The sequence below is a fragment of the Achromobacter sp. 1011791174 genome (assembly GCF_059760925.1).
The window spans coordinates 1-56,389 of record NZ_JCBANH010000038.1; the positions used below are offsets into that span (position 1 = coordinate 1).

Consider the following 56,389-nt stretch of genomic DNA (forward strand, 5'->3'; position numbering starts at 1 on the left):
GGGGCGCCCCGGCCCGCCGTCCTGGCCGCCTCGCTATTGCTGCTGGCGGCGCTGTTCAAGCTCGCGCAGGCATTGCGCCACGCCGGTCTGCATCTGCGCGTTGGACACTGCGGCGCGGTCCGAGACCCGGCGGCAGCGTTCGTACTCGGACCTGCTGGCCGGGGTATCGCTGATCGCCGCCGGCGCCTGCGCCCCGGCCTCGCCCGTGACGGTGATGCGCAGCGTCGAGGGCGGCGAGAGGCTGCCGTCCTTGGAGCGGACGCTGGGGTATTGGAATTCCTGGCTGGCGGGCGCGGCGGTCTGCGCCTGCGCCAGACCCGCCGTGCAGGCGACGGCGAACAGGAAAGCGGAAACGATGGTTTTCTTCATGGCGACCTCTCGGGAAATAAGGCGCAGGCCGCGCCCGACCATGCGTCCGGCGGGCTTGCGCGCCGGCCTATGGTAGTCCGCCTGCGCGCGCCAAGACGCAACACAATGCCGTGCAGATGTTTCCCGCCGTTTCTTCGTGGTTTCTTCGTGGCTTCTTCATGGGCTCTTCCCGCGCTCTTCCTGGACTCTTCGTTGCCGCTTGATCGCGTCGTTCCCGACGCGTCGCCGCCGCTTTGCCGCCGCGCCAGCCCGGCCCGCTGCACGCCCCCGAAGGCTAGATCAGGTTCCGCGTGCCCGCGATGGCCGCCAGCGCATGCGTCACGCCGTCATGCCAGTGCGGCGCGCGCACCCCGAAGGCCCGGGCCAGCCGGCCGCAGTCCAGCGTGGCATTGGCCGGACGCTGCGCGGCGTTCGGATACTCGCTGGCCGGCACGGCGTGGATGTCGGCCGGCGTCAGCGTCAGGGCCAGGCCGGCGCGGCGGGCCTGGCGCGCGATGAAGCAGGCGTACTCATGCCAGCTGGCATCGCCCGAGGCGCTCAGGTGGTACAGGCCGAACGGATAGTCGCCTTGGCCATGCAGATAGCGCGCCACGGCCAGCGCGGTGACGTCGGCGATATAGGCCGCGTCGGTCGGCGCGCCGCGCTGGTCGCCGACCACGCGCAAGGCCTCGGGCTGGCGCAAGGCCATCAGCATGGATTTGAGGAAGCTGTGGCCGAACACGCCATAGACCCAGGACGCCCGGAAGATCAGGTGCGCCGGATTGGCCGCCTGCACGGCGCGTTCGCCGGCCAGCTTGCTGCGTCCGTACATGTTCAGGGGCGCGGCCTCGTCATCCTCGACATAGGGCGCGGACTTGGCGCCGTCGAACACGTGATCGGACGAGTAGTGCACCATCAGCGCGCCGCGCGCGGCGGCCAGCGCCGCCAGTTCGCCAACCGCCTCGGCGTTGATCCGCATGGCGCGCACCGGGTCTTCCTCGGCGCGCTCCACGGCGGTCCAGGCCGCGGCATTGACGATCACGTCGGGCTTTTCCCGACGCACGAGCCGGGCTATCTGCAAAGGATAGGTCAGGTCGCAATCATTCCTGCCCGCCGCCGACACCACGCCCAACGGCGCCAGGCTGCGACGCAGCTCGAAACCCAATTGCCCATCCCGGCCCAGCAGCAGAATCTTCTTGGTCATGCTCTCGCTCTGCGGCGCCCGCCGCGTCTCTCCACAGGCCCGCTCCGCTCCGCGCGGATCGCCTGCTTATCGCGCAAATACCGGCCGATGCGCCCGCCTTCATGCCCTTGTGTCCGTCACGCCGCGAATCTGACGGTGCAATGGTCCGATTTTGGCCTGAGTCGCATCCGGATAGCCATACTAAAACGTAATCTGACTTCGCAAATTTAAGACTATTGAGGATGCGAACCATGGCCGCCCTCGATGGCCCCGCGCCATCCCAGTCTTGTCCACCTGCCAGCGGAGCATCGATGAAACCGGTCAATACGACATCATTCTCGGCGTCTGACGCTTCGGGTCCCGAACGCCCGGGTCCCGGCGCCGCCCGCTCGGGCGGCCGCCGACACCTGCTGCTGTCGCGCCCGCCCGCCCCCATCCGGGTCGCCATCCTGGACGACCATCCCGTCGTGGCGCTGGGAGTGGGAGCTTACCTGGAAATGCGCCAGGGCTTCCGGGTCGTGCACCAGGAAACGTCGGCGCGGGGCCTGCTGGAAAAGCTGGCCGCCTCGCCCTGCGACGTGGCGCTGATCGATTTCTACCTGCCCCAGGAACCCTGGGACGGCGTGAACTACCTGCGGCGGCTCAAGCGCTATCACCCGACGATGGCGCTCATCACCTTTTCCGCGGGCAACCGGCACGAAACGCAATACGCAGCCTTCCGTGGTGGCGCCAGCGGCTATCTCGCCAAGCAATGGGGCATGGTGTTGCTGCCGGACATGATCCGTGGCGTGCTCAGTGGCAAGGACGCATTCCTGTCGGTGCAGGACGGCAAGATACGCGCCATCCGGCCGACGCCGCCGCACGCGCAGCTGACGACCTCCGAGGTCGAGATCCTGCGCCATATCAGCCAGGGCCTGTCGGTGACGCAGATCGCGGCCCGCCTGATGCGCAGCAAGAAGACCATCAGCACGCACAAGCGCCGCGCGATGCGCAAGCTCGAGCTCTCGGACGATCTATCCCTGGCCCTGTACCTGCGCGAGAAGTTCGCCGGATGAGGCAGGCGCGGGGCGCGCCCGCGCCTCAGATGATGCGCGAGTAGCTGGCGCCGCTGCTGGCGGCGCGCAGATAGCCGTCGAAGGTCATGGCCACGGCGCGCACGAAGTACCAGCCCAGGCCCGTCACCTGCACGCCGCCGGCGCGCAGGTTGACCAGGCCCAGTTCGGCCAGGTTCGCCAGCTGGGACAGTTCGCGGCCGAAGTAGTCGCCGAAGCGCAGGCCGTGTCGGGCCTCGACCTGGGCGAAGTCCACGTCGCCCTGGCACATGATGTCCATGATGATCTCGCGCCGCACCAGATCGTCGGGGCTCAGCTCCAGGCCCCGCTCGGTCGCGAAGCGCCCGGATTCGATGGCCTCGTAGTACGCGTCCAGCGTCTTGACGTTCTGGCTGTAGGTATTGCCGATGCGGCCGATGGCCGACACGCCCAGCGCCACCAGGTCGCGGTCCGGCTGCGTGCTGTAGCCCTGGAAATTGCGGTGCAGCTCGCCGCGCTGCTTGGCCTGCGCCAGCGAATCGGAATGCAGCGCGAAATGGTCCATGCCGATGTAGGCATAGCCATGCTTGAGGAACCCCTCGATGGCCGCGCTCAGCAGGCCCACGCGGGTGGCGCGGTCGGGCAGGTCCGCCTCGTTGATGCGGCGCTGCGGCTTGAACCGCTCCGGCAGGTGCGCATAGGCGTACAGCGCGATGCGGTCGGGTCGCAGCGCGATCACCTGCGAAATCGTACAGGCGAACGATTCCGTGGTCTGCAGCGGCAGGCCATAGATCAGGTCCACGTTGACCGAGGCGTAGCCCAACGCCCGCGCGCTCTGCACCAGCGCCCGCACCTCCTCGAACGATTGCACCCGGTGCACCGCGACCTGCACGCGCGGGTCGAAATCCTGCACGCCGAAGCTCAGCCGGTTGAAACCCAGCGTGCGCAGCAGCCCCAGGCGTTCGGGCGTGGCCGTGCGCGGATCCACCTCGATGGATATCTCGGCATCGGGCTCGAAACGGAAGGCGCGCCGCAGGTCGCCCATCAGCCCGGTCAGTTCCTCATCCGACAGGAAGGTCGGCGTGCCGCCGCCGAAATGCAGCTGCGACACGGGCACGCCCGCTCCCAGTTCCTCCACGTGCAGCGCGATTTCCCGCGCCAGGGCGTCCAGATAGCGGGCGGCGCGGTCATGATGCCGGGTCACGACCTTATTGCAGGCGCAGTAGTAGCAAACCGAATCGCAGAACGGAATGTGCACATACAGCGACAGCGGCTCGGACGGGCTGCTCGCGCGCCGCTGCCGCAGCGCCTGGCGGTACGCCGGCTCGCCAAATCCGCCGTGATAACGGTCGGCGGTCGGGTACGAGGTATAGCGGGGACCATTCTTGTCCAGCCGCGCCAGGAGCTGGGGAGGAAAAAAGGGCTCGGCGGCGGACGACGCCGGGGCTTGCGAGAATTGAGGGCGTAGGGCGGCTTGCATACCTTGGATTATTCGCTCGCGGCGCGCGCGCCGCCTTGATCTCGCGCAAACGGGGCGCGCCCCGACGCCCTGGCGGCTGCTCCGCCGGCGCGTCCCTTAAAATCCGCCCTCGCCCCCGAACCGGCAAGACTAGGAGTCCCGCATGGACACAGACATGGGTACAGAACTGGATGGCCGCCTGCTGGCCATGAGACAGGCGCTGGCCATCGCCATCGCGCTGTCGACCCGCAGCAATCCCCAGGCCACCGACATGGCGCTGGAACTGCTGGGCGACCTGAAGGCGCACATGCACGAAGCGCCGTCCGACAGCCCCTTCGAGGTGCCGGCCTGGGTGGCCGGCGCCCAGGACGAACTGGACGGCATCGCCCGGCTGGTGCGCGCCTTCACGCAGACGCCCGAGCCCGGCGCGGCCGACGCCTAGGCCCGTTCGCGCCGGCTCCGGGCGCCGCGCGGCGCGGCCCGGGAGCGGCCCCGGAGGGCGGCCGCTACGAAGCATGAGGGTCCGAGGCGCCGCAGCCATTGCCGTCCGGGCGCCTGACGCGCCAGTACAGGTTGCGGAACTCGGCCGCCACCGGCTCGAAACCCTCGGGCCGGGCCGGCGCCCGTTTCAGCTCCAGCGCGCCGCAACGGCTGGCCAGGTCGGCCGGCACCCAGGGGCTGAAACGCGGCTCGCCCTTGATCAGCACCAGGGGCCGCTCCGGCAGGCGCAGGGCCAGCGCGCCGGCCTCGGCGGGCGGCCCGGACACGAGCCTGACGGGTCCGCCCAAGGCGCGCATGGCCGGCGCATGCAGGGCCTCGGCCAGCGCCCGCGAATCGAAATAGCGCCAATCGTCCGGCTTGCGCGCGATCGCGCCGCCGGTCGGCGCCACCAGCGCCATGCGCAGCATCAGGGCGGCCTGGACCACGAGGAAGGCGACCAGCGCGGCGCGCGGGGGCACCCGCCGAGTCCAGGCGCCGCCGCCCGCCAGCTCCAACGCCGCGGGCACCACGAACAGCAGATAAGGCGTGCCCCAATGCAGCTGCACGTGGGCGCCGGAGACCAGGGCCATCATGCTGACGAACAGCAGCGGCACCAGCCCGAACGCGAGCAGCAGGGCGCACGCCGCATCGGGCGCGACATCGGCCGCCACCTGGGGAGCCGCCGGACGCAACCGGCGCGTGACCAGCCACAGGGCGGCCAGCAAGGCCCAGGCCGGCAATGCGCGGTTCAGGATCTGGTCGCCCCACCAGCGCCCCACTTCGCGCGAACGCGCGCCCCAGGACAGGTCCGCGCCCAGCGAGGACGACATCGCATAGCCCAGCGGTTCGAAGTTGTGCTCGATGAGCCAGTACAGGTGCGGGAAGAAGACCGCCAGCGCGGTGAGCGCCGCCACCTGCAGGCCGAACACCTGCATCGGATCGCGCCAGCCGCGCTGGCTGAGCCAGAACACGAACACGCACAGCGCGGCCACGGCCGCCTGGTACTTGGACAGCGCGCCCAGGCCCAGGCACAGGCCCAGCGCCACCCACCAGACGATCTTGCGCGTCTGCCAGGCGCGCCAGCAGGCGGCCGCCGCGCCGGCCACGAAGGTGATCAGCGGGATCTCGTGGTTGTAGAAATGCAGCCGGCCGTTGTAGAACGTGACGCACAGCCCGGCCAGCAGCGCGACCAACGCATACGCGCCGCCGCGCATGCCGCGCAGCATGCGCCAATAGATGAAGAACCCGCCCAGCGTGCAGAGCGCGCCCAGCACATAGGTGGTCCACGCGGACCAGCCCAGCGCCTGCACGAAGGGCCACAACAGCCAGGTCGGCAGCGGCGGATGCTTGTAGTAGCCCCACTCCAGGCTGCGCACCCAGGTCAGTTGCTCGATATTGTCCGTCGGCGGCGCCAGCGTCGAGCGCTCCAGCAGCCACAGCCAGGGCGCGGCGAACGCGATCATGCCCAGAACGACCTGCCAGGCTCGCGGCCGGATGGCGTGCAGCGTGTCCTTCAACCCTCTTGCTCCCATTTCCCGCGCATCGCGGCCGCCGGTCCCGCCGATCGCCCGGCATCGGGCGGCACGGCATTATCAGACGCATCCCCGGGGCCTGGGACGGGCTTTTGTTTAGCATTTGTTCAGAATCTGTAAAGCATTCTGCGGAGCGGCGTCAGGGGCCGAATTTCAGGCAAATTGGCCTGACCACCAGATAGTTCTCAGTACATACCCTGAGATCGTTTTCCCTTTAAATTCAATATATTTTTCTTTTATCTGGATTTTCAGGTCTATATTTACTGGCCTGACCACTTGACCAAGATTCGCGGCATTCTTCTTCCGCCATGACCACCTTCCAAGCCGTTGCCGTCACCCGCCTGTACCGCATGATCGCCGACCAAATCGCCGGCCGGATCCGCGCGGGCGATTTCCCGCGCGGCAGTCGCCTGCCGTCGGAACGCGAACTGGCGGAACAGCTGCAGGTCAGCCGCGCCTCGATCCGCGAGGCGCTGATCGCGCTCGAAATCGAAGGCTACGTGGAAGTGCGCGTCGGCTCGGGCGTGTTCGTGACCGCCCGCGAAGGCGCGGCCCCGCGCCCGCCGCCGGCGCCGAGGACATCGGCCCCTTCGACCTGCTGGAAGCGCGCATGCTGATCGAGCCCGAATGCGCCGCGCTGGCCGCGCAACAGGCCACGCCCGCGCAGCTGGCCGCCATCCGCGCCGCGCACGAGGGCATGTCGCTGACCGACATGCCCGGCCAGCACGACCGCGCCTTTCACAGCGCCATCGCCGCCGCCTGCGGCAACGCCGCCCTGGCCGCCAGCGTGGCGCACCTGTGGAACCTGAGCCAGAGCAGCCCCGTGTTCAGCCGGATGCAGGACTACTTCGTCAACACCAAGGTGTGGGAAGTCGCCCACGCCGAGCACCAACGCATCCTCACCGCCATCCTCGCCCGCGACCCGATCCGCGCGCGCCATGCCATGCATGTGCACCTGATCGGCATCCTGGCGCGCCTGCGGGAGGACTTCGGCGACGACGACGGGAGCATCCGCCCCGATCTCTGACCCTTGCGCGCGACCGCCGACGGCCTGACGCCGCGACGGTCGCTCCGAAACCCATCGGCGCCCCCGGCGCCCACTCCAGGGAGTGCCTGCATGACGGTAGTACCTCCTGTCCCGCGCAATGGCGGCCAGATACTGATGCAGCAGCTGCGCATCCACGGCGCGCGGCGCGTGTTCCTGGTCCCGGGCGAAAGCTATCTGCCCTGCATCGACGCGCTGCACGAACACGCGGGCGCCATCGAACCCGTCGTATGCCGCCAGGAAAGCGGCGCCGCCTACATGGCCGAGGCCTACGGCAAGCTCACCGGCGAGCCGGGCATCTGCTTCGTCACGCGCGGTCCGGGCGCCACCAACGCCAGCATCGGCGTGCACACGGCCTTCCAGGATTCCACGCCCATGATCCTGTTCGTGGGCCAGGTCGGCAACGACTTCATGGAGCGCGAGGCCTTCCAGGAAATCGACTACCGCCGCATGTTCGGCCCCATGGCCAAGTGGGTCGCCCAGATCGACCGCTGCGACCGCATCCCCGAGTTCATCGCCCGCGCCTACGCCACCGCCACCAGCGGCCGGCCCGGCCCGGTGGTGCTGGCGCTGCCCGAAGACACGCTGTGGGGCACGGCCGCCGTCCCGGACATGCCGCGCTACCAGCGCGTGCCGAACCATCCCGGCGCGCCGGACCTCGAACGCCTGCGCGCCGCGCTGGACGCCGCGCGCCATCCCTTCCTGCTGCTGGGCGGCAGCGGCTGGACCGCCAGGGCGGTCGAGCGCATCGCCGCCTTCGCCCAGGCCTTCGAGCTGCCGGTCGGCACGGCCTGGCGGCGGCTGGAATGCTTCGACCAGCGCCATCCCAACGCCGCCGGCCAGGTCGGCTGGGGCATGACGGACGCGCTGCGCGCGCGCCTCGCGGCCGCCGACCTGATCCTGGCCGTGGGCACGCGGCTGGGCGAGGCCACCACCGAAGGCTATCTGCTGCCGGCCTGCCCGCTGCCGGCGCAGCGGCTGATCCACGTGCATCCCGACCCGGAAGAACTGGGCCGCGTCTACCAGCCCTGGCAGGCCGTCGTGGCCGGCCCGGCCGAATTCGCCGAGGCCGCCGCGACGCTGATCCCCGGCCATGCCGCGTCCCGCGCGCAGGCCGTGCGCCAGGCCCACCAGGAATACCTGGACAGCCTGGAGCCGCTGCCCGCGCCCGGCCCGCTGAGCCTGGACGCGCTGGCCGCCGGCGTCAATCAACGCCTGCCGGCCGACGCCTGCGTCACCGTGGGCGCGGGCAACTATGCGCTCTATCCGCACCGCTACCGCCAGTTCGCCGGCCCCGGCACCAGTCTGGCGCCGACGCTGGGCGCGATGGGCTACGGCCTGCCGGCGGCCCTGTCCGCCAAGCTCGAACATCCGCAGCGCACGGTGGTCTGCTACGCCGGCGACGGCTGCTTCCAGATGAACATGCAGGAACTCGGCGTCGCCCAGCAGTACCGCCTGGGCGTCGTGGTGCTGGTGTTCAACAACGGCATGTGGGGCACCATCCGCGCGCACCAGGAACGCGAGTTTCCCGGCCGTCCGATCGCGCTGGGCTTCGAGAATCCCGATTTCGCGCAGATCGCGCGCGGCTACCGTGGCTACGGCGAAATCGTGACGCGCACCGAGGACTTCGCCGCGGCCTTCGAGCGCGCGCTGGCCTATGCCGAGCGCGAACGCCTGCCCGCGCTGCTGGACATCCGCTACGACGCCGACGGCATCGCGCCCGGCCAGACCCTGTCGGCCATCCGCGACGCCGCCCTGGCGCGCCAGGCCGCTCCCCTCCACTCCTGAACCCTAGAGGCCGACCATGAGCAATTCCCCTCTGTCCGTCAACGGCAACCGGCTGTGGCAGTCCCTGATGGACCTGGCCCGGATCGGCGCCACCGCCAAGGGCGGCAACTGCCGCCTGGCCCTGACCGCGCTGGACGGCCAGGGCCGCGACCTGGTCACGGGCTGGATGCGCGACGCCGGCATGCGCGTGCGCGTGGACCAGCTGGGCAACATCTTCGCGCGCCGCGCCGGCCGCGATGACACGCTGCCCCCCGTCATGACGGGCAGCCACATCGACACCCAGCCCACTGGCGGCAAGTTCGACGGCTGCTACGGCGTGCTGGCGGGCCTGGAAGTGATCCGTACGCTCAACGACGCCGGCGTACAGACCGAAGCGCCGCTGGAAGTCGCCATCTGGACCAACGAGGAAGGCTCGCGCTTCGTGCCGGTGATGATGGGCTCGGGCGTGTTCGCCGGCAAATTCACGCTGGAAACCGCGCTGTCCGCCCGCGACGCCCAGGGCCTGTCGGTGCGCGACGAATTGCAGGCCATCGGCTACGCCGGCGCGGACCCGGTGGGCGGCCGTCCGGTGGACGCCTATTTCGAGGCGCACATCGAGCAGGGCCCGATCCTGGAGCACGAGGAAAAGGTCGTGGGCGTGGTCACCGGATCGCTGGGCCTGCGCTGGTACGACATCATCGTGACCGGCATGGAAATGCACGCCGGCCCCACGCCCATGCCGATCCGTCGCGACGCGCTGCTGGCGGCCAGCCACCTGGTGCAGGCGGTGATCGGCATCGCCAACGCCAACCAGCCGCATGGCCGAGGCACGGTGGGCGAGCTGCACGCCCATCCCGGCTCGCGCAACGTCATCCCCGGACAGGTGCGCATGACGGCCGACCTGCGCCACGAGGACGAAGCCACGCTCACCCGCATGGACCAGGCGCTGCGCCAGGCCTGCAAGGACGTGGCGGCGGCCCACCATGTCGAGGTGGAACTGAAGGACGTGCAGTATTTCCGGCCCACGCCCTTCGATCCCGACCTGGTCGGCAAGGTGCGCCAGGGCGCCGCCAGCCGTGGCCTGCCGGCCATGGACATCGTCACCGGCGCCGGACACGACGCGGTGTACATGGCCTCGGTCGCGCCCACCGCCATGATCTTCGTGCCCTGCAAGGACGGCGTCAGCCACAACGAAATCGAGGACGCGCAACCGCAGCACCTGGAAGCCGGCTGCAACGTGCTGCTGGACGCCATGGTGGCGCGCGCCGGCCGCAGCGGGAGCTGAACGACATGACACTGCACACGCTGGATTACTGGCAATCGCAAGCCGCCGCGCTGCGCCCGGAAGGCCGCGCCTACATCGACGGCGCCTACGCCGATGCCGCCGACGGCGCGACATTCGAGGCCCGCAGCCCGATCGACGGCCGCAAGCTGGCCGACGTGGCCGCCTGCGGCCAGGCCGATGTCGACCGCGCCGTGGCCGCCGCCCGCCGCGCCTTCGAGGCCGGTGCCTGGTCGGCGCTGGCGCCGCGCGAGCGCAAGGCCGCGCTGCTGCGCCTGGCCGCGCTGATCGAGGCCCACAAGGAGGAACTGGCGCTGCTGGAAACGCTGGACATGGGCAAGCCCATCCGCGACGCGCTGCAGTTCGACCTGCCGGAAACCATCCAGACCTACGCCTGGTACGGCGAGGCGGTCGACAAGCGCTACGACGAGATCGCCCCGACCGGCGCCAATGCGCTGGCCACCATCACCCGCGAACCCGTGGGCGTGGTGGCGGCCGTGGTGCCCTGGAACTACCCCTTGCTGATGGCGGCCTGGAAGGTCGCGCCGGCGCTGGCGGCCGGCAACAGCGTCATCCTCAAGCCCGCCGAGCAATCGTCCCTGAGCGCGATCCGGCTGGCCGCGCTGGTCGAGCAGGCCGGCATCCCGGCCGGCGCGTTCCAGGTGCTGCCCGGCGCCGGCCCGGTGGCCGGGCGCGCGCTGGGCCTGCACCCGGACGTGGACTGCGTGGCCTTCACCGGCTCCACCGCCACCGGCAAGCGCTTCATGACGTATTCCGGCGAATCGAACCTCAAGCGCGTCTGGCTGGAATGCGGCGGCAAGTCGCCCCACATCGTGTTCGAGGACTGCCCCGACCTGGACCGCGCCGCCCTGATCGCCGCGCTGGCGATCTTCTCGAACCAGGGCGAGGTCTGCATCGCCGGCTCGCGCCTGTACGTGCAGGACGGCATCTACGACGCCTTCATGGACAAGGTCGCGCGCCACGCGGCCGCCATGGCGCCGGGCAATCCGCTGGACCCGGCCACCGCGCTGGGCGCGATGGTGGACGAACGGCAGACGCGCTCGGTCATGGCGCGCATCGCCGCCGGCCAGGCCGAGGGCGCGCGGCTGCGCGTCGGCGGCCGCCAGGTGCGCGCGGACAGCGGCGGCTGGTACATCGAGCCCACTATCTTCGACTGCGCCGGCCCCCAGGGCGCGCTGATGCGCGAGGAGATCTTCGGCCCGGTGCTGGCCGCCCAGCGCTTCGGCACCGAGGACGAGGCCATCGCGCTGGCCAATGATTCCTCCTACGGCCTGGGCGCGGGCCTGTGGACCGCCAACCTGGGACGCGCCCACCGCCTGTCGCGCCGCCTGCGCGCCGGGCTGGTATGGGTCAACTGCTATGCCGACGGCGACGTCACCGTGCCGTTCGGCGGCGTCAAGCAATCGGGCTTCGGCCGCGACAAGTCCCTGCACGCGCTGGACAAGTACAGCGACCTGAAGACCACCTGGATCGATCTCACCGTGTAGCCGCCCATCGCTCACGCGCGCACCGTCCCAGAACATGCAAAGGGGAAAAATCTTGCAGCCGGACACGCAACGCATCGCCGCCGCCATCGACGCCCTGGAACCCTATATGGTCCGGACGCTGTCGGAATTCGTCGCGGCCCAAAGCCCATCGGGCGCGGAACAACCCGCCGCCCGCTACATCGAGCAGGCCTGGCGCGAACTCGGGCTGGCGCCCGAACGCATCCTGCTGGACGACGCCGCGCTCAAGGCGCTGCCGCTCTACGCCTGCCCCTGCGGCCCCGACGACGGCCGCTACAACCTGCTGGCGCGCCACGTCCCGGCCGCGCCGGGCGGCCGCTCGGTGCTGTTCAACGGCCATATCGACGTGGTGCCCACCGGCCCCGCCGCCATGTGGTCGCGCCCGCCCTACGAGCCGGCGGTGGTGGACGGCTGGCTGTACGGCCGTGGCAGCGGCGACATGAAGGCCGGCATCGTCTGCGCCATGGCCGCCTACAAGGCGCTGCTCGACATGGGCCTGAGGCCGGCCGGCACGGTCGGCTTCAACGCGGTGCTGAACGAGGAAGACACCGGCGCCGGCACGCTGGCCACGCTCAACGCCCTGAGCCGGGCCACGGCGCGCGCCCGGCTGGAGGATTTCGACGCGGTGATCATCCCCGAGCCCTTCGGCGAGGCCATGCTGCGCGCGCAGGTGGGCGTGTGCTGGATGTTCGTCGACCTGACCGGCAAGCCCGCGCACGTGGCCTACATGGGCTCGGGCGTGAATCCGATCGAGGCCGGCATCGCCGTCATGGCGGACCTGAAGGAACTGGAGGCGCAGTGGAACGCGCCCGAGCACCGCCACCCCGCCTTCGCCGACCAGCCGCATCCGATCAATTTCAACCTGGGCCGCATCGAAGGCGGCGAATGGAATTCGTCGGTGCCCTGCACCTGCACGCTGGGCATACGCTTCAGCTTCTATCCGGACATGACGCCGGAGGCCGCGCGCGACATCGTGGCCGCGCGCGTGCGCGCCACGGTGGCGCGGCTGAATCCGGCGCTGACCGTGCAGCTGCGCTGGCAGGGCCAGTTCGCGCCGGGCTGCGAGTTCGACCTGGACGCGCCCGCCATGCGGGCGCTGGCCGCCGCGCATGAAAAGGCCACCGGCCAGGCGCCGGCGAAGCTGGCCTGCACCGCCACCACCGACGCGCGCCACTTCCGCCTGATGACAGACCTGCCCGTGACCTGCTACGGCCCCGAGGCGCGCAGCATCCATGGCATCGACGAATCCGTGTCGATCGCCAGCATGAAGCGCGTGGCGACGGCGATGGCGCAGTTCATCGTGGACTGGTGCGGCGTGGCGCCAGCGCTGCGCTGAATTCCATACCCAGAAAACGCCGCGATGGTGCGCGGCGCCCGACATGCACCGGGTCCCGCACCAGAACGCGGCGCCGGCACGCAGCACCGTTGTAGCGAACAGACCCGCAGTACCCCGAGAACCCAGGTGGCATGAGGCTTGCTTGCAATACACCGCGACCGCCGCAAGGGCGTGCGCTCCTCATCCCCCCTTTTTCCAGCCCGGAGGCTCGCAGTGAACACGAACAAACGGAATCGCCCGATGCATCGCCCGACGTTCCGCCTGACATCCCGCAAGGTCCTGGGCGCGCTGGCCCTGGCGGCCCTGCTGCCGGCCGCGTCCGTCCTGGCCCAGACCAAGGGCGGCACGCTGAACATGATCGTCCAGCCCGAACCGCCGGTCATCGTCACCGCCATCAACCAGCAGGGACCGACGCAGTTCGTGGCCGGCAAGATCTATGAAAGCCTGCTGACCTACACCACCGACCTGAAGCCGCAGCCCGGCCTGGCCAAGTCCTGGGAAGCCGCGCCCGACGGGCTGAGCTACACCTTCCACCTGCAGGACAACGTCAAGTGGCATGACGGCAAGCCCTTCAGCGCCGACGACGTGGTGTTCTCGCTGTCCGACATGCTGCCCAAGACGCATGCGCGGGCGCGCGTGATCCTGAACAAATTCGTCGAGTCGGTGCAGGCCCCGGACCCGAAGACCGTGGTCGTCAAGCTGAAGTCGCCCTTCCCCGCCTTCATGCTGATGTTCGAGCCGGGCTTCGCGCCCATCATGCCCAAGCACATCTACGCCGGCACCGACTACATGACCAACCCGGCCAACCAGAAGCCGGTCGGCACCGGCCCGTTCATGTTCAAGGAATGGAAGCGCGGCGAGTACATCAAGCTGGCGCGCAACCCCGACTACTGGAAACCCGGCAAGCCCTACCTGGACGAGCTGGTCTTCAACGTGATCCCGGACGCGGCCTCGCGCGCCGTGGCCTTCGAGCGCGGCAGCGTGGACGTGCTGCGCGGCGGCGACGTGGACAACGTCGACATCAAGCGCCTGCGCGCCCTGCCCAAGGTGGAATACACCACCGCCGGCTGGGAGATGTTCTCGCCCCAGGCCTACCTGATCTTCAACATGCGCAAGCCGCCGTTCGACAACCTCAAGGTGCGCCAGGCGGTGATGGCGGCCATCAACCGCAACATGGTGGTCAACAACATCTTCTTCGGCCTGGGCAAGGTCGCCACCAGCCCCTTCGTCACCACCGAGATGTTCTACGACAAGAACATGCCGGCCATGCCCTTCGACATGAAGCAGGCGCGCGCGCTGATCAAGGAATCCGGCATCAAGCCGGGCGACTACACCATCCGCCAGCTGAGCTTCCCCTACGGCTCCACCTGGGACCGCCTGGCCGAATACACCAAGCAGGCGCTGGAGCAGCTGGGCTTCAAGGTCAACCTGGAGTCCACCGACGCCGGCGGCTGGGCCAGCCGCACCGGCAACTGGGACTTCGATCTGACCACCAACTTCACCTACCAGTACGGCGATCCGGCGCTGGGCGTGCAGCGGCTGTACATCTCGTCGAACATCGTCAAGGGCTCGCCCTTCGCCAACGTGCAGGGCTACAGCAACCCCGAGACCGACAAGCAGTGGGAAGCCGCCGCCTCGGAGATCGATCCGGCCAAGCGCCAGGCGCTGTACAGCCAGCTGCAGACCACGCTGGTCAAGGAAGTGGCCAACGGTTTCCTGGTGGACATGGAGTTCCCCACGCTGTACCGCGCCAACGTGAAGAACCTGGTCAGGACGGCCATCGGCCTGAACGAGTCGTTCGACGACGTCTACATCGAGAAGTAAGTCCAGAAGCAAGCGTCTTGGGCGCCGCCGCGCGGGGCGGCGGCGCCGGGACCGCGCGGCGGCCAGTCCGCCCACGGAGGACCCGAGCATGAAATTCCTGTCTTTCCTCGTCTCGCGCATCGGCAAGGCCCTGGTGGTCGTGCTGGGCGTGGTCATCATCAATTTCTTCCTGATCCGGCTCGCGCCCGGCGATCCGGCCGCGGTGCTGGCCGGCCAGGCCGGCGCGGGCGACGCCGCCTACGTCGAGCAGCTGCGCGCGGCCTTTGGCCTGGACCAGCCGCTGCTGACGCAGCTGATGCTCTACCTGAAGGGCGTGGCGCAGCTGGACCTGGGCTTTTCCTACCGCAACCACGTGCCGGTGCTGGACCTGATCGTCGAGCGGCTGCCCGCCACCTTCCTGCTGATGTCCTGCGCCTTCGTGTTCTCGATCGTGTTGGGCGTGCTGCTGGGCGTGGTCGCCGCCAAGGCGCGCTACCGCAACAAGCGACGTTGGATCGACAGCAGCGTCATGACGGGCGCGCTGCTGCTGTACGCCACGCCGCTGTTCTGGCTGTCGCTGATGGGCATCCTGCTGTTCTCGGTGGTGCTGGGCTGGCTGCCGGCCTTCGGCATGGAAACCGTGGGCGCGGGCCTGACGGGCTGGGCGCGCGCCGGCGACATCGCGCAGCACCTGGTGCTGCCCACCGTGACGCTGGGCTGCTTCTTCATGGCCGTGTACGTGCGCCTGACGCGCGCCTCGATGCTGGAGGTGATCGGCATGGACTTCGTCAAGACCGCGCGCGCCAAGGGCGTCGGCCCGGGGCGCGTGATCCGCGCCCACGTGCTGCGCAACGCGCTGCTGCCGGTCATCACCTTCGCGGGCATCCAGCTGGGCCAGATGGCCGGCGGCGCGGTGCTGACCGAGACCGTGTTCGCCTGGCCCGGCATCGGCCGGCTGATGTTCGACGCCCTGTTGCAGCGCGACTATCAGCTGCTGCTGGGCATTTTCCTGGTCACTTCCATCATGGTGGTGGTCTTCAACCTGCTCACCGACGTGCTGTACCGGCTCATCGATCCGCGCATCGGCGCGGGAGCGCAACAGGGAGCCGCCGCATGAAATCCTTCGCGCGCCGCTATATGCGCAATCATGGCGCGGTGGCCGGCCTGGTCATCGTGCTGCTGGTGGTGGCCGTGGCCCTGGCCGCGCCGCTGTTGTATGAAGAATCGCCGTGGATGATGGTGGCCGATCCGCTGATCCCGCCCTTCACCAACGCCGACTATCCCTTCGGCACCGACATGCTGGGGCGCGACATCACCGCCGGCCTGGTCTGGGGCGCGCGCGTGTCGCTGTTGGTGGGGCTGCTGTCCACCGCCGTGGCGCTGGGCTTCGGCATCGTGGTCGGCGCCATCGCCGGCTACTGTGGCGGCCGCATCGACGACGCGCTGATGCGCTTCACCGAGTTCTTCCAGACCATCCCGCAGCTGGCGATGGCGGTGGTGCTGGTGGCCATCATCGGGCCCTCGGTGTATTCCATCATGGGCGCCATCGCGCTGGTGTCGTGGCCGCCGGCCGCGCGGCTGGTGCGTTCTGAGTTCATGACGCTCAAGCAGCGCGAGTTCGTGCAGGCGGCCATCGTGATCGGCCAGGCGCCGGCCCGCATCGTCGGCACCCAGATCCTGCCCAACGCCATGTCGCCCATCATCGTGTCGGCCTCGTTCATGGTGGCAACCGCCATTCTCACGGAGTCCTCGCTGTCCTTCCTGGGGCTGGGCGACCGCAACGAGATGAGCTGGGGCTTCATGATCGGCGCGGCCCGCACCATGATCCGCGAAGCCTGGTGGATGAGCGTGTGGCCGGGCGTGGCCATCCTTCTGACCGTGCTGGCCATCAACCTGATCGGCGAAGGCCTGAACGATGCCCTCAACCCGCAGCTGCGCAAGCGCGGCGAATAGGAGCCCAGCCATGAACCCCCAAGGCATGCCGGCCGCCGCGCCGGCCACGGGCGACGCCCCGCTGCTGTCCATCCGCAACCTCAGCATCGCCCTGCCCGCCGGCGGCGACCGCGCCTATGCGGTGCGCGACGTGTCCTACGACATCCGCGCCGGCGAAATCCTGTGCATCGTCGGCGAATCCGGTTCCGGCAAATCCATGAGCGCCAACGCCATCATGGGCCTGTTGCCCGACTACCTGACGCCGCAGCAGGGCAGCATCCTGTTCCGAGGCGCGGACCTGCTGCGCCAGGACGAGGCCAGCCTGCAGGCCATGCGCGGCAAGGACATGGCGATGATCTTCCAGGAGCCGCTGTCGGCGCTGAACCCGCTGATGACGGTGGGCGAGCAGATCAGCGAAGTCATGCGCGTGCACGACGCCTATCCCGGCCCCGCGCGGCTGGCGCGCGCGCTGGAACTGCTGGCCTTCGTCGGCCTGCCCGATCCGGCCACGCTGTACCACGCCTATCCGTTCCGCCTGTCCGGCGGCCAGCGCCAGCGCGTGATGATCGCCATGGCGCTGGCGCTGGAACCGGCGCTGCTGATCGCCGACGAGCCCACCACCGCGCTGGACGTGACCACGCAGGCGCAGATCCTGGCGCTGATTGCCCGCATCCAGAAGGAAAAAGGCATGGGCGTGATGTTCGTCACCCACGATTTCGGCGTGGTGGCCGAGATCGCGCACCGCGTCGCCGTGATGGAAAAAGGCGTGCTGGTCGAACAGGGGCCGGCGGACCAGGTGCTGAATCGTCCGCGCCATCCCTACACCCAGCGCCTGATCGCCGCCGTGCCGCATCGGCGCGGCGAGGAACGCGCGGCCGGCGGCGGCGAGCCGCCGGTGCTGGACGTGCGCGACCTGCGCAAGACCTATGTGATTGGCCATGGCTGGCTCGGCGGCCGGCGCGAGGTGCACGCGGTGGACGGCGTCAGCTTCAGCGTGCGGCGCGGCGAGACGCTGGGCATCGTGGGCGAGTCCGGCTCGGGCAAGTCCACCATCGGCAAATGCCTGCTGAAGCTCGTCGGCATCAATGGCGGCCAGCTGCTGTTCAACGGCCAGGACATCGCCGCCATGCCCGAATCGCGCTTCCGCCCGATGCGCAAGGACATCCAGATGATCTTCCAGGATCCCTTCGCCTCGCTCAATCCGCGCCACACCGTGGGCCGCATCATCAGCGATGGCCCGCGCGCCAACGGCGTGCCGCAGGCGGCGGCCGAGGCGCGGGCGCGCGAACTGCTGGCGCTGGTGGGGCTGGAGCCATCCGCCTTCGACCGCTACCCCAATCAGTTCTCCGGCGGCCAGCGCCAGCGCGTGGGCATCGCGCGCGCGCTGGCGCTGGAGCCCAAGGTGCTGGTGGCCGACGAGTCGGTATCGGCGCTGGACGTATCGGTGCAGGCCCAGGTGCTGGAGCTGCTGCGCGAGCTGCAACAGCGCCTGCGCATCGCCCTGGTCTTCATCACCCACGACCTGCGCGTGGCCGCCCAGATCTGCGACGCCGTGCTGGTCATGCATCGCGGCAAGGTCGTGGAACACGGCACGCCATCGCAGATCTTCGACCGCCCGCAGCACGCCTATACGAAGCAATTGATCGCCGCCGTGCCCGGCCAGCACTGGGATCCGACCCAGGCCCGCGCCCAAGCGGCATGACGCCCCCCCACACCACACAGGAGACGCATCCATGCAACGCCCCCAGGCCGTTCCCACCGTGCAGATCGACAACGAATTCGTCACCGTCACCGAATGGCGCTTCCCGCCGGGCGGCGAGACCGGCTGGCACCGCCACGGCATGAATTACGTGGTGGTGCCGCAGACCACCGGACCGCTGCTGCTGGAAACGCCCGACGGCCCGGTCACCAGCCAGCTGACCGCCGGCGTGTCGTACTATCGCTCGATTGGCGTGGAACACAATGTGATCAACCCGGGCGAAGCCGAGTTCGTATTCGTCGAGGTCGAGATCAAACAGGCATCGCACTGACGGGAACCCCATGCAAGCCTTTTTCTCCGACGAACAACTGCTGCACGAGCCGCGCCAGTTCATGCGGCTGGGCCGCATCAGCGCGCCCACCGATCTGCCATCGCGCGCCGGCAGCCTGCAGGCCGCGCTGGCGGCCCGAGGCATCGCGGTGCAGGCGCCGCCCGATTTCGGCCGTGAACCCTTGCTGGCGGTGCACAGCGCCGATTATCTGGACTATCTGGAACACGCCTACGCCCGCTGGCAGGCCTTGAAGGGGCCCGGCGTGGATCCCGGCCCGGAAGTGCTGCCCAACCTGTCGCCCTACCTGAACGGCCGCGTCGAGGCGGACGGCCGGCCGCCCTGCCCCTCGCCGTCCATCGTCGCCCAGACCGGCTATTACCTGAGCGACCTGTCCTGCCCCATCGGCCCGCACACCTGGCGCTCGGCGCTGCGCTCCACGCACAGCGCGGTCGCGGCGGCCGACCACGTCGCGGCGCACGGCGGCGCGGCCTATGCGCTGTGCCGCCCGTCCGGCCATCACGCCCACCGCGACCGCGCCGGCGGCTTCTGCTACCTGAACAGCAGCGCGGCCGCCGCAGCCCGGCTGCGGCGCACGCATGCCCGCGTGGCGGTGCTGGACGTGGACGCGCACCATGGCGACGGCACGCAGCAGATCTTCTACCGCCGCGCCGACGTCATGACGGCGTCGCTGCACGCCGACCCGGCCGGCTACTACCCGTTCTACAGCGGCTATGCCCATGAACGCGGCCATGGCGAAGGCGAAGGATTCAACCTGAACCTGCCGCTGCCACACGGATCCGGCAACGATCCCTTCCTGCGCGCGCTGGACACGGCGCTGGCGGCGCTGGCCGGCCACGCGCCCCAGGCCCTGGTGCTGGCGCTGGGCTTCGACACCTACAAGGACGATCCCATCAGCGTGCTGCGCCTGGACATCGATGCGTACCGCGACATCGGCGCGCGCATCGGCGCCCTGGGACTGCCCACCGTGGTGGTGCAGGAAGGCGGCTACATGGTCGAGGCCATCGGGCCGGCGCTGGACGCCTTCCTGCAAGGCCTGGGCCGGAGCTGAACGCCGCGATGCCTCCTCCCGCCCGCTCCGAGGCCCTGTCCTCGCCGGCCGCCGGCGCGGCCGCCTCGCGGCGCGCCGGCGTGCTGCTGTTCTTCGCCGCGCTGGTCGCCTTCGCCACCTTCGACGCCGGCGCCAAGCGGCTGCTGGAACACTATCCTGCGCCCTTCCTGAACGTGGTGCGCTACGTCGCCGTGGCGGCACTGGCGCTGTTCCTGCTGTGGCGCGCGGGACGGCCGCGCCTGCGCGACGCGCCACACAAGGGGCTGCTGGTGCTGCGCGGCCTGATGCTGGCCACCGTCGGCACCTGCTTCATGACGGCGCTGATCTGGATGCCGCTGTCCGAAGCCACCGCCATCTATTTCACGTCGCCGCTGATCATGGTGGCGCTGTCGCCCTGGCTGCTGGGCGAGCGGGTGCGCGCGGCGCAATGGGCCGCCGTCGCCGTCGGCTTCGCCGGCATGCTGCTGATCGTGCGGCCCGGCGCCGACCTGCCCTGGCTGGGCACACTGCTGATGGCGGTGTCGGCGGTGAGCTACGCGGTGTTCCAGGTGCTGACGCGCAAGCTCGCCGGCCCGGTGCCGGGGCCGGTGCAGTATGCCTACACCGCCCTCATCTGCCTGATCGCGACCGCGCTGCCCGCGCCGTTCTTCCTGCCCGATCCCTGGCCGGCGGCGCCGGACCTGGCGCTGATCGTGGGCCTGGGCCTGTGCAGCGGGCTGGCGCAGATCCTGCTGATCTCCGCCTTCCAGCGCGTGCCGGCGGCCACGCTGGCGCCGCTGAACTACTTCCAGCTGCTGCTGGCGGTGATCTTCAGCACCTTCTGGCTGCAGCGTCCGCCCGACAGCCTGGCCATGGCGGGCATGCTGCTGATCATGGCGGCGGGCATGTTCCTGGCGCTGCGGCGCTGACGGCGACGCGCCATTCAGCGCCTGGCCGCCGGCGGTTCAGGTCGTCTGCCGGCGCACCAGCTCGAACCCCAGGTCCACGTGACGCCGCTCGATGGCCTCGCCGGCCAGGTGGCGCATCAGCAGGCCGGCGGCGGCCAGCCCGATCTCGTAGCGCGGCGTGGCGATGGTGGACAGCGGCGGCGTGGTCCAGGCCGAACCGGCCAGATCGTGAAAGCCCACCAGCCCGATCCGGCCCGGCACGGCCAGCCCCAGCCGCGCGCACTGGAACACCGCGCCCTGGGCCAGGTCGTCGTTGACGAAGAACACGGCGTCGCAATCCGGATGCTCGCGGTGCACCCGGTCCATCAGCGCCGCCCCCAGGCCGATCGAGGATTTCTCCGGCGTCATGATCTCCAACGCCGGATCGTAGGCGCCGGCGTCGCGCAGCGATTGGCGGCAACCCTCGCAGCGGCGCAGCGAGCGTGGATCGAGCTGCGCGCCCACGATGGCGATGCGCCGGTAGCCGCAATCCAGCAGATGCCGCCCGGCCGCGTAGCCGGATTCGAATTGCGAGAAGCCCACGCTCATGTCCGCGCCGTCGTCCAGCGTCTCGATGGTGTGGACGGTGGGAATCTGCCGGGCGCGCAACAGGTCCCAGACGCCGGGCGTGTGGTCGATGCCGGTCAGGATCAGGCCGTCGGGCGCGTGCCGCAGATAGGTGCGCAGCAGGTTTTCCTCGGCCTCGGGCGAATAGCCGGTGACGCCGATCAGCATGAGATAGCCCTGGGCGTCCAGCGCCTCCTTGATGCCGCTGAGGATGTCCACGAACACCACGTTGCTCAGCGACGGGATCAGCACCACCACCGTCTGCGAGCGGGCCGAGGCCAGCGCGCTGGCCGCGTGGTTGGGCACATAGCCCAGCTCCTGGCAGACCTGCGCGATGCGCAGGCGCACGGGCTCGGCCACCTTGTCCGGCGTGCGCAGCGCGCGCGACACGGTGATGGCGCTCACGCCCGCGCGCCGCGCCACTTCCTGCATGGTGACGCGGCCGGCGCGGGTGCTTCGGGGTTTGCGGATCGACATGGGCCTGGGCCTGGACATACCGGGACGGCGGACGGAAGCGCGTAGTCTGAACGAAAGCGCGGGGCTTGCCAAACGGAAAATGTTAGCGCTAACATCCGAAACACAAATACCCGCCGGAACCCGATGCCGGACGGAAAAAACAAGGAGACACCCCCATGCGAGCTTCCCCGCCCGGGCGGCCCGGCGCGTCGGCGCTGGCCCGCGCCGCCGACTGCTGTGCCCGTCTGCAAACACTGCTCATGGTCGCCTGTCTGGCGGTCATGGTCGTGCTGCTGTTCGGCAACGTCGCGCTGCGCTACCTGTTCAATTCCGGCATCAACGTGTCCGACGAACTGTCGCGGCTGGCCTTCGTCTGGATGATCTTCCTGGGTTCGGTGCTGGCGCTGCGCGAACACCAGCACATCGGCGTGACCATGCTGGTCGAGCGTTTCGGCCCGGCCGCGCGGCGCGTCACGCACGTGCTGTGCCAGCTGCTGACGCTGTGGGTGCTGTGGCTGATGGCCGAAGGCAGCTGGACCCAGACCCTGATCGGCCTGGACACGCGCCTGCCGGTCACCGGCCTGCCGCTGGCGGTGTTCAACGCCGCGGCGCTGTATGCGGCGGCGGCCATGGGCCTGCTGACGCTGGCGGACCTGGTCCGCGTCCTGGCGGGCGGCCCCCTGCCGGCCGAATCCAGCGCCGAGAATCCGCTGGACTGATCCCCTCCCCACACCGCCCGGACCCGAAAGATGATCCTGACCGTCTTCCTGATCGTGCTGCTGGGGCTGATCGCCCTGGGCATGCCCATCGCTTTCGCGCTGCTGCTCAGCGCGATCGCCATGATGTTCCAGCTGGATTTCTTCGATACCCAGATCCTGTCGCAGAACATGCTGTCAGGCGCCAACAGCTTCACGCTGATGGCCGTGCCGCTGTTCATGCTGGCCGGCGAGCTGATGAATGCCGGCGGCATCTCGCGCCGCATCGTCAACCTGGCCAGCATGTTCGTCGGCCACATCCAGGGCGGCCTGGGCTATGTGGCCATCTTCGCCAGCGTGCTGCTGGCGGCGCTGTCCGGCTCGGCGGTGGCCGACGCCGCCGCGCTCGGCTCGCTGCTGATCCCCATGCTGCGCGAAAAAGGCTACGACGCCGGCCAGGCCTCCGGCCTGATCGCCGCCGGCGGCATCATCGCGCCCATCATTCCGCCGTCGATCTCCTTCATCATCTTCGGCGTCGCCACCAATGTATCGATCACCAAGCTCTTTTTCGCCGGCATCGCCCCGGGCCTGATGATGGGCCTGACGCTGGTGGCGGTATGGACCTGGGTGGCGCGCAAGCACGGCGCCATCAAGCCCTCGCCGCGCCAGCCCTGGGGCGCGCGGCTGCGGGCGCTGCGCGAGGCGGGCTGGGCGCTGATGCTGCCCGTCATCATCATCGGCGGACTGCGCGGCGGCATCTTCACGCCGACCGAGGCGGCCGTAGTGGCGGCGGTGTACGCGCTGCTGGTCAGCCTGTTCGTCTACCGCGAGATCAAGGCGCGCGACCTGATGCCGCTGTTCGTCAACGCCGCGCGCACCACCGCGGTGGTGATGTTCCTGGTGGCGGCGGCCATGGTGTCGTCCTACATGATCACGCTGGCCGACATGCCGCAAGACCTGATCGCGCTGCTCGATCCGGTGCTGGACCAGCCCAGGCTGCTGATGTTCGCGCTGCTGGTGCTGCTGACGCTGGTCGGCACGGTGATGGACCTGACGCCCACCATCCTGATCCTGGCGCCGGTGCTGATGCCGGTCATCACCAAGGCCGGCATCGACCCGGTCTATTTCGGCGTGATGTTCGTCATGGTGGGCTGCGTGGGCCTGCTCACGCCGCCGGTGGGCACCGTGCTGAACGTGGTCTGCGGCGTGGCCCGCATCAATATGGAAACCATCTGCAGGGGCGTGTGGCGCTACGTGGTCGCCTACACGCTGCTGCTGGTCCTGCTGGTGATCTTCCCCGAACTGATCACCGTCCCCGCGCGCTGGATGCACTAAGGCGCCCATAAGAGAAAAGCCAAGGAGGAAAGACATGTTCAAGCTGTTCCATACCCCGATCAAGACCCCGCTCAAGACCCGCATCCTGGTCCTGGCCGCCGCCCTGTCCTGCGCCGTGGCCGGCGCCGCCTCGGCGGCCGACGTCAAGCCGCGCCTGATCCGCTTCGGCTACGGCCTGAACGAGGAAAGCGTGCAGGGCCGCGCCGCGCGCCACCTGGCGCAGGAACTGGAGAAGATCAGCGGCGGCAAGCTGAAGATGAAGACCTTCGGCTCGGCCAACCTGGGCTCGGACGAACAGATGCAGGGCGCGCTGGCCGGCGGCGCCCAGGAAATGATGGTGGGCTCGACCGCGCCGCTGGCCGGCATGGTCAAGGAATTCGGCGTGTTCGACCTGCCGTTCCTGTTCAACAGCGAGAAGGAAGCCGACGCGGTGCTGGACGGCCCGCTGGGCCAGGACCTGCTCAAGAAGCTGGAGGCCAAGGGGCTGGTGGGCCTGGTCTATTGGGAGAACGGCTTTCGCAACATGACCAACTCCAAGCGCCCCATCGCCCGCGCCGAGGACCTGCAAGGCATCAAGCTGCGCGTCATGCAGAACCAGATCGCGCTGGGCGTGTTCAACACGCTGGGCGCCAACGCCGTGCCCATGCCCTTCTCCGAACTGTTCACGGCGTTGGAAACGCGCACGGTGGACGGCCAGGAAAACCCCATCACCACGATCCAGAGCAGCAAGTTCTATGAAGTGCAGCCCTACCTGACCATCACGCGCCACGTCTATACGCCCTGGGTGGTGCTGGCCTCGAAGAAATGGTGGGACAAGCTGTCGGCCGACGAGCAGCAGCTGATCCGCCAGGCCGCCGCATCGTCGCGCGACTTCGAGCGCCAGGACAGCCGCGCCGACTCGCTCAAGGCCATGGGCACGCTGGAGCAGCACGGCATGAAGATCAACACCGTGTCGGCCGATGAAGTGGCGCGCATGCGCCAGAAGGTGCAGCCGGTGGTCGACAAGTACACGCAGGAACTCGGCCCCGAGCTGATCAAGCAATTGAACGAGGAAATACAGAAGGCCCGCAACTGAGCCCGTCGTCCCGGGGCATTGTCCCCTGGGGCTCGGCTCCCCCGAAGCAAGCAACGAAGCACGCGAGATTCCCATGTCCCAGACACCCCGCAGACTGCGCAGCCAGAAATGGTTCGACGACCCCTCCCACGCCGACATGACGGCGATCTACGTCGAGCGCTACCTCAACTACGGCCTGACGCGCGAGGAGCTGCAATCGGGCCGGCCCATCATCGGCATCGCCCAGACCGGCAGCGACCTCGCGCCCTGCAATCGCCACCATCTGGCGCTGGCCGAGCGCGTCAAGGCCGGCATCCGCGACGCGGGCGGCATCCCGATGGAGTTCCCGGTCCATCCTCTGGCTGAACAGGGCCGCCGCCCCACCGCCGCGCTGGACCGCAACCTGGCCTACCTGGGACTGGTGGAAATCCTGCACGGCTATCCGCTGGACGGCGTGGTGTTGACCACCGGCTGCGACAAGACCACCCCCGCCTGCCTGATGGCCGCGGCCACCGTGGACATTCCCGCGATCGTGCTGTCCGGCGGACCCATGCTGGACGGCTGGCACGACGGCCAGCGCGTGGGCTCGGGCACGGTGATCTGGCACGCGCGCAACCTGATGGCGGCGGGCAAGCTCGACTACGAAGGCTTCATGACGCTGGCGACCGCGTCCTCGCCGTCCGTCGGCCACTGCAACACCATGGGCACGGCGCTGTCGATGAACTCGCTGGCCGAGGCGCTGGGCATGTCGCTGCCGACCTGCGCCAGCATCCCCGCGCCCTACCGCGAGCGCGGCCAGATGGCCTACGCCACCGGTAAACGCATCTGCGACATGGTGCGCGAGGATATGCGGCCGTCGCGCATCCTGACCCGCGAAGCCTTCGAGAACGCCATCGTGGTGGCCTCGGCGCTGGGCGCGTCCAGCAACTGTCCGCCGCACCTGATCGCCATGGCGCGCCACGCCGGCATCGACCTGAGCCTGGACGACTGGCAACGGCTGGGCGAAGACGTGCCGCTGCTGGCCAACTGCGTGCCCGCCGGCGAGCACCTGGGCGAGGGCTTTCACCGCGCCGGCGGCGTGCCCGCCGTGCTGCATGAATTGCAGGCCGCCGGCCGGCTGCACGACGGCTGCCTGACCGTGTCGGGCCAGACCATCGGCGAGATCGCCGCCGCCGCCAAGACCCGCGATCCCGACGTCATCCGCAGCTGCGCGCAGCCGCTCAAGCACCGCGCCGGCTTCATCGTGCTGTCGGGCAATTTCTTCGACAGCGCGGTCATCAAGATGTCGGTGGTGGGCGAGGCCTTCCGCCGCGCCTACCTGTCCGAGCCCGGCGACGAGAACGCCTTCGAGGCGCGCGCCATCGTGTTCGACGGCCCCGAGGACTATCACGCGCGCATCGAGGATCCGGCGCTGAACATCGACGAGCATTGCATCCTGGTGATCCGGGGCGCCGGCACGGTGGGCTATCCCGGCAGCGCCGAGGTGGTCAACATGGCCCCGCCCTCGCACCTGATCAAGCGCGGCATCGACTCGCTGCCCTGCCTGGGCGACGGCCGCCAGAGCGGCACCTCGGCCAGCCCCTCGATCCTGAACATGTCGCCGGAAGCCGCCGTGGGCGGCGGGCTGGCGCTGCTGCGCACCGGCGACCGCATCCGCGTCGACCTGAACCAGCGCTCGGTCACGGCCCTGGTCGACGAGGCCGAGCTGGAGAAGCGTCGCGCCGAGCCGGCCATGCAGCCGCCGCCCGCGCAGACGCCTTGGCAGGAGATCTATCGGAAGATGGTCGGCCAGCTATCCACCGGCGGCTGCCTGGAGCCGGCGACGCTGTACCTGAAGGTGGTGGAAACGCGCGGCGATCCCCGACATTCGCATTAAGCGTTCAGGCGTCGTCTGGTCCGCCGGATGGCGCCTGCGCGCGCGGACTGGGGCGCGACAACACGTAGGCCGCGCTGGCGATGAAGAACAGGCCCACGCCCAGAGCCAGCACCCAGGACGGATGCGCCCCCCACCAGAACAGCGCGTAGCCGACCGCCATGCCCAGCGTGGCGTAGGTCTTGCCCTTGCGCGACACCGCGCCCTGCTCGCGCCAGGCGCGCAGCGAAGGGCCGTAGGTGGGGCTGTCCAGCAGCCATTTTTCCAGCCTGGGAGACGAGCGAGAAAAGCAGCCCACCGCCAGGATCAGGAAAATCGTGGTCGGCATCACCGGCAGGAATGCGCCGATGACGCCCAGCGCCACCATCACGCAGCCCAGAACCAGCCAGATCGCTCTCATCATGATGGACAGCAGGATATCGCAAAAGCGATGCGGCCGATGGCGCGGCCCGGCCGGCCCGTTGCGCCGCGTTCAGCCGTCGTACACCACCGCGCGATCTCGGCCCTCGCGCTTGGCCCGGTACAGCGCCAGGTCGGCGCGCCGGATCACGTCCGAGGTGCCTGTGTCGCCAGGCACGAAACGCGCGATGCCGCCGCTGGCCGACAGTATCAGGGGATCGTCGCCGAATTCCAGCGCGTGGTTGCGCAGGGCTTCGCGCAGCCGGTCGCAGACCGCCAGCGCGGTGCCGGGATCATCGCCGTCCAACAGCACCAGGAACTCCTCGCCACCCAGCCGTCCGATGGCGTCGCCGCCGCGCACGCAGGCGCGCAGCTGGTCGCAGAAGTGCCGCAATGCGGCGTCGCCGGCCAGGTGCCCGTAGCGGTCGTTGACCTGCTTGAAGAAATCCAGGTCCAACATCAGCGCGGTGAAGGCCGCTCCCGGATCCAGGCGCGCGGCGTTCAGCTTCAGGCTCATGCGCCGCAGGATCTCGGCCCGGTTCCAGCAGCCGGTCAGGCTGTCCACCGTCGCCATCCTGGCGATCGCGGCCTGCGCCCGCCGGCTTTCGGTGGCATCCAGTCCGATGTTGATGATGCGGCCGTCGGGCAGGCTGACGTTCGACCACATCACGGTCAGCCGCTCACCCGCGCGCGTCAGCGGGTGCCACTCGCGGAACGCGCGGCACGGCGCGCTGTCCACGCTTTCGCGCACCCGCGCCCGGTCCGATGGATCGGGATAGAACAGCGCCAGCGGATCGTCCTGGCGGTTGATCTCGGCGATCGACCAGCCGAAGCGGCGTTCGCACTCCTCGTTCCACAAGGTGCAGCGGCCGTCCGAGTCGAAGGCGTTGATCAGCACCGGCGCGCTGTGGAACAGCGCCTCATACTGCGTCACCAGCCCGCGCCAATAGTCGGCGCGACGGCGCAGTTCGCGATAGCCGAGCACGCTGCGCCGCGCATAGGACGCCAGGATGCCCAGGGCATCGCCATACGCGGCGGCAGCGGGCACCGCCCGCCGGAAAACCAATGCCACATGCCCGCGCAACGCGCCGTCCGGATCGCGCAAGGCCCTGGCCGCGCAGGCCCGCGCGCCTTCGCGGACGAACCAGGGCGCGTCCGGCAGCGTGCCACCGCCTTCATCTACCCGGAAGGCATCCCCGCCCGCCGCCAAGGCCACGTGCATCGCCTGGGCAGCCTGGCGCAAGGGCGCGTCGGAGCGCTCCGCGACGATCAGCTCGGACTCGCCATCGCGCGTCAGCAGCACCCACGCGATATCCGCCCCAAGCGCGGCGCGGGCCTGATCGACCAGATAATGGAAGAAGCCCTGCTCGGGGGCGTCGGCCAATAATCGGTTTACCGCAAGCAATATACCGGCGGCGTCGGCAGGCGGCGCCAAGGGATTAACGCCTTCATTCAAGGAAGGGGGGCGCATGGTCTCGAAGTCAAACCGGGGATAAGGGGTAAGGCCATCAGCGGAACCGCAAGGCCTGTCGTGCGGCCGCGCGATTCGAATAACACCGGAATGGCGGCCTGAAGCTGCGCCAGTATAGGAGCAATGCCAGGCCGATAATGCCAAGAATCGTCAAGGCCGTGATTTTGAAACGGGGTTTTCCTGTTTTCCGGAAAATGCGCCTCCTCGCCCTCCACAATCAAAGCCTTCCGGTGACGCGCTATAACTGAAGCCTGTCCCGATCCGATTCCAGGAGTTCCGCAAATGGACAACACATGGCTGACCCAGGCCAAGCGCTTGCAGGCAATCGCCTCCACGGGCCTGCACTTCTGCCGCGACGAATACGACCGTGAACGCTACCAGGAGATCGCCGACATCGCCCATCGCATGCTCGCCGAGCTGGGCGGCGTGCCGCCGGCCCGCATCCTGGAGCTGGTCTCCGATTTCGCCCAGGGCTACGCCACGCCGAAGGTGGACGTACGCGGCGCGCTCATCGAGCATGACCGGATCCTGCTGGTGCGCGAGAAAAGCGACGGCTGCTGGACGCTGCCGGGCGGCTATGCCGACGTCGGCCTGTCGCCAGCCGAGAACGTGATCAAGGAAATCCGCGAAGAAGCGGGCATCGCCGTGTCCGCCACGCGCCTGTACAGCGTGCGCCACAAGGCCAAGCGCGAATACGAGCCCGACGTGCGGGATTTCTACAAGCTGTTCTTCCTGTGCGCGCGCGACGGCGATGAGCGCACGCCGACGCCGGGCCTGGAAACGATGGACGCCGACTTCTTCGCGCCCGACCGGCTGCCGCCGCTGTCGCGGGGCCGGGTGGTGGAAAGCGATATCCAGGCGGCATTCGCGTTCCGGGCCGACGAAGCAAGAGCGGCGGCGTTCGACTAAGACCGACATGCGACAATGCGCGCGCCGTCCGGATCGCGCCGCAAGACGCTTTCCCCTGTCGGCCCCCTTCTTCTTCGGAGCTCCACAGTGCAGTCCTCATGGATGCGCCCGCGCGGCCCAAAGGTCCGCGCCTCCAGCGCCTGGGCCGCCCGCGCGGCCGGCGTGGCGTTGATGCTGGCGGCAGCGTCAGCGGCAGCCGCCGCTGACGCCAACGATGCCCGGATATTGATGCAGCCCGAACCCGGCGCCGCCTACGTCCACGGCCGCTACTACCTGATCCCGCAACCCTACGCCACGGTCAAGCGCGATATCGAACAGGGCTTCGCCGCCACGGCCGGGCTGCGCGGATTCCAGCCGCGCGACGACACCGCGCCCCTGTCGGGCATGGAGTTCTACTGGGTGCAGGTCGGCGCCCGCCATCTCCCGGCGCTGCGCCAGGCCCTGGCCGCCCAGGCCGGCGCGCAGGCGGCGTCCGTGCTGGACCAGGCGCTCAAGACCGGCGCGATCACGCGCGAGGAGAACACCGCCTTCCGCGACGCGATTGCATCGCAACAGGACTACGCCGACGACACGCTCAAGTCCGTCCCGTTCGTGGCACAACCCATCGCGCGCTGGTCGTTCCAGCGCACGCAGGGTAAATCGCGCGCGCAGCAGATCGACTACGGCACGGTCATGGACCTCTCGTCGCTGGTGGACACGCCGCCGCTGACCCTGGTCTGGTACGGCGGCACCGCCGCCACCGTCACGCGGCAGTTCAAGTTGATGAGCTGCATGGTCGGCGTGACCTGCTTCCCGGATCCGCACATCGAGCGCAACACCCGCGCCGCCGAACACCTGGATCCGGCGCTGGAGAGCTATCTGGACGGCCTCGCCTCGCGCATGCAGGCCCTGGCCCCGGCCAGCGCCGGCCACGTCATGCAGGCCTACTTCGATGCCTACGCGCGCGGCCGGCCCCAGCCTGCTCCGATGAAGGTGCAGGCTTCGGCGCTGCCGCCAACCCACCTGCCCGGCATCGCCTTGCCCGCCGACGAAGCCGATCTGCGCCGCTACGACAACGACGACTGGCGCCTGCTGGCGCTGCCGGACGGCAGCCTGCTGGCCTCGGGCCCCGCCGCGCACCGCTATACGCCGCAAGGCGGTAGCGTGCAACGGCAGGCCGTCAGCGGATTGAACGGCGCGCGCGGCCTGAAAATCGCTCCGGACGGTCAGGTCTGGAGCCTGTCCACCGGCGAGGACGGCACGCCCCGGCTTCAGGCCTGGCGGCCTGGCGGCAAGCCGGTAGCCTACGCGCCCGCCCCCGGCATGCAAACCTGGCGCGTCAGCAACTGGACCATACGCGCCGGCGGCGGCGTCGCCCTGCGCCTGGACGACCAGCTATACGCGCTGACGCCGCAAGGCCGCTGGAGCCAGCACACCTGGGACGCGAAGCCGCGCAGCGCCGCCAGCGACGCGGTGGAACACGCCCTGCCCTGGATCCATAGCCCGGCCATCCATTTCGGCGATGGCCTGTTCTGGGCCGCCGATCGCGACGGCTACGGCATCGACCCGGACACGGCCCGCGTCAGCCGCAGCATCAAGACCTCGACCGGCAAGCTCTTCTTCGGCAGCCATGCGGGCGGCTGGGCGCTGGCGCCCGCGACCGATACCGAAGGCGCCCAGATATTCCGCATCATCGATCCGGCCAGCGGCCTGCCCCGCTTCGATCTGGCCACGCCCGCCGCGAACTACACGTCCAGCGTGGCGCGCAGCGCGCACGGCCGCCTGCTGGCGATCAGCGGCGGTGAGTCGGCGGTGACGGTGATCGACATGAAAAGCGGAGAGATCGCGCTCAACCTGCGCGTATCCGACAGCCATAGCGTCAGCGCCATGGCGTTCTCATGGAAAGGCGACAAGTTGTGGATCTATGCCCGCGCCCAGGGTAACGGCCCGCCCAGCGAACTCACCGCCTGGGACGTGCCCGCCGGCCTGATCGACGGCGCCGAAGGCAGGAACACTCCGGACCAGCTACGTTGCGGATATTCGATGGAGTGCAAGTGAGCGATATCGGCGCGGCCCGGCGCTACACGGCGTGCCGGGTCGCGCGGATCCGCACGGTCAATTCCGGACGATCCGGAATGTCGCCCGCGATGTCGATGCGGTCGCCGTGCAGCATGCCGACGATCCTCAGCCGGTAATCGGTCAGCCCGGGCAGGATCGGCGGCAGCGCCTGGTTGACCTGTCGGATGTGCAGCTGGCCGATGACATTCTCGCCGGTCGCGCTCAGCATGCCCGTACAGATGAAGCCGGCGTTGCCGCCCAACGCCCGGCCCTCGTTCACCACGATGACGCCACTGCGTTCCGTGCCTTCTATGCTCCATTGAAGCAGCCAGAGTCCATCGATCATGGCGCATCTCCCGTGGTGGTTGCGTTCGACAATACGGCTCGGCATTGCAACACTCTTGCAAACGGGTGAGGACAATGGGCGCCGTCTCACGCAAGACAACGGCGCTGGAATCACGGTAGCAGCGAAACCTTACGCGAAGCTAAGCGACGGGGCGCGCACACGACCGCAATGCGGATGCGGGTACGAAAGAAAGTACGGAAGCAGAGCCTGCGACCCCATTTACCGCCAAGCACCGGACGCGCCTCAGCGGGAGCCGCCCGATGCCGGCGCGGCGAGCGCACTGAAAAAGGCAACGACCGCCGCCGTGGCATCCAGGTTGCGCGAGCGCGTGCCGCTTTCGGGATCGGCCGGCCGGCGCCCCGAGGGCCAGGCATGGCCGCCGCCGTCGATGACATACAGCACGGCCGGCGGAGCGCCCGCGCAGCCGTATTCGCGACGCTCGACGCGCGTGCCGTCGCCCGCCGCATCGGGCAGGCTTGCCGTGCGGCGCAAGGCGGGACGCGGCGCCGTTGCGCACCCCAGCCGTGCCCAGGTTTCCACCGCGCTCTCGACAGCCAGGCGCGGCTTGGCCGTCGTCGCCTTGGCGCCCACGCCGCCGGCGTAGGGAACATAAGGATCGGCGGTCCCGTGAATGTGCAGGACCGGCTTGGCGACACGCGCCAGCGCGGGATCGATGTCCAGCGTGCCAGACACCACCGCGACGCCCGCCACCAGCTCGGGCGCCTGCGCCGCCAGCCGGTAGGCCATCATGCCGCCATTCGAGAATCCGACCGCGTAAACCCGGGCCGGATCCACCCGCCCTTGCGCCACGAGCATGGCCACGACGCTGCGCGCGTAAGCCACGTCATCTATCTGGCGGGCCTGGGCATAGCCGCAACACGCGCCTGAATTGAAGGTCCGCGCGCCGGGCGTCGTGCCGGAGCCTTCAAGGAAAGCCACCACGAAGCCCCGCTCGGCCGCCGCCACCGCAAGGCCGGTTTCGGCGGCGAAGGCGCTCGCGTTGGATCCGCCGCCGTGCAGGGCCAGGATCAGCGGGCGCGCATGGTCTGCGGCCGTCTCGCCCGCGAGCAGAATCGGACGGGAAGCGCCATCCATGTCCACGGCCAATGGCGCGGGATCGCCGGATGCGCCATGCGTGGCGCTCGTCAGCAGTAGTGCGGCGAATGCGAGGGCGTATATGTACCTGGGAACGGGGCGCAAGCGGGACATGAGGCTCTTCCGAACGACGGTTGGGCGGATGCGGATAGTCGCCTGGCGACAGGCCTTTGACAAGACCCGGGTGGTCCGATGCGCGGGGTCCAGGCAAGCGGCTCCCGGCGAGGGCCGGATCAAGACAACCGATGGCGGCATGCCAGAGGGTTGGGCTCTATGCGTCCATGGCCGCGACGGACAGGGACACTTGCTGCCCGGTATTGAGGGCCGGCTGCTGGACGAACGGTAGCGCCACCGCCCTCAGCTCGGGCGACATCTCGTCGGCGAACTCCAACGCATTGATGGTGGTCTCCATATCCAACCGATCATCGGGGCGCAGCCGGGCCAGATGATCGAGCGTCGCGGGACGCAGCGCCAGCAGCGACCGCCCCTGCCCAGTCCATGTATCCGCCAGCGCCTGCAAGCGCTCAAGCGCCAGACGCTGGCGCGGCGTCGGCGCGAGGTCCAAGGGATGATCGGCCGTCTGCTGTTCCGTCAGGGCGCTGTACAACTCGGCAATCCGGTCGTTCCACCGCGCTTTCATGACCAGGCCGAGCGGATCTTCCTCCAGCGGATAACCGTAAGCAACGTTGTTGACGACAGTGAACAGCCGCGGCTGCGGGACAACCACGGCCTTGAGAGCGAAAGACAGCGAACGGATCTCCACGCTGCAGCGCTCGCGCAAACGTGACGGCGCACGCGGCGGCGTTCTATCACCTTGGCCCGCCGCGGCGATGTTGGTGTTGCCGAGCTTGCCCAGCGGCGCTCGCGATTTGCGCTCCGCATTCAGCAGCAGCTTGGCATTGCGATAGTTCTGCACGATAGACATCTTGCAACCTCCAGACCTGTGATCGGTCAGGAAGTGAGTAACGACCGCGATCGCGGGCGTTCCGTCTAGCGGGCACCGGCGCATCCTGCCGCTGCGCTACCCTGGACGCATCAGGTTGCAGTATTTGCATGCACGGGCTTCGCGTACCTCGACAGATCGCCGAGCAGGCCCACGAACTCGCACTGCGGCAGCCACGCTCTCAATGCCGCCATCGTCGCGTCATTCATCCTGACCCAGGCGAGCTCCAGCGTCTTGATCTTGCCAAAGATCTGATGATCCGCCCATTCCTGTATCTGGCTGACCTGGGGAGGAAAGACTGGAAAATTCGGCGTGCGCAAGGTTTCGAGACTGGGCAGCGTATCCAGCATGTCGAGCGTCGCCTTCGGAACCTGCGCGTCGAGCCAGGTTACCGCCGACACGTGCTTGTTGTTATCAAGACGGATACCTTCGGGAATTACCTGCGGGGTCATGAAATCCTCCCCACAGGTAAAAGATCGGAGCCTGGGAAAATGCCGTTCCAACGAGGGAAGCAGGTACGCACGGTCGATGGTGCTGCCATCGAATTCCTCGACGCCAGTCATGACGCCCAGCTTCCCCATGAGCAGATCGATGGGCGCCACATGGCTGCCCCTGAACTTCAGTTCCAGTCTCTTGAGGTTGCCCAGCGCCCCAACGGCAGTCAGGTCGCTGTCGTCGTCAAAATGCTCGATGACCAGCGTGTCCAGCGCGGGGCAGCATCTCAGCAGGGAACTTGGCAAGCCGCCGGGAACGCGCTCGCCGGGCACCACCAGCTTCCTCAGCGTCTCGAACCCCTGCCCTTCGGCCTGCTCGAATCGAAGCCCCCGATCCAGGAACTCCTGTGCCGCGTCAAGGTACGCTACGCAATGCGGCAATACCAGCGTCTCCAGGGAAACCGGTCTCTTCTTGAAGTCGGAAAGCATCTCCCAGAAATAGCGGGATTGCTGATTCTGCGCAGTGGGACGATATGAAGCATGCGCCAGATCGATATGCTTGACCCAATCGGGCAGCTTTCCAAGGCCGACCGCCGGCAGGGTCACATCCGCTCGCAGGACCGTCGATTCTGAGTACTGGATAAAGCCCTTCTTCTGCAAACGAAGCAGGCGCGACAAATCATCGTTGTCGAGCGCATGGTAAAGCTCGACGGATGGCTGAACGATTTTCCGGGTAGCCTTGCTCACCAACCCCAGGACCTCGCTCATCTTCATATAGCCGGCGGTGTCATCAATGCGCCTGCTCTGTTCCAGCGCGAAACGAAAGATGGCCTGTTGCACTGGCAACCTTGGCAGATTCTCGCCATCGGCAAAAATGCCTTTGCCGGTTCCGTTGGCGAGCGCAGCGTTGCGGGCCGGCGGTTTGGCCATTGGATTTGCCATCGGTTTGGAAACCGGTTTGGGAACTGGCTTGAGCGCGGGATTGAGCGCCGTACTTGACGTCGGATTGACGATCGACGCCACCGCCTGCCCGCTTGCCAAATGGGTCGGCGCGGGCGCCGGCGATGGCTTGAACGCCCCCACGTCAGGCCTGGACTTGAATCGCGGGACGACGACAGGTTCTGGATCTTTAACCGGCGTGGCGCAGAGTGTGGTTGCAGGCGATGGCTTGCTTGTCCCGCCCTCGCGTTCGCGGGGCGAAGTACGGTTGATACCAGGCGGATCATAGACCTTGCCAACCATGACGCCTCTCCTTCTGGAATTGAGAACAGTCAGTGGGTGACGCCGTCCTCATGTTGGTTCCAGCCTGACGCGATGATCCCGCGCCCGCACGAAGCAGAAGACGATGCCGATTTCAGCTGCCCGGCTTCAAGGACTGCCCAAACCTGGCAGGATCCACGCAAAAGAAAAGGGCGCCCCGGCCTGGAGCGCCCATTTCAACGGCGATCCGCCGTTCCCAATCAACAATTTCCCTTCTTTGCCTGCCCCGGCGGACAGAACCCGCCGCCACCGCCGCCGCCGCGATGCGGGTCGACGATCACCGCGCCGTCCGGGGTGTACACGGCACAGCCCGCAAGCAAGGAAGCCATCACGATCAGGCCACAGAGAATTTTCATGTCATACGCGCAGAGTTCAAGGTGGGCGAAGTGTATTGCCGTTCCTTGAAACAAGGCTCTAGCGCCGGTTACCGACCGTATTGGCCTTGGGTTGCATCGGCGCGCGCTGGTTATATTTTCGCCTTGCGTCGTATAGGCCCGAACGCCATCTGCCTTGCCCATCCCAGAGCCCCCAGGCACCGGGCAGAAAAACAAAAAGCCGCCAAGTCATGGACTTGGCGGCTTTTTCTTTGCCGTGCTTCACAGCACTTTGCAGGAATTTGGTAGGCGGTATTGGAATCGAACCAACGACCTCCACGATGTCAACGTGGCGCTCTAACCAGCTGAGCTAACCGCCTGCAAAGAAGAAGAATTATATAGTGCTTTTTTGAAGCATGCAAATCGTCTTTTCAGATTTTTTGCTTGTTTCATTGCGCCGCGCGGCTTGATTTGCTTCGTTCCAAAAGCCTTGAACTAGGATTCAAGCTTCCGAACTTCGCAGCCACGCTGGCCTGCAACACTTACTTTTAATTCGTTCTCTTCATTTCGCGTCAGCTTCTTGCGTTGCTGCAACGAAGACCGAGATTCTATCAGAACTTTTTATTCCTTGCTCGACCTCGACACCGCTGCTCACATCGACGGCCCACGGCCGCAGCAAGCGCACCGCCTGGCCCACGCTTTCCGGCTTCAGGCCGCCCGACAGGATGAGCGGACGCGACAAGGGATCGGCGCGCACTTCGTCGAGCAACGCGTGATCGAAGGCCAGGCCGCTGCCGCCATAGCCCGTGCTGTAGCTGTCAAACAGCCAGCCCGCGGCTTCGCCGTAGGCGCGGCATTGCGCGGCCAGTCCGGCGGACGTATCCAGCCCGGGCGCGCCGACGCGGAACGCCCGCAGGAAGCGCTGGCCATAGTGCGCGCATTGCTGCGGCGTTTCGTCGCCATGGAATTGCAGCAGCTCGGGGCCAACCTGGTCCAGCACGGCGCGCACCTCGTCCTCGGCGGGATTGACGAACAGCGCCACCACGTCGACGAAGGCGGGCACGCGGCGGCGCAGCAGGGCCGCGCGCGCAGGCGTCAGGCAGCGCTTGCTCTTGGGATAGAAGACAAAGCCGATGGCATCCACGCCCGCCGAGACGGCGGCATCGATGTCCTGTTCGCGGGTCAGGCCGCAAATCTTGATGCGTGTGCGCATGGAGTTCCAGGCATGTGCCGCGCAAGGCGCGGCGAAAACACTACAGGCCCCAGGTTCGCGGCGCCGTCAGGCCGGAACACGCCGCGGCGCGCGGCCTTCCGAATGCGGGCAATGCGAGCGCCTTGCGCCAGGGGCATATCGCCAAACAGTATATCGCCGGGACAGCGGACAGGACGAAGACGCTCAGGTTTCCGGCTGGCCCGGCGCGGCCATCAGGCCGTCGAACCCGCCCTCGGCGACGCGGAACCAGGGGATCTCCTTGTCCCTGAACGCCGCCATGCTGTCGTAGAGCTTCTTGAACATCGGGTCCTTGGCGCCCAGCTCCTGGAACACCTTCTGCGACGCCTCGCGGCAGGCCTGCAAGACGGGCCGGGGAAACGCCTTCAGCTGCGCGCCCTTGGCCACCAGGCGGCGCAGCGCGTCGGGATTGCCGGCGTCGTACTTGGCGATCATGTTGGCGCTCGCCATGCGGCAGGCCAGCGCCAGCGCGGTCTGGTAGGACTTGGGCAACGCATCATGCGAGGCCTGGTTCACATACAACGACAGTTGCCACGTGCCCGACCACCAGCCAGGAAAGTAGTAGTTGCGCGCGACCTTATAGAGCGACAGGCTCTCGTCGTCATAGGGACCGATCCAGGCCACCGCGTCGACCTCGCCCTGTTCCAGCGCGGCGTAGGTGTCGGCCACCGGCATATCCACGGGCGCCGCGCCCATGCGCGCGAGCACCTGGCGGGCGAAGCCGTTGGCCTTGATCTTCAGGCCGCGCAGATCATCGACGGTCTTGATCTCGCCGCGAAACCAGCCGCCCATCTGCGCGCCGGTGTAGCCGCAGGGAAAGTTCAGGATGTTGTGCTTGCCAAACAGCACGCGCGTGAGCGCCAGGCCCTCGCCCTGCGTCATCCAGGCGTGCATCTGGCGCGTGTTCAGGCCGAACGGCACGCCGGCGTCGAAGCTGAGCGCCGGGTCGATATCGAAATAGCGGGTCGAGGCCGTGTGGCCGCATTCGACCACGCCGTCCCTGACGGCCTGCAGCACCTGCCCGGTTGGCACGGCATCCTCGCCGGCGGCGATCACGATGCTGAAACGGCCATCGGTGACCTCGCTGACATAGCGCGCCACGTCCTCCGCGCCGGCGTACAGCGTGGGGGATTCGTTGGGAAAGCTGGATGCCAGCCGCCATGTCACCACGGGCGCTTCCTGCGCATGCGCCGGCAAGGCCAGGGCGGCAGCGCCGGCCGTGGCGCCCAGGGCGGTTTGCTTGAGGAAGGCGCGGCGGCGCATGGCAGGAACCTCTCGAGCGAAAGGGAACGGCAGGCCGCAGCCGGCCGCTAGCCCCAGGTTTGCGTGAAGGGCGACAACAGCAGCGCGCCGCCGTCGAGCTCGTCCAGGCCGAAGGCCTCGGGGTACTCGATGGCCGACAGGTACAGGCCGTCAGGCGCGAAGGTCGGCGCGCCGCGCTTGCGGTCGCGCCAGGACAGCAGCTGCGCCATCCATTCCGCCTGTTCCCTGCCCTGCCCGACCTGCAGCAGCGCGCCCATGATGTTGCGCACCATATGATGCAGGAAAGCGTTGGCCCGAAGCGTAAAAACAAGAAACGGGCCGCGTTCCTCGATGTCCAGGCGATGCAGGTGGCGCACCGGATGCTTGGCCTGGCACTGCGACGAGCGGAAGCTGGAGAAATCGTGCTCGCCCAGCAGGGCGCCGGCCGCCGCACGCATGGCGGCCACGTCCAGCGGCTGGAAGCACCAGCCAGCGCGCCCGGCCCACAATGCGGGACGCACGCGGCCGCGCCACAGCAGATAGACGTAGGTGCGCGAACGAGCCGAGAAACGGGCGTGGAAATCGTCCGGAACCTGCCTGGCCCATTGCACGGAGATCGACGGCGGCAGGAAGGCGTTCACGCCGCGCACCCAGGACTCCATGCGCCGGTCCAGCGCCGTGTCCAGGTGCACGACCTGCATGGCGCCGTGCACGCCGGTGTCGGTGCGACCCGCGCAGATGGTGGGCACCGTGCCCGGCACGCCGCAGAAGCTGGCCAGCGCGGCCTCCAGCGTGTCCTGCACGGTCTGGCCGTGCGGCTGCGTCTGCCAACCTTGCCAGGCCGAGCCGTCGTAGGCCAGCCCCAATGCGACTCTGGACATCGATCAGGCCTTGGGAGCGCCAGGGCGGCGCGGTTCATCCGAAGGCGGCTCGTCCAGGTCGAGGCTGATGGTCTCGAGCTTGCGGTTCAGCGCGGCCGTGTCCAGCGCCGGCTCGGCGTAAGCGTAGGTTTCCTCGTCGTCATCGCCACGGCGCGCGCCGGCGCGGCGCAGCGCCCAGGCGATGATGAAGACGAGCAGCGCCAGCACGGCGGTGACGATCACCAGCAGATTGTCGGTCAGCCAGGACGGCGCGCCGGCCAGCAGATCGGACGGCTTCTGGTCCGCAGCGCTCTTGCCTTCTGGTGCCGAAGCGCCGGAAGCGGCGGCCTGGGCCGCACCCGAAGCGGCGCCGACGGAAGCCGCAGCACCCGCGACGCCCGCCGCTCCCGCAGCAGAACTCGAACCCGCGGCGCCTGCCGCGCCCGTCGTTCCTGCCGACCCGGCGGCGCCCGTTGCTCCGGTCGATCCGGCAGCGCCTGGCGCGCCGGTCGCGCCAGTCGATCCGGCGGCGCCAGCACCACCCGCCGCGGCGGCGGATCCCGCGGTACCGGCCGCGCCTGCCGCACCGCCAGATCCAGCCGCCCCAGCGGCCCCCGTCGAGCCCGCAGCACCCGCAGAGCCAGAGGCACCCGCAGCGCCGGCAGCACCCGCCGATCCCGCTACGCCGCCAGCGCCCGTCGCACCGGCCTGTCCTGCCGCGCCCTGCTCTCCCACCGCCTTGTTCAACGCGTCCACGTTGCCCTGCAACGTAGTCACCCGCGCCTGCGCATCGGCCATCGCGTGTCCGGCGGACGCCTTGGCATCGCCCTGGGCGTCGGCTTGCGCCTGGCCACCGTCCTGTCCGTTGGACAGGCGCAGGCGGTCCTGGGCGGACGCGGCGGAAGCGGCGCCTGTATCGCCGGAACGACTGACAGTGCCGGACGCGGCGCTCTGCCCCTTGACCACGGTGGGATTGGCGCCCGCCGCCGCGCCCAGGCGCGAGCGGTATTTGGCGAAGGCTTCGGCATGCTCGTTGAAGATCCGGCGCGCCTCGGCCGGATCGATCGCGCGCACGGCATCAGCGTCGGGAATGGAGAGTTTCTGCCCGGCCTTGAGCAGATTCATGTTGCTCTGTATGAAGGCCTGAGGATTGGCGCGCCACAGGGCCACCAGCATCTGGTAGATGGAAGCGCCCGGCACCGCGTTGCGCTGCGCGATGGCGTAGAGCGTGTCGCCTGGCTTGACATTGAGCGTGGCGCCGCCGGCGCTGGCGCCCGCGCGCGCCTTGCCGCCCACCGAGGCCGGCGTGGCGTCGGCGCCCGCGCCGCGCAGCGGCACCAGGATGCTGACCTGGACCTGGCGCTGGCCGGCGCTGGAACTGATGTCCAGCAACAGATCGACAGCGCCGCTGGCCGGCGCCTGACTCGAGCGGACCCGCAGGTTCTTGCGCGTGGCGTCCATGCCGTTCTCGACGCCCACCACCAGGTCGGCCAGGGGCACCGGCGGCTTCAGGCCGGCGCGCTGCCAGGCGGCCTCGTCGGCCACCGAGACGCGCAGCGATGCGATCTCGTCGGGCGTCAGTTCCTGCAGCCCGACCACGGCCTGCAACGGCGCGCCCGGCACCGAAACCACGCGCGAATGACCCACGCGCATGGCATACGCAGACCCGCAGACGCTCGTGCCCAGGGCCAGCGCTACCGCCCACTGCAGGGCTTTGAGACGGCGGGCTTGCATCACTTGGCGCGAACGCTGGGTCATAAGCTTGGAATTCCGTACTTGCGATCGAATGGCGGACATGCGCCCGTTCCCGGCACAGCAGTGAGAACCGGCCTCAATACATCGGAAAAGTGTAATGGATGCCGCGCGTTTCACAAACCTGAAAGGCGCGGCGGCGCTGGCCCGGCAGGGCTTTGTCGCGCCGCGCGCGGCGCGCATGCGACAAGGGCACCCGCAGGTGCCCTTGTGTCGCGGCCTGGCGGCCGACCCTGCGCCGCGCCTGCGCGCGGCGCGCGAACCGGGATCAGGCTTCGGCCAGCGCGATGCGCAGCATGCGGCGCAGCGGCTCGGCGGCGCCCCACAGCAGCTGGTCGCCCACGGTGAAGGCGCCCAGGTACTGCGGGCCCATCGACAGCTTGCGCAGGCGGCCCACCGGGATGTCCAGCGTGCCGGTCACGGCCACCGGGGTCAGCGCTCGGACGGTGTCTTCCTTGGTGTTGGGAACGACCTTGGCCCACTGCGTGCCCTGGGCGATCAGCGATTCGATCTCGTCGATCGGCAGGTCGCGCTTGAGCTTGATGGTCAGCGCCTGGCTGTGGCAGCGCATGGCGCCGATACGCACGCACAGGCCGTCGATCGGGGTGGCGGGCGTGCCGAAGGCGGCGCCGCGGCCCAGGATCTTGTTGGTCTCGACCTCGCCCTTCCACTCTTCCTTGGACATGCCATTGCCCAGATCCTTGTCGATCCAGGGAATCAGGTTGCCGCCCAGCGGCACGCCGAAGTGCTCGTGGGGCAGCGCCGGATCCTGCTGCTTGGCCAGCACGCCGCGGTCGATTTCCAGGATGGCGGACGCGGGATCGTCCAGCAGCGGCTTGACCGCCTGGTTGATCTCGCCGAACTGAGTCAGCAGTTCGCGCATGTGCTGCGCGCCACCGCCCGAGGCCGCCTGGTAGGTCATGGTGGTCATCCACTCGACCAGGTCGTTGTTGAACAGGCCGGCCAGGCCCATCAGCATGCAGCTGACCGTGCAGTTGCCGCCGATGAAGTTGCGCACGCCGCGCTTGAGCGCCGCGTCGATGACCGGGCGGTTGACCGGGTCCAGCACGATGATGGCGTCGTCGGCCATGCGCAGGGTGCTGGCGGCGTCGATCCAGATGCCGTTCCAGCCCGCGCCGCGCAGCTTCGGGTAGATCTCGGAGGTGTAGTCGCCACCCTGCGCGGTAATGATGATGGGCAGTTTTTTGAGAGCGTCGATGTCGTAGGCGTTCTGCAGCGGGCCCGCGCCATCGGCCCAGGTGGGCGCGGCGCCGCCAGCGTTGCTGGTGGAGAAAAACACCGGTTCGATCAGTGCGAAGTCGTTCTCGTCGCGCATGCGCTGCATGAGCACCGAGCCGACCATACCGCGCCAGCCGACAAGGCCTACTGCTTGCTTCATTTCAATCGCTCTATAAAGGTGGAGACTAGTCCGGGGAGGGAAAAAGGCGTGCAACTCCTGACAATTTATCAGAATGCACGGGGATATGTTGCGGCGCAGCTTGAATAGTGGCCGGCGCGCCACGCGGCCGGCATGCGCGCCGGCGCCTGCGGCGCGTTTTCATCGGGTGGGGCGGAAAACGGGGCCGCAAGATTTGCCGCGAACCGGCGCCGCCAGGCGGCGGCGGGGACAGGCATCCCACGGCCCCTGCAAGCACGGCATGCCGCGCCGGGAAGGCGCGGCATGCGCGCGCATCAGGCCAGCGCCTTGAGCACGGCGTCGCCCATGCCCGCGGTGCCGACCTTGGTGGTGCCGGGCTCGTAGATGTCGGCGGTGCGCAAGCCGTCGGCCAGCACGCGGCGCACGGCGGCCTCGATGCGGTCGGCCTGCGGCGCCAGGTTCAGCGAATAGCGCAGCATCATGGCGGCCGACAGGATGGTCGCCAGCGGATTGGCGATGCCCTGGCCGGCGATGTCCGGCGCGGAACCGTGGCTGGGTTCGTACAGGCCCTGCCCGCCCGCGTTCAGCGAGGCCGAGGGCAGCATGCCGATGGAGCCCGTCAGCATGGCGGCCTCATCCGACAGGATGTCGCCGAACAGGTTGCCGGTGACGATGACGTCGAACTGACGCGGGTTGCGCACCAGCTGCATGGCGGCGTTGTCCACGTACATGTGCGACAGCTCCACGTCCGGATACTCGCGCGCCACCTCGATCACCAGGTCGCGCCAGAACTGCGAGGTCTCCAGCACGTTGGCCTTGTCCACGCTGCACAGCTTCTTGCCGCGCTTGCGGGCGGATTCGAAGCCGATGCGCGCGATGCGGCGCACTTCGGATTCGGCGTAGCGCATGGTGTCGAAGCCCTCGCGCTCGCCGGCGAAAGCGCCGTCAGGCGAGGCGCGCTCGCCGCGCGGCGTGCCGAAATAGATGTCGCCGGTCAGCTCGCGGATGATGAGGATGTCCAGGCCGGACACGATCTCGGGCTTGAGCGACGAGGCGCTGGCCAGTTCCGGGTACAGGATGGCGGGACGCAGGTTGGCGAACAGGCCCAGCGCCTTGCGCAGGCCCAGGATGGCCTGCTCGGGACGGAATTCGCGCGGCAGGCTGTCGTACTTCCAGTCGCCCACGGCGCCGAACAGCACGGCGTGCGATTCCTTGGCCAGCTTGAGCGTGGCGGGCGGCAGCGGGTGCTCGAACGCGTCGAAGGCGGCGCCGCCGACCGGGGCCTGCTTGATGTCGAAAGGCACGTCCAGCGCCTTGAGCACGCGGACGGCCTGCTCGACGATTTCGGGGCCGATGCCGTCGCCCGGCAAGACTGCGATGTTGTGGGTCATGTGCTTAGGGATCCAGTGGTCGGTATGGAGATTCAGGCGATCGGACGGCTTTCGAGCCAGGGATGGCGCGCCAGGCGCTCGGCCTCGAAAGCGCGGATCTTGTCGGCGTGGCGCAGGGTCAGGCCGATGTCGTCGAAGCCGTTGAGCAGGCAGTACTTGCGGAACGGCTCGATGTCGAACTTCATGGCGCGGCCGTCGGCCGCCACCACCACCTGGCGGTCCAGGTCGATGTTGAGCTTATAGCCCGGGAAGGCCTTCACTTCGTCGAACAGGCGCGCGACTTCCAGCTCGGACAGCACGATGGGCAGCAGGCCGTTCTTGAAGCTGTTGTTGAAGAAGATGTCGGCGTAGGACGGCGCGATGATGGCGCGAAAGCCGTACTGCGTCAGCGCCCAGGGCGCGTGCTCGCGGCTCGAGCCGCAGCCGAAGTTCTTGCGCGCCAGCAGCACGGACGCGCCCTGGTAACGCGGCTGATTCAGCACGAAGTCCGGATTCAGCGGACGCTTGCTGTTGTCCATGCCCGGCTCGCCGTGGTCCAGGTAGCGCAGTTCGTCGAACAGGTTGGGGCCGAAGCCCGTGCGCTTGATGGACTTGAGGAACTGCTTGGGGATGATGAGGTCCGTGTCGACGTTTTCGCGGTCGAGCGGAGCCACCAGGCCTTCGTGTGTGGTGAATGCTTGCATGATGTCGGATCTCGGTGCGGGGCGCTCAGCGGAACGAGCGGACGTCGACGAAGTGGCCGGCCACGGCGGCGGCGGCGGCCATGGCCGGGCTGACCAGGTGCGTGCGGCCGCCCTGGCCCTGGCGGCCTTCGAAGTTGCGGTTGGACGTGGAGGCGCAGCGCTCGCCCGGCTCCAGCCGGTCGGCGTTCATGGCCAGGCACATCGAACAGCCGGGCTCGCGCCATTCGAAGCCGGCCTCGATGAAGATCTTGTCCAGCCCTTCGCGCTCGGCCTGCTGCTTGACCAGGCCGGAACCCGGCACCACCATGGCCTGGCGCACATTCGACGCCACGCGCTTGCCGCGCGCGACCGCCGCGGCGGCGCGCAGGTCCTCGATGCGGGAGTTGGTGCAGGAACCGATGAACACGCGGTCCACGCGGATATCGGTCAGCGGAGTGTTGGGCTTCAGGCCCATGTATTCCAGCGCGCGCTCCATGCCGCTGCGGCGCACGTCGTCCTTTTCGCGGTCGGGATCCGGCACGCGGGAATCCACCGGCAGCACCATCTCGGGCGAGGTGCCCCAGGTGACCTGCGGCTTGATGTCGCGCGCGTCGACCTCGACCACGGTGTCGAACTTCGCGCCCTCGTCGGTGTGCAGGGTGCGCCAATACTTGACGGCCTGGTCCCACAGCACGCCATTGGGCGCGAAAGGACGGCCGCGGAAGTATTCGACGGTCTTGTCGTCCACCGCCACCAGCCCCGACCGGGCGCCGGCCTCGATGGCCATGTTGCAGACGGTCATGCGGCCTTCCACGGACAGCGCGCGGATGGCGCTGCCGGCGAATTCGATGGCATGGCCGGTGCCGCCGGCCGTGCCGATGATGCCGATGATGTGCAGCACCACGTCCTTGGCCGTACAGCCGAAGGGCAACTCGCCCTCGACCTTGATCAGCATGCTCTTGGCTTTCTTCATGAGCAGCGTCTGCGTCGCCAGCACGTGCTCGACCTCGGACGTGCCGATGCCGAAAGCCAGCGCGCCCAGCGCGCCGTGCGTGCTGGTGTGCGAGTCGCCGCAGACCACGGTCATGCCGGGCAGCGTGGCGCCCTGCTCCGGTCCGATCACGTGCACGATGCCCTGGCGCAGGTCATTCATGCGGAATTCGGTGATGCCGTACTTGTCGCAGTTGGCGTCCAGCGTGTCCACCTGCAGCTTGGAAACCGGATCGTCGATGCCCTGGGCGCGGTTCAGCGTGGGCACGTTGTGATCGGCGACAGCCAGATTGGCGCCGGTGCGCCAGGGCTTGCGCCCGGCGATGGCCAGGCCTTCGAACGCCTGCGGGCTGGTGACTTCATGCACCAGATGGCGGTCGATATAGAGCAGACAGGTGCCGTCTGATTCCTGATGGACGATGTGGGCGTCCCAGAGTTTGTCGTAAAGGGTTTGGGCCATGGATGCGCTCGGCTGATGGACGGTCCGTCTTGTGCCGGCGCGGGATCAAGACTGGCTTGCCCGTGCCGGCCGCTGCGGCATGTGGGAATTATGCACAGGCGCTGAACCTAGTACAACCACAGCAGTTATCCTAGTATTAACACTACCATGATGCCCATGCCGCCATGGCGGCCCAGGCGCCGGCTACCGCCGCCGCTATGTTCGAGACAAGCGCGAACGCGCATCCGCCGCAAGCATCAAATTCCGACAAATAATCACATATCTTCGTCAATTTAAACTAATTTGATACAGAGTTAGCAAAACGCTATAAACTTGCTTTCCCTTTCGAAAGCTGATTCGAAATAATGCGAAACAAAACGCATTTTTAAGAATAAAACCTGTCATCAAAGGGAAGAATCGTGCAAGTTCGACCGTTTTCATCGATGTTGCGCGAAAAAGCACCAGACGGCCGGCGATTATCGTTTACGAATTAACAAATCTTTAATCGTCTCTTTTGACATTTACATACATTATGTCGGCCATCTAAACCCAACTCGACTCGCGAATAATCATCATGGCTACGTTCTTGCTCAAGCGCACGACTCTCGTCATCGCTCTCGCGTTCGCTCCCGCAGCATTCGCGCAACCCGCCACCGGCGCAGACCCCGCCGCGGCTGAAGGCACCACCCTGAATCAGGTCATCGAACAGACCCTGCTCAGCAACCCGGAAATCCAGGCCAAGTACCACGACTTCCAGTCTTCGCTCGAAGGCCAGTCGGTGGCGCGCGCCGCGTTCTTCCCGCAGGTCAACGCGCAGGGCTACGTGGGCCGCGAATACCGCAACAACGTACCGGGCGTGGGTTCCCAGCAATGGAGCCGCCCGGGCTACAACCTGGAACTGCGCCAGCTGATTTTCGACGGCTTCCGCACCAGCAATGACGTCAAGCAGGCCGGTTTCGACAAGCTGGCCCGCTTCTATGACGTGCTGGCCACCAGCGACGCCACCGCGCTGGCCGCCACCCAGGCCTATATCGACCTGCAGCGCTACCGCGACATGGAGCTGCTGGCGCGCCAGAACTATTCGCTGCACGAAGAAACGCTCAAGCAGATCGGCCAGCGCGCCGAATCGGGCGTGGGCCGCCGCGTGGATCTGGAACAGGCCGGCGGCCGCCTGGCCCTGGCGCAGACCAACCTCATGACGGAAACCGCCAACCTGCTGGACGTGCAGCAGCGCTTCCAGCGCGTGACCGGCGCCCTGCCCCCCGAAACGCTGCAACCGGTGCCCGACGTCGACGCCAAGCTGCCCGCCAAGCCGGGCGACTTCAACGACTCGCTGCGCCGCAACCCCAGCTTCCTGTCCAAGCAGGCTGGCCTGCAGGCCGCCGAAGCCGGCATCGCCTCGGCCAAGGGCGCGTTTTCGCCGAAGTTCGAGTTCGTGGCCTCCACCGGCCGCAACCAGAACGATCCGACCCCGGAAAACCGCCGCATCAACAGCACCAGCGTCCAGCTGATGATGTCCTATAACCTGTATCGCGGCGGCGCCGACTCGGCCCGCGTGCGCCAGACGTCCGCGCAGTCCTATGCCGCCCGCGACATCCGCGACTACACCTGCCGCAACGTGCAGCAGGACCTGGCCGTGGCCTGGAACAACATCACCAGCCTGAACCAGCGCATGCCGTTCCTGCGTGACCACGAAGTTGCCACCGCCAAGGTCCGTGATGCCTATCGCCAGCAATTCCAGATCGGTCAGCGCACCCTGCTGGACCTGCTGAACACCGAAAACGAGCTGTTCGAATCGCGCCGCGCATTGACCAATGCGCAATATGACCTCAAGCTTGCGCAGTACCGCTGGCTGGCGCTCTCGCACGCGCTGCTGCCGGCGCTGTCGCTGCAGCCCGCGCGCAACGAGATGCCCGAGGAAAACGGCAAGCTGGTGGTGTCCGACGAAGTGATCAAGCAGTGCAATTCGACGGTTCCCGACGCTACCCGCCTGGCTCCCGTGCGCGTGCAATACAACGAAGGCACGCTGCCGCCGACGTTGGTGCCGGTCAACGCTTCCGGCGCCGACGGCGCCCGGCGCGCGCCGCAAGCCAGGCCGTGATTCCGGCCTGGGCAAGGGAGGCCACATGGCCACTGAGAACAACGGTTTCTCACAACTGGACGCGGACTTCGTCCGCGTTCTGGAAGACCTGATCGACGCTTTGATCGCCAATGGCACCTTGCGCCTGACCGATTTGCCTGTGCAGGCACAACAAAAATTGACGCAGCGCAAGCAGCATCGCGCGCGTCTCGCGGAGCATCTGGACCTGCTGGATGACGAAGATGGACAAGTTATCTGAGAAGGCCTCCCGTGAATGGCGCGCCGACGCCCGCGCCGCCCACGATGATCCGCTGCTGGACTGCCTGGTGGAAGTCACCCGGCTGCATGGCGTCGCCACCACGGCCCAGGCCTTGTCCGCCGGCCTGCCGCTGGAAGCCCACCGCCTGACCCCGGCCCTGCTGCCGCGCGCCGCCGCGCGCGCGCAGCTGTCCGCGCGGGTGGTCAAGCGCGCGCTGGACGAGATCCCCCAGGACCTGCTGCCCGCCATCCTGCTGCTGCAGGGCGAGCGCGCCTGCCTGCTGCTCAAGAAGGAAGGCGGCCAGTACCTGGTCAGCCATCCCGAACTTGGCGGCAGCTCGGTGGAGATGAGCCCCGAGGAACTGGCCCTGCAATACACCGGCCTGGTGTGCTTCGTGCGGCCGCAGTTCCGCTTCGACGCCCGCGCGCCCGAAGTGGCCAAGGTGCGCGAACGCCACTGGTTCTGGGCCGCCATCATGGAAAACCGGCGGCTGTACCGCGATGCGCTGATCGCCGCGCTGCTGATCAACATCTTCGCCATGGCGATGCCGCTGTTCACCATGAACGTCTATGACCGCGTGGTGCCCAACAACGCCGTCGAAACGCTCTGGGTGCTGGCCCTGGGCATCACCCTGGTGGTCGTCTTCAACATGATCCTGAGCACCGCGCGCTCGCACGTGGTGGACAGCGCCAGCAAGCGCGTGGACGTGCGCCTGTCGGCGCAGATCATGGAGCGCGTGCTGGATCTGCGCATGGAGGGCCGGCCGGTGTCGGTGGGCTCTTTCGCGGCCAATCTGCGCTCGTTCGAGTCCATCCGCGACTTCATCGCCTCGGCCACCATCACCACCTTGGTGGACCTGCCATTCATCCTGCTGTTCCTGCTGGCGCTGGTCTGGATTTCGCCGTGGATGGTGCTGCCGCCGCTGGTCGCCATCGTGCTGATCCTGCTGGTGTCGCTGGCCGCCCAGGCCCGCATGGAAGCGCTGACCATGGCCTCGTTCCAGGCTTCGTCGCAGCGCAACGCCACCCTGGTCGAGGCGCTGACCGGCCTGGAAGCGGTCAAGACGCTGAACGCGCAGGGCGCGATCCAGCGCAACTGGGAACGCGCCACCGAGTTCATCGCCCAGACCGGCGGCAAGCTCAAGCTGATCTCCTCGTCCACGGTGGGTTTCGTGGCGGCGGTGCAACAGCTGGTGTCGATCTCCGTGGTGGTGATCGGCGTGTACCAGGCCCAGGAATCCGCGATCTCCATGGGCGGCATCATCGCCGCGTCCATGATCGCCGGCCGCTGCCTGGCGCCGCTGGGCCAGGTCGCCGGGCTGCTGATGCAGTACCAGAACGCGCGCACCTCGCTGGCCTCGATCGACAACTATATGAAGCTGCCGATCGAACGCCCCGCCGAGGCCGAGTTCCTGCACCGCCCGGTCTTCCATGGCGCGCTGGAATTCCGCGACGTCACCTTCGCCTACCCCGGCAGCTCGCAGCCGGCGCTGAAGAAGGTGTCGTTCAAGATCAAGCCGGGCGAAAAGGTCGGCATCATCGGCCGCATCGGCTCGGGCAAGACCACGCTGGAAAAGCTGGCCCTGGCGCTGTACAAGCCCACCGAGGGCGCCGTGCTGCTGGACGGCGTGGACGTGCGCCAGATCGATCCGGCCGACGTGCGCCGCGCCATCGGCCACGTGCCGCAGGATCCGCTGCTGTTCTATGGCAGCCTCAAGCACAACCTGGCCATGGGCGCGCCCTATGCGGACGACGCCAGCATCCTGGCCGCGGCCAACCTGGCCGGCGTGTCCGAGTTCGCCAACCTGCATCCCAATGGCTTCGACATGCTGATCGGCGAGCGCGGCGAGTCCCTGTCCGGCGGCCAGCGCCAGTCGGTGGCCGTGGCCCGCGCGCTGATCAACGACCCGCCCATCCTGCTGCTCGATGAGCCCAGCAGCAACATGGACCACCAGAGCGAGGCGCAGCTGCGCAAGCGCCTGGGCGAGGTCAGCGCCAGCAAGACCATCATGCTGGTCACCCACCGCACCGCCCTGCTCGAGCTGGTCGACCGCCTCATCGTGATCGACAACGGCCAGATCATGGCCGACGGCCCCAAGGAGCAAGTCATCGAAGCCCTGCGTCAAGGACGCGTCGGACGCGGAAGCTGAGGGACTCATGGAGAACATCGCCACCCAAAAACCCGCCGCCCGGCCGGGCCTGCTGACGCGGCTCTGGCTCAGGCTGCGCAACGTCTTCGTGTACGGCTTCGACCGCCTGCTCGACGGCGCCGAAAAGGGCAAGCCGCAGCAGCGCAACGACTACGTCGGCAACGCCGAATGGGTCATCCACGAATCGCAGGCGCGCGGCGCCCGCGTGCTGCTGTGGACCAGCCTGCTGGCCGTTGCCCTGCTGTTGCTGTGGGCAGGCTTCGGCAGCATCGACGAAGTCGTGCGCGGCGAAGGCAAGGTCGTGCCCTCGCGCCAGGTGCAGATCATCCAGAGCCTGGACGGCGGCATCGTCGAGGAAATCCTGGTGAAACCCGGCCAGGAGGTCGAGGCCGGCCAGATCCTGCTCAAGATCGACTCCACCCGCTTCGCCTCCTCGCTGGGCGAGAACAACGCCGAGTACCTGTCGCTGCTGGCCAAGTCGGCGCGCCTGAAGGCGCTGGCGACCGGCGAGCCCTTCGTCGCGCCCGAGGAAGTGCTCAAGCAGGCGCCCAACCTGATCGAAATGGAGCGCAACGCCTGGCAGGCGCGCACCAGCGAGCTGAACGCCACCGTCAACGTCGCCCGCGAGCAGCTCAAGCAACGCCAGGAAGAACTGCGCGAAACCATTGCCAAGCGCGACCAGGCCTCGGCCAGCTGCGGCCTGACCTCGCGCGAGCTGCAGGTGACCCGTCCGCTGCTCAAGAGCGGCGCCGTGTCCGAGGTGGACCTGCTGCGCCTGCAGCGCGACGTGGCCCGCTACTGCGGCGAACAGAAAGGCGCCGAGGCCCAGATCGACCGTATCCAGGCCTCCATCAAGGAAGCCCAGAGCAAGCTCGAGGAATCGGAGCTGAATATCCGCAACCAGGCCCGCAACGAGCTGTCGGAGACCAACACCAAGCTGTCCACGCTGCGCGAGGGCAAGCTGGCGCTGGCCGACCGGGTCAAGCTGGCCGAGGTACGCGCGCCGGTGCGCGGCACCGTCAAGACCCTGTTCAACAACACGGTCGGCGGCGTGGTGCAGCCGGGCAAGGACATCATCGAGATCGTGCCCAAGGACGACACGCTGCTGCTGGAAGTGCGCATCCTGCCGCGCGACATCGGTTTCCTGCATGCCGACCAGAAGGCCGAGGTGAAATTCACCGCCTACGACTTCGCCATCTATGGCGGGCTGGAAGGCAAGGTCGAGCAGATCGGCGCCGACACGGTGACGGACGAGAAAGGCAATTCGTACTACGTGGTGCGGGTCCGCACCGATCGCAGCACCGTGGGGGACAAGAACCTGCCCATCATCCCCGGGATGGTGGCCGAGGTTCACATCCTGACTGGCAAGCGCACCGTGCTGCAGTACCTGCTCAAGCCGGTCCTGCGCGCCAAGGCCAACGCCTTTACCGAGCGTTGACCCCCTTACTTGATTAGAGGAGAGCGAGAAGGCTTTATGAAATCCGTTCCCGTCTTGTTGATTACGCACGACGATCTGTTGTGGCAGCGCTGGCGAGAGCTCGATCCCGAGCGCTGGCTGGTTGCCCGCGGGCGCGGGCTGACCGACCTGCAGCGCTGGCGCGACCAGGGCCGTTCCCTGGCCGTGCTGGACGCCGACCTGCCGCGGCTGCCGTCCTGGCAGGACGCCGCCTGGGCGCAGACCCTGGCCGGCCTCAGTCTGTTGGTCGCCAGCGCCAGCCCCCACGACGAACAGGGCACCCAGGTCCTGGCCGCGGGCGCCCAAGGCTACTGCCACAGCTACGCCCCGCCGCAGGCGCTGGCACAGGCCCTGGAGGTCATCTCCACGGGCGGCATCTGGATGGGCCGTTCCCTGGTCAGCCGCCTGCTGCGCCTGGTGGCCGAGAAAGGCCAGGACGCCGGCGACTGGGATGGCGGCCTGCTGACCGAGCGCGAGACCACCGCCGCCCGTTACGCGGCCGGCGGCTGGGCCAATGCCCAGATCGCCGAGGCGCTGGGCATCACCGAACGCACCGTCAAGGCCCATCTGTCGGCGGTTTTCGAGAAACTGGGCGTGTCCGACCGCCTGCAGTTGGCGCTGCTGGTGCACGGCATCTCCTCGCCTAGCGAATCCCGCAGCAAAATCCCCTCCTGAATTGTCCTCAAGGACAATACCCCGGTCTCCGGGGCTCCTCTAGTATCTGGCCATCTTGGATCAATCCCTCAACGGAACCCATCATGGCCAACTCCTCTCCCGCCGTCGTCACCGAACTCACCGGCCGCGCCTGGATTCGCAATAGCGACGGCTCGCTGACCGAGCTGCATCAAGGCAGCAAGGTCCCCGCCGGCAGCGACGTCGTCACCGCCTCGGGCGCCACCGTCGCCCTGCAAGTGGAAAACGGCATGCCCATCGTGATCGGCGAAGGCCGTCAGGTCGCCATGAATGGGGACGTATCGGGCGCGCTGCCCGATCCGACCGAAGCCGCCGTCACCCCGCCCAAGGGCACCGATTCCGAGCGCCTGCTGGCGGCCCTGCAATCCGGCCAGGACCCGTTTGAAGTCCTGGATCCGACCGCCGCCGTGGTCAGCGGCGGTCCTGGCGATGATGGCGGCGGCAGTTTCGTGCGCCTGGCCCGCATCCTTGAAACCACGTCCCCGCTGGATCTGGCCTATCCGAATCCGAACCGCGGCCTGGACACGCTGAACCTGCTCGGCGGTAGCGGTGGCGGCGGCGCTGGCGGCGCCGGCAACACCAACAACGCGCCCATCGCCGTCAACGACACGGCCCGCGGCGACGAAAAGACCACCATCCGCGGCAACCTGCTGGCCAACGACAGCGACCCCGATGGCGATCCGCTGAGCATCGTCTCGATCAACGGCCGCCCCATGACCCCGGGCGGCGTCGCGGTCACCGGCTCGAATGGCGGCACCTTCATCGTGCAGCCGGACGGCAGCTACGTGTTCGTGCCGGGCACCAGCTTCCAGCACCTGCCCGAAGGCCAGACCGCCACCACCACGATTTCCTACGTCGTCACCGACCCCAGCGGCGCCACCTCGACTGCCACCGTGGAAGTGACCGTGGTCGGCGTCAACGACCCGGCCAGGATCACCCCGGCCCAGGCTGGCGACGACGCCGGCTCGGTCACCGAAGACAAGGTCTCGACCGCCAACGGCAAGCTCAATGTGGTCGACCCCGACGACGGCCAGTCGTTCTTCGTCGCCGTGGCCGACCGTCCGGGCACGTATGGCACGTTCTCGATCGATGCCAATGGCAACTGGGTCTACAACCTCAACAACAACGATCCCAGGGTCCAGGGCCTGGGCGCGGGCGAGAAGCTGACCGAGACCTTCACGGTCACGACCGCCGACGGCACCACCGGCACGGTCACGATCACCATCAACGGCACCAACGACGTGCCGACCATCAGCGGCGCGGCCGCCGGCGACGTCAAGGAAGACGGCGCGCTGACCGCCACCGGCCAGCTGACCAAGACCGATGTCGACGTCAACGACAAGCACACCTGGTCCGTCAACGACGGCGGCCAGGGTCAATACGGCAAGTTCACGGTCGACCAGAACGGCAAGTGGACGTACACGCTGGATAACGACAGCGCCAAGGTCCAGGCCCTGGCCGAAGGCCAGAAGGTCACCGACACCATCACCGTGACCGTCGACGACGGCCATGGCGGCAAGGCCACCCAAGTCATCACCGTCACCATCACGGGCACCAACGACGCGGCCGTCATCACCCCGCATGGCGATGACAGCGACAAGGGCTCCGTCACGGAAGACAAGGACCTGACCACCGGCGGCAAGCTGGACGTCACCGACAAGGACGCCGGCGAGGCCGAGTTCAAGCCCCAGACCGGCTTCAAGGGCGAGCACGGCACCTTCTCGATCGACAAGGACGGCAACTGGAAGTACGAACTCGACAACAACGATCCCAAGGTCCAGGCCCTGGGCGTGGGCGAAAAGCTGGTCGAGACCTTCGAAGTCGTCACCGCCGACGGCACCAAGGGCACCGTCACCGTCACGATCAATGGCACCAACGACGCCCCGGTCATCAGCGGCCAGGCCTCCGGCGAAGTCACCGATGGCGGCAACACCAGCGCCACCGGCCAGCTCGGCAAGACCGACGTCGACGTCAACGACACCCACACCTGGTCCGTCAGCAACGACGGCAAGGGCAAGTACGGCACCTTCACCGTCGACCAGACCGGCAAGTGGACCTATAACCTGGATCCCGCCAACACGTCCGTCAAGGAACTGAAGACCGGCGAGTCCATCACCGAGACCTTCACCGTCTACGTGGACGATGGCAAGGGCGGCAAGACCCCCGAGACCATCACCGTCAAGATCAACGGCACCAACGACGGCGCCATCATCACTCCGAGCAAGCCGGGCGACGACAAGGGCACGGTGACCGAAGACGACAAGCTCACCGCCAACGGCAAGCTGGACGTGGTCGACCCCGACAAGGGCGAGGCCGTGTTCAAGCCCCAGACCGACATCGCGGGCACGTATGGCAAGTTCTCCATCGACGCCAACGGCAACTGGAAGTACGAGCTCAACAACAGCGATCCCAAGGTCCAGGCCCTGGGCGCCAAGGACAGCCTGAGCGAGACCATCACGGTCACGACCGCTGACGGCACCACCGGCACGATCACCATCACGATCAACGGCACCAACGACAAGCCGACCATCACCGGCCAAGCCGCCGGCGACGTCACGGAAGACAAGGTCGAGGAAGTCTCCGGCCAGTTGGAAAAACACGACGTCGACGCCACCGACAAGCACACCTGGTCCGTCAACGACGCCGGCAAGGGCCAATACGGCACCTTCACCGTCGACCAGAACGGCAAGTGGACTTATGTGCTGGACAACAAGAGCGCCCAGGTCCAGGCCCTGGCCGAAGGCCAGAAGGTCACCGACACCATCACCGTGACCGTCGACGACGGCAACGGCGGCACCGCCACGCAAGTCATCACCGTCACCGTCACCGGCACCAACGACGCCCCGACCATCAGCGGCACCGCGACCGGTGGCATCAAGGAAGACGGCCCCGACACGACCGTGACCGGCCAGCTGACCCAGCACGACATCGACACCAACGACACGCACACCTGGTCCGTCAACGACGGCGGCAAGGGCGAGTACGGCTCGTTCCAGATCGACCAGAACGGCAAGTGGACCTACACGCTGAACAACGATGACCCCAAGGTCCAGGCGTTGAAGGAAGGCGAGAAGGTCACCGACACCATCACCGTGACCGTCGACGACGGCCATGGCGGCAAGGCCACCCAGGTCATCACCGTCACCATCACCGGCACCAACGACGCGGCCATCATCACCCCGAGCAAGCCGGGCGACGACGCCGGCTCGGTCAAGGAAGACGACAAGCTCACCACCGGCGGCAAGTTGGACGTCACCGACAAGGATGCCGGCGAGGCTTCGTTCAAGCCCCAGACCGACTTCAAGGGCGATCACGGCAAGTTCTCGATCGACGCCAACGGCAACTGGAAGTACGAACTCGACAACAACGATCCCAAGGTCCAGGCCCTGGGCGTGGGCGAGAAGCTGACCGAGACCTTCGAAGTCGTCACCGCCGATGGCACCAAGGGCAAGGTCACCGTCACCATCGACGGCACCAACGACAAGCCGACCATCACGGGCGAGGCCACCGGCGCCGTCCAGGAAGATGGCACGCAAACCATTACCGGCCAGCTGGAAAAACACGACGTCGACGTCAACGATACCCACACCTGGTCCGTCAACGACGGCGGCAAGGGCCAGTACGGTTCGCTCACCATCGACCAGAACGGCAAGTGGACATATACGCTGGATAACGACAGCGCCAAGGTGCAGGCCCTGGCCGAAGGCCAGAAGGTCACCGACACCATCACCGTGACCGTCGACGACGGCAACGGCGGCAAGACCACCCAGACCATCACTATCACAATCACCGGCACCAACGACGCGGCCGTCATCACCCCGAGCAAGCCGGGTGACGACGCCGGTTCGGTCAAGGAAGACGACAAGCTCA

The 56,389-nt window shown here is 67.9% G+C and carries 45 protein-coding genes, 1 tRNA gene and 1 pseudogene; 26 read left to right on the top strand and 21 right to left on the bottom strand.

Features of this window, described 5'->3' with window-relative positions:
* Window positions 1-33 precede the first annotated feature (33 nt).
* Both AC6LJ5_RS15025 and rfbD read right to left on the bottom strand, forming a co-directional pair.
* On the bottom strand, window positions 34-369 hold the full coding sequence (locus tag AC6LJ5_RS15025) for a hypothetical protein (RefSeq protein WP_103275232.1): 336 nt from the start codon (window positions 367-369) through the stop codon (window positions 34-36).
* A 274-nt stretch (window positions 370-643) separates the two neighbouring features.
* Entirely contained in the window at window positions 644-1,552 is a 909-nt protein-coding gene (gene rfbD, locus AC6LJ5_RS15030; protein WP_392409932.1) for a dTDP-4-dehydrorhamnose reductase, read from the bottom strand.
* Window positions 1,553-1,842: 290 nt separating this feature from the next.
* On the opposite strand from rfbD, the gene AC6LJ5_RS15035 reads away from it, so the two are divergent.
* A complete protein-coding gene (locus AC6LJ5_RS15035) occupies window positions 1,843-2,586 on the top strand; it encodes a response regulator (RefSeq protein WP_103275234.1) in 744 nt (247 codons plus the stop codon).
* A 25-nt stretch (window positions 2,587-2,611) separates the two neighbouring features.
* Here AC6LJ5_RS15035 and hemN read toward each other — a convergent pair whose 3' ends face one another.
* A complete protein-coding gene (hemN, locus tag AC6LJ5_RS15040; protein ID WP_392409933.1) occupies window positions 2,612-4,042 on the bottom strand; it encodes an oxygen-independent coproporphyrinogen III oxidase in 1,431 nt (476 codons plus the stop codon).
* A gap of 154 nt (window positions 4,043-4,196) precedes the next feature.
* On the opposite strand from hemN, the gene AC6LJ5_RS15045 reads away from it, so the two are divergent.
* Window positions 4,197-4,463 (top strand): hypothetical protein, encoded by a 267-nt coding sequence (locus AC6LJ5_RS15045; RefSeq protein ID WP_103276561.1) that lies wholly within the window; start codon window positions 4,197-4,199, stop codon window positions 4,461-4,463.
* A gap of 64 nt (window positions 4,464-4,527) precedes the next feature.
* Here the strand turns inward: AC6LJ5_RS15045 and AC6LJ5_RS15050 are convergent, their stop codons facing one another.
* Window positions 4,528-6,018: a glycosyltransferase family 39 protein gene (locus tag AC6LJ5_RS15050; protein WP_498140885.1), complete on the bottom strand. Its 1,491-nt coding sequence runs from the start codon at window positions 6,016-6,018 to the stop codon at window positions 4,528-4,530.
* A 323-nt stretch (window positions 6,019-6,341) separates the two neighbouring features.
* Between AC6LJ5_RS15050 and AC6LJ5_RS15055 the strand changes: the two are divergent.
* From AC6LJ5_RS15055 to AC6LJ5_RS15110, 12 genes and pseudogenes are all read left to right on the top strand, one after another.
* Window positions 6,342-7,060, top strand: a pseudogene (locus AC6LJ5_RS15055) (FadR/GntR family transcriptional regulator).
* A gap of 90 nt (window positions 7,061-7,150) precedes the next feature.
* Window positions 7,151-8,866: a thiamine pyrophosphate-binding protein gene (locus AC6LJ5_RS15060; RefSeq protein WP_498140886.1), complete on the top strand. Its 1,716-nt coding sequence runs from the start codon at window positions 7,151-7,153 to the stop codon at window positions 8,864-8,866.
* 16 nt (window positions 8,867-8,882) lie between these two features.
* The gene (locus AC6LJ5_RS15065; RefSeq protein WP_392409935.1) at window positions 8,883-10,130 is read left to right on the top strand and encodes a Zn-dependent hydrolase; all 1,248 of its coding nucleotides are present in this window, start codon (window positions 8,883-8,885) and stop codon (window positions 10,128-10,130) included.
* Between the two features lie 5 nt (window positions 10,131-10,135).
* Window positions 10,136-11,635: an aldehyde dehydrogenase gene (locus tag AC6LJ5_RS15070; RefSeq protein ID WP_103275240.1), complete on the top strand. Its 1,500-nt coding sequence runs from the start codon at window positions 10,136-10,138 to the stop codon at window positions 11,633-11,635.
* Between the two features lie 34 nt (window positions 11,636-11,669).
* A complete protein-coding gene (locus AC6LJ5_RS15075; protein WP_498140887.1) occupies window positions 11,670-12,989 on the top strand; it encodes an ArgE/DapE family deacylase in 1,320 nt (439 codons plus the stop codon).
* 240 nt (window positions 12,990-13,229) lie between these two features.
* The gene (locus AC6LJ5_RS15080; protein ID WP_392409937.1) at window positions 13,230-14,813 is read left to right on the top strand and encodes an ABC transporter substrate-binding protein; all 1,584 of its coding nucleotides are present in this window, start codon (window positions 13,230-13,232) and stop codon (window positions 14,811-14,813) included.
* 88 nt (window positions 14,814-14,901) lie between these two features.
* On the top strand, window positions 14,902-15,909 hold the full coding sequence (locus AC6LJ5_RS15085) for an ABC transporter permease (protein WP_392409938.1): 1,008 nt from the start codon (window positions 14,902-14,904) through the stop codon (window positions 15,907-15,909).
* Complete coding sequence (locus AC6LJ5_RS15090) at window positions 15,906-16,745, top strand: ABC transporter permease (protein WP_103275244.1); 840 nt, start codon at window positions 15,906-15,908, stop codon at window positions 16,743-16,745. Before AC6LJ5_RS15085 ends, AC6LJ5_RS15090 begins: the two co-directional genes overlap by 4 nt.
* Before the next feature lie 10 nt (window positions 16,746-16,755).
* Window positions 16,756-18,426 (top strand): ABC transporter ATP-binding protein, encoded by a 1,671-nt coding sequence (locus AC6LJ5_RS15095; RefSeq protein ID WP_498140888.1) that lies wholly within the window; start codon window positions 16,756-16,758, stop codon window positions 18,424-18,426.
* Window positions 18,427-18,457: 31 nt separating this feature from the next.
* Window positions 18,458-18,754 carry a cupin domain-containing protein gene (locus AC6LJ5_RS15100; RefSeq protein WP_498140889.1) on the top strand — a complete coding sequence of 99 codons (297 nt, stop codon included), beginning with the start codon at window positions 18,458-18,460 and terminating at the stop codon, window positions 18,752-18,754.
* Window positions 18,755-18,764: 10 nt separating this feature from the next.
* A complete protein-coding gene (locus tag AC6LJ5_RS15105) occupies window positions 18,765-19,823 on the top strand; it encodes a histone deacetylase family protein (RefSeq protein ID WP_103275247.1) in 1,059 nt (352 codons plus the stop codon).
* Window positions 19,824-19,831: 8 nt separating this feature from the next.
* A complete protein-coding gene (locus AC6LJ5_RS15110) occupies window positions 19,832-20,731 on the top strand; it encodes a DMT family transporter (RefSeq protein WP_498140890.1) in 900 nt (299 codons plus the stop codon).
* A gap of 36 nt (window positions 20,732-20,767) precedes the next feature.
* On the opposite strand, the gene gntR is transcribed toward AC6LJ5_RS15110, so the two are convergent.
* On the bottom strand, window positions 20,768-21,793 hold the full coding sequence (gene gntR, locus AC6LJ5_RS15115) for an HTH-type transcriptional regulator GntR (protein ID WP_392409941.1): 1,026 nt from the start codon (window positions 21,791-21,793) through the stop codon (window positions 20,768-20,770).
* 155 nt (window positions 21,794-21,948) lie between these two features.
* Here gntR and AC6LJ5_RS15120 point away from each other — a divergent pair, with 155 nt between their 5' ends.
* From AC6LJ5_RS15120 to AC6LJ5_RS15135, 4 genes are all read left to right on the top strand, one after another.
* Window positions 21,949-22,491, top strand: coding sequence for a TRAP transporter small permease (locus AC6LJ5_RS15120; protein WP_498140891.1), 543 nt, complete (start codon window positions 21,949-21,951; stop codon window positions 22,489-22,491).
* 30 nt (window positions 22,492-22,521) lie between these two features.
* Window positions 22,522-23,802, top strand: coding sequence for a TRAP transporter large permease (locus AC6LJ5_RS15125; RefSeq protein WP_392409943.1), 1,281 nt, complete (start codon window positions 22,522-22,524; stop codon window positions 23,800-23,802).
* A 34-nt stretch (window positions 23,803-23,836) separates the two neighbouring features.
* Window positions 23,837-24,877 carry a TRAP transporter substrate-binding protein gene (locus tag AC6LJ5_RS15130; RefSeq protein ID WP_103275251.1) on the top strand — a complete coding sequence of 347 codons (1,041 nt, stop codon included), beginning with the start codon at window positions 23,837-23,839 and terminating at the stop codon, window positions 24,875-24,877.
* A gap of 73 nt (window positions 24,878-24,950) precedes the next feature.
* Window positions 24,951-26,732, top strand: coding sequence for an IlvD/Edd family dehydratase (locus AC6LJ5_RS15135; protein ID WP_498140892.1), 1,782 nt, complete (start codon window positions 24,951-24,953; stop codon window positions 26,730-26,732).
* Window positions 26,733-26,736: 4 nt separating this feature from the next.
* Here AC6LJ5_RS15135 and AC6LJ5_RS15140 read toward each other — a convergent pair whose 3' ends face one another.
* On the bottom strand, window positions 26,737-27,132 hold the full coding sequence (locus AC6LJ5_RS15140) for a YbaN family protein (protein WP_498140893.1): 396 nt from the start codon (window positions 27,130-27,132) through the stop codon (window positions 26,737-26,739).
* A 69-nt stretch (window positions 27,133-27,201) separates the two neighbouring features.
* Window positions 27,202-28,512 (bottom strand): GGDEF domain-containing protein, encoded by a 1,311-nt coding sequence (locus AC6LJ5_RS15145; RefSeq protein ID WP_498140894.1) that lies wholly within the window; start codon window positions 28,510-28,512, stop codon window positions 27,202-27,204.
* A 369-nt stretch (window positions 28,513-28,881) separates the two neighbouring features.
* Here AC6LJ5_RS15145 and AC6LJ5_RS15150 point away from each other — a divergent pair, with 369 nt between their 5' ends.
* Window positions 28,882-29,508, top strand: a complete 627-nt coding sequence (locus AC6LJ5_RS15150; RefSeq protein ID WP_103275253.1) for an NUDIX hydrolase — start codon at window positions 28,882-28,884, stop codon at window positions 29,506-29,508.
* Between the two features lie 228 nt (window positions 29,509-29,736).
* Complete coding sequence (locus AC6LJ5_RS15155) at window positions 29,737-31,545, top strand: YncE family protein (protein WP_498140895.1); 1,809 nt, start codon at window positions 29,737-29,739, stop codon at window positions 31,543-31,545.
* A gap of 22 nt (window positions 31,546-31,567) precedes the next feature.
* On the opposite strand, the gene AC6LJ5_RS15160 is transcribed toward AC6LJ5_RS15155, so the two are convergent.
* The 14 genes from AC6LJ5_RS15160 to leuC all read right to left on the bottom strand — a co-directional run bounded on the left by AC6LJ5_RS15160 (window position 31,568) and on the right by leuC (window position 45,903).
* On the bottom strand, window positions 31,568-31,891 hold the full coding sequence (locus tag AC6LJ5_RS15160; RefSeq protein WP_158658453.1) for a GrlR family regulatory protein: 324 nt from the start codon (window positions 31,889-31,891) through the stop codon (window positions 31,568-31,570).
* A 243-nt stretch (window positions 31,892-32,134) separates the two neighbouring features.
* A complete protein-coding gene (locus AC6LJ5_RS15165; RefSeq protein WP_498140896.1) occupies window positions 32,135-33,163 on the bottom strand; it encodes a CE1 family esterase in 1,029 nt (342 codons plus the stop codon).
* 94 nt (window positions 33,164-33,257) lie between these two features.
* Entirely contained in the window at window positions 33,258-33,911 is a 654-nt protein-coding gene (locus AC6LJ5_RS15170; RefSeq protein WP_498140897.1) for a hypothetical protein, read from the bottom strand.
* Between the two features lie 110 nt (window positions 33,912-34,021).
* On the bottom strand, window positions 34,022-35,605 hold the full coding sequence (locus AC6LJ5_RS15175; RefSeq protein ID WP_498140898.1) for a hypothetical protein: 1,584 nt from the start codon (window positions 35,603-35,605) through the stop codon (window positions 34,022-34,024).
* A gap of 218 nt (window positions 35,606-35,823) precedes the next feature.
* Complete coding sequence (locus tag AC6LJ5_RS15180) at window positions 35,824-36,033, bottom strand: hypothetical protein (protein ID WP_498140904.1); 210 nt, start codon at window positions 36,031-36,033, stop codon at window positions 35,824-35,826.
* A gap of 207 nt (window positions 36,034-36,240) precedes the next feature.
* Window positions 36,241-36,317: transfer RNA gene (locus AC6LJ5_RS15185), tRNA-Val, on the bottom strand.
* A gap of 182 nt (window positions 36,318-36,499) precedes the next feature.
* The gene (locus tag AC6LJ5_RS15190; RefSeq protein WP_498140899.1) at window positions 36,500-37,150 is read right to left on the bottom strand and encodes a phosphoribosylanthranilate isomerase; all 651 of its coding nucleotides are present in this window, start codon (window positions 37,148-37,150) and stop codon (window positions 36,500-36,502) included.
* 183 nt (window positions 37,151-37,333) lie between these two features.
* Complete coding sequence (locus tag AC6LJ5_RS15195) at window positions 37,334-38,431, bottom strand: TRAP transporter substrate-binding protein (protein WP_498140900.1); 1,098 nt, start codon at window positions 38,429-38,431, stop codon at window positions 37,334-37,336.
* 47 nt (window positions 38,432-38,478) lie between these two features.
* Entirely contained in the window at window positions 38,479-39,291 is an 813-nt protein-coding gene (gene truA, locus AC6LJ5_RS15200) for a tRNA pseudouridine(38-40) synthase TruA (protein ID WP_103275260.1), read from the bottom strand.
* Between the two features lie 3 nt (window positions 39,292-39,294).
* A complete protein-coding gene (locus tag AC6LJ5_RS15205; RefSeq protein WP_498140901.1) occupies window positions 39,295-41,004 on the bottom strand; it encodes a type IV pilus assembly protein FimV in 1,710 nt (569 codons plus the stop codon).
* Between the two features lie 286 nt (window positions 41,005-41,290).
* Entirely contained in the window at window positions 41,291-42,421 is a 1,131-nt protein-coding gene (asd, locus tag AC6LJ5_RS15210) for an aspartate-semialdehyde dehydrogenase (protein ID WP_103275262.1), read from the bottom strand.
* A 293-nt stretch (window positions 42,422-42,714) separates the two neighbouring features.
* Complete coding sequence (gene leuB, locus AC6LJ5_RS15215; protein WP_103275263.1) at window positions 42,715-43,791, bottom strand: 3-isopropylmalate dehydrogenase; 1,077 nt, start codon at window positions 43,789-43,791, stop codon at window positions 42,715-42,717.
* Between the two features lie 32 nt (window positions 43,792-43,823).
* Window positions 43,824-44,474, bottom strand: a complete 651-nt coding sequence (gene leuD / locus AC6LJ5_RS15220) for a 3-isopropylmalate dehydratase small subunit (RefSeq protein WP_212318889.1) — start codon at window positions 44,472-44,474, stop codon at window positions 43,824-43,826.
* Window positions 44,475-44,499: 25 nt separating this feature from the next.
* Window positions 44,500-45,903: a 3-isopropylmalate dehydratase large subunit gene (gene leuC, locus AC6LJ5_RS15225; protein ID WP_103275265.1), complete on the bottom strand. Its 1,404-nt coding sequence runs from the start codon at window positions 45,901-45,903 to the stop codon at window positions 44,500-44,502.
* Window positions 45,904-46,456: 553 nt separating this feature from the next.
* Between leuC and AC6LJ5_RS15230 the strand changes: the two genes are divergently transcribed.
* The 6 genes from AC6LJ5_RS15230 to AC6LJ5_RS15255 all read left to right on the top strand — a co-directional run.
* The gene (locus AC6LJ5_RS15230) at window positions 46,457-47,983 is read left to right on the top strand and encodes a TolC family outer membrane protein (RefSeq protein ID WP_103275266.1); all 1,527 of its coding nucleotides are present in this window, start codon (window positions 46,457-46,459) and stop codon (window positions 47,981-47,983) included.
* A 25-nt stretch (window positions 47,984-48,008) separates the two neighbouring features.
* A complete protein-coding gene (locus AC6LJ5_RS15235; protein WP_103275267.1) occupies window positions 48,009-48,221 on the top strand; it encodes a hypothetical protein in 213 nt (70 codons plus the stop codon).
* Window positions 48,205-50,370 (top strand): type I secretion system permease/ATPase, encoded by a 2,166-nt coding sequence (locus AC6LJ5_RS15240; protein ID WP_369869703.1) that lies wholly within the window; start codon window positions 48,205-48,207, stop codon window positions 50,368-50,370. Before AC6LJ5_RS15235 ends, AC6LJ5_RS15240 begins: the two co-directional genes overlap by 17 nt.
* 7 nt (window positions 50,371-50,377) lie before the next feature.
* Window positions 50,378-51,808 carry an HlyD family type I secretion periplasmic adaptor subunit gene (locus AC6LJ5_RS15245; protein ID WP_103275269.1) on the top strand — a complete coding sequence of 477 codons (1,431 nt, stop codon included), beginning with the start codon at window positions 50,378-50,380 and terminating at the stop codon, window positions 51,806-51,808.
* Window positions 51,809-51,844: 36 nt separating this feature from the next.
* Window positions 51,845-52,501 (top strand): response regulator transcription factor, encoded by a 657-nt coding sequence (locus tag AC6LJ5_RS15250; protein ID WP_498140902.1) that lies wholly within the window; start codon window positions 51,845-51,847, stop codon window positions 52,499-52,501.
* A gap of 83 nt (window positions 52,502-52,584) precedes the next feature.
* The coding region (locus tag AC6LJ5_RS15255) for a retention module-containing protein (protein ID WP_498140903.1) at window positions 52,585-56,389 on the top strand (3,805 nt) is incomplete at its 3' end.

Coding starts and splice junctions, on each gene's coding strand:
- AC6LJ5_RS15025 (WP_103275232.1), bottom strand. CDS start 369: ATGAAGAAAACCATCGTTTCCGCTTTCCTGTTCGCCGTCGCCTGCACG.
- rfbD (WP_392409932.1), bottom strand. CDS start 1,552: ATGACCAAGAAGATTCTGCTGCTGGGCCGGGATGGGCAATTGGGTTTC.
- AC6LJ5_RS15035 (WP_103275234.1), top strand. CDS start 1,843: ATGAAACCGGTCAATACGACATCATTCTCGGCGTCTGACGCTTCGGGT.
- hemN (WP_392409933.1), bottom strand. CDS start 4,042: ATGCAAGCCGCCCTACGCCCTCAATTCTCGCAAGCCCCGGCGTCGTCC.
- AC6LJ5_RS15045 (WP_103276561.1), top strand. CDS start 4,197: ATGGGTACAGAACTGGATGGCCGCCTGCTGGCCATGAGACAGGCGCTG.
- AC6LJ5_RS15060 (WP_498140886.1), top strand. CDS start 7,151: ATGACGGTAGTACCTCCTGTCCCGCGCAATGGCGGCCAGATACTGATG.
- AC6LJ5_RS15065 (WP_392409935.1), top strand. CDS start 8,883: ATGAGCAATTCCCCTCTGTCCGTCAACGGCAACCGGCTGTGGCAGTCC.
- AC6LJ5_RS15070 (WP_103275240.1), top strand. CDS start 10,136: ATGACACTGCACACGCTGGATTACTGGCAATCGCAAGCCGCCGCGCTG.
- AC6LJ5_RS15075 (WP_498140887.1), top strand. CDS start 11,670: ATGCAAAGGGGAAAAATCTTGCAGCCGGACACGCAACGCATCGCCGCC.
- AC6LJ5_RS15080 (WP_392409937.1), top strand. CDS start 13,230: ATGCATCGCCCGACGTTCCGCCTGACATCCCGCAAGGTCCTGGGCGCG.
- AC6LJ5_RS15085 (WP_392409938.1), top strand. CDS start 14,902: ATGAAATTCCTGTCTTTCCTCGTCTCGCGCATCGGCAAGGCCCTGGTG.
- AC6LJ5_RS15090 (WP_103275244.1), top strand. CDS start 15,906: ATGAAATCCTTCGCGCGCCGCTATATGCGCAATCATGGCGCGGTGGCC.
- AC6LJ5_RS15095 (WP_498140888.1), top strand. CDS start 16,756: ATGAACCCCCAAGGCATGCCGGCCGCCGCGCCGGCCACGGGCGACGCC.
- AC6LJ5_RS15100 (WP_498140889.1), top strand. CDS start 18,458: ATGCAACGCCCCCAGGCCGTTCCCACCGTGCAGATCGACAACGAATTC.
- AC6LJ5_RS15105 (WP_103275247.1), top strand. CDS start 18,765: ATGCAAGCCTTTTTCTCCGACGAACAACTGCTGCACGAGCCGCGCCAG.
- AC6LJ5_RS15110 (WP_498140890.1), top strand. CDS start 19,832: ATGCCTCCTCCCGCCCGCTCCGAGGCCCTGTCCTCGCCGGCCGCCGGC.
- gntR (WP_392409941.1), bottom strand. CDS start 21,793: ATGTCGATCCGCAAACCCCGAAGCACCCGCGCCGGCCGCGTCACCATG.
- AC6LJ5_RS15120 (WP_498140891.1), top strand. CDS start 21,949: ATGCGAGCTTCCCCGCCCGGGCGGCCCGGCGCGTCGGCGCTGGCCCGC.
- AC6LJ5_RS15125 (WP_392409943.1), top strand. CDS start 22,522: ATGATCCTGACCGTCTTCCTGATCGTGCTGCTGGGGCTGATCGCCCTG.
- AC6LJ5_RS15130 (WP_103275251.1), top strand. CDS start 23,837: ATGTTCAAGCTGTTCCATACCCCGATCAAGACCCCGCTCAAGACCCGC.
- AC6LJ5_RS15135 (WP_498140892.1), top strand. CDS start 24,951: ATGTCCCAGACACCCCGCAGACTGCGCAGCCAGAAATGGTTCGACGAC.
- AC6LJ5_RS15140 (WP_498140893.1), bottom strand. CDS start 27,132: ATGATGAGAGCGATCTGGCTGGTTCTGGGCTGCGTGATGGTGGCGCTG.
- AC6LJ5_RS15150 (WP_103275253.1), top strand. CDS start 28,882: ATGGACAACACATGGCTGACCCAGGCCAAGCGCTTGCAGGCAATCGCC.
- AC6LJ5_RS15155 (WP_498140895.1), top strand. CDS start 29,737: ATGCAGCCCGAACCCGGCGCCGCCTACGTCCACGGCCGCTACTACCTG.
- AC6LJ5_RS15160 (WP_158658453.1), bottom strand. CDS start 31,891: ATGATCGATGGACTCTGGCTGCTTCAATGGAGCATAGAAGGCACGGAA.
- AC6LJ5_RS15170 (WP_498140897.1), bottom strand. CDS start 33,911: ATGTCTATCGTGCAGAACTATCGCAATGCCAAGCTGCTGCTGAATGCG.
- AC6LJ5_RS15175 (WP_498140898.1), bottom strand. CDS start 35,605: ATGGTTGGCAAGGTCTATGATCCGCCTGGTATCAACCGTACTTCGCCC.
- AC6LJ5_RS15190 (WP_498140899.1), bottom strand. CDS start 37,150: ATGCGCACACGCATCAAGATTTGCGGCCTGACCCGCGAACAGGACATC.
- AC6LJ5_RS15195 (WP_498140900.1), bottom strand. CDS start 38,431: ATGCGCCGCCGCGCCTTCCTCAAGCAAACCGCCCTGGGCGCCACGGCC.
- truA (WP_103275260.1), bottom strand. CDS start 39,291: ATGTCCAGAGTCGCATTGGGGCTGGCCTACGACGGCTCGGCCTGGCAA.
- AC6LJ5_RS15205 (WP_498140901.1), bottom strand. CDS start 41,004: ATGCAAGCCCGCCGTCTCAAAGCCCTGCAGTGGGCGGTAGCGCTGGCC.
- asd (WP_103275262.1), bottom strand. CDS start 42,421: ATGAAGCAAGCAGTAGGCCTTGTCGGCTGGCGCGGTATGGTCGGCTCG.
- leuB (WP_103275263.1), bottom strand. CDS start 43,791: ATGACCCACAACATCGCAGTCTTGCCGGGCGACGGCATCGGCCCCGAA.
- leuD (WP_212318889.1), bottom strand. CDS start 44,474: ATGCAAGCATTCACCACACACGAAGGCCTGGTGGCTCCGCTCGACCGC.
- leuC (WP_103275265.1), bottom strand. CDS start 45,903: ATGGCCCAAACCCTTTACGACAAACTCTGGGACGCCCACATCGTCCAT.
- AC6LJ5_RS15230 (WP_103275266.1), top strand. CDS start 46,457: ATGGCTACGTTCTTGCTCAAGCGCACGACTCTCGTCATCGCTCTCGCG.
- AC6LJ5_RS15235 (WP_103275267.1), top strand. CDS start 48,009: ATGGCCACTGAGAACAACGGTTTCTCACAACTGGACGCGGACTTCGTC.
- AC6LJ5_RS15240 (WP_369869703.1), top strand. CDS start 48,205: ATGGACAAGTTATCTGAGAAGGCCTCCCGTGAATGGCGCGCCGACGCC.
- AC6LJ5_RS15245 (WP_103275269.1), top strand. CDS start 50,378: ATGGAGAACATCGCCACCCAAAAACCCGCCGCCCGGCCGGGCCTGCTG.
- AC6LJ5_RS15250 (WP_498140902.1), top strand. CDS start 51,845: ATGAAATCCGTTCCCGTCTTGTTGATTACGCACGACGATCTGTTGTGG.